This window comes from Micromonospora sp. C31 (genome assembly GCF_018070575.1).
GTDB lineage: Bacteria > Actinomycetota > Actinomycetes > Mycobacteriales > Micromonosporaceae > Micromonospora.
The window spans coordinates 57672-115342 of sequence record NZ_JAGPXN010000018.1 but is presented as its reverse complement, the minus strand read 5'-3'; the positions used below and the strand labels follow the sequence as shown (position 1 = coordinate 115342).

Genomic DNA, 57671 nt, shown 5'->3' with positions numbered 1-57671 from the left:
TCGTCGAGTTGGTCAGCCGGTAGCGGTAGTAGTGCATGGTGCCGTCGCCGCGTACGGCGTAGAGCGAGCCGTCGAGGCCGCCGAAGACCGTCCGGAACTGGTGCCAGCCCGAGCCGATCCGGCGGCCCGACCCGCTCGCCCACCGGAACGCGCCGGTCTGCCAGCCCGTGTGCCGGTACCAGTACAGCGCGCCGTCGGCCTGGATCGCGAAGATGACGCCGTACCCGCCGCCCACCAGGCGGACGAACCGTTGCTGCGGGTCGTACCGGGGCACGGCCGCCGACGCGCCGGGTGGGCCCGCCAGCAGCAGCGGCGGCACGGAGGCGGCGATGACGGCGCCGTGGCGCAGCAGTCGTCGGCGCGGCATGCCGTGCGGGTGCGGCGTGTTCCCCATGGCCACCCTCTTCGGCGAGGCGGATGTACTGGGCAACCTACGTACGCGCGGGCGTCGAGGTGGTCCCGTGGGGCGTCCCCGGCGGAGAAATCGGATGATCCGCGAGTACGTCCGCCCGGCCGGCCTCCTCGCCCCACCGATCCAGCGATTGACATTCACGAATGTGTAGTCGCTCGGGGCGTGGGATCGGCGCGGCCCGGCGAGGCCGGCCGGACCGGGTCCACGCCGGCCGGGCCGGCGGGTCAGTCCGTACCGGGCGGCGCCTCGCCGAGCGCGAGGGCGCGCAGCGGTACGGGCTTGACCGGCGCCTGCGCGGTGAACGCCCCGACCTCCTCCGGCCCGCGACCGGTGAGCGTGCGGATGAGCTGACACAGGCCCCATGGCGCCCGGCCCGAAGGTGGCCGGGCGCTGGCCCGGCGCCGGTGGCCGGGCCGGCTGCCCGGTCGCTCGACGGGGCGGCCCGTCCGGCGGCAGCCGATCGCCACGGCGGCCCTGGTCATCCTCGGCGGGTGGCTGCTGGTGGCGCTGTCCGTCCCGCTCGTCGCGCCGTACGACCCGCCGGCCCAGAGCCCCGACGCCTACGCGCCGCCGTCCGGCACGCACTGGTTCGGCACCGGCCCCTCGGCCGTGACGTGTTCAGCCGGGTGGTCCACGGGCCGGGAGTTCACGGTGGCGCCCGGCCCGGCCCTGCGCTACGCCCCCGTCCGTGCCGACGTGCCCGTACTGGTGGGGACGTGGGGGCAGCGGACCGCCCGGACGGCCGCCGCGTTCGCCTCGGAGATCAAGGTCGGCGGCGCGCCGGTGCCGACGCGCCGCCGCCGGCCGTGTGACGTGTCAGCCGTCCACCGCTGTTGACCCGTGTTGATCTATGTGTTATTCCGCCGCGTTTACACAACGCAAAAAACTGGCGTAAACCTCCCCTTTCGGAGTGCGGCACGGCCCGCAACGAAGACGTGACACATTGCCTTTCGTCGTTGCATAATGTCCGCCGCACGCGCTGTCGGGACATCGGTTCCCGACGTAGCGACGCTGACCGAAAGGGACAACTCCGTGAAGCGGGACCACTCACCTGTCCTTCCTGGCGACGGCGCCACGGACTACGCGCGCTACATGCGCACGGACGCGCTGCTCGACCTGCAACGGAACCCGGCGGAGATGATCCACCGCGACGAGTTGCTCTTCCAGGTGGTACACCAGTCAACCGAACTCTGGCTGAAGCTCGCGGCGGCGGAACTGACCGAGGCGGTCGCCCGGGTCCGTGCCGGCGAGCCCGCGGCGGCCGAGCCGCTGCTGGCCCGGGCGACGCTCGGGGTCCGGCTGGTCACCGACCAGCTGGAGATGTTCCGCCACCTCTCCCCGGCCGCCTTCGAGGCCATGCAGCCGGCGCTGGGCAAGGGTTCCGGCGCCGAGTCCCCGGGGTGGCGGCGGGTCCAGGCGGCGAGCCGACAGCTCGGCCTGGCATTCACCGACCACCTCACCGCCCGCGGGACGGCCCTGGCGGAGCTGCGCCGGGCGGACCCGACGGACCCCGTCCACCGACTCGCCGAGGCGATGATGGAGTGGGACGAGCGGGTGTCGCTGTGGCGGGTGCGGCACTACCAGGCCGCCCTGCGGGTCGGGGGCCACGCCCCCGACGGCGCCGAGGCGACGGTGCTCGCCAAGCTCATCGGGCACCGGTTCTTCCCGGAACTGTGGCAGGCCCGCGTGAAGTCCGTGCACGCGTGAAAGCGACCATTCCCGTGCCGACCGGCCATCGCAATCCCCACCCACCCCTTAATTGTCAATCAACTCCCCGTTCGCAGTTGACACGGGCCGAATGTCGAGGTGCGGTTCGTGCGTGAACTGACGAGTTGGTTGTCGGGTGCCGCCGACCCGGACGATTTTCCGTACTCCGCCGTGCTGGCGGAGTACCACCGCGTCGGCAAGCACTTCGTCGAAAAGGAACTCCTGGCCCTGCTGGACCAGATCCGGGCCCAGGTGACCGTCCCGACGGCCGACCCGCCGGGGCCCGCCGTCCAACTGCTGCGCGACTTCCTCGACGTAGCGCTCGACAAGTGGGACGGCCGCTACGACTACCGCAGCTACCTGGCGCTGCGCCTGCTCCGGCTGCCCTGCGGCGAGGACGAGGGGCCGGGCGAGGACGACGGGCACCCGGACCGCGCGCGCCGAGACCGCGACCGGCTCCTTGTCGGCCTGGTCGCCGACGCGCTGGCGTTCGAGCTGGCCGCCGCGTCCGACGCCACCGACCTGCTGCCCGAGGACCGGCCGGACCGGGAGGTGGTGGCCAAACGTCACCGGCTCGGCGTGCGGGCCGCGTCCCCCGCCCTCGTCCGCCTGGGCCTGGCCGGGGCGGCCCACGACCCGGAGCCGGCGGCCGTGCTGCGGGACCTCGCCGCCGAGCGCGCTCCCGCCGGGGAGCCGGCGCTGTGGCTGAGCATGCTGCCGGTCTACGTGTCGCACGACGAGTACCTGTTCATCCGGGTGCTCCAGTCGTACGAGTGCCTCTTCGCGGGCCTCGTCGACGAGCTGCGCGCCACGATCGCCGCCCTGGCTGCCGGCCGGGCCCGGCCGGCGGCCGACCGGCTGGCGTACGCCCGCGAGCAGCTCACCGCCGCCGGGCCGCTGTTCTCGCTGCTGGCCACCATGCAGCCGACGGCGTTCCGGACGTTCCGGCAGTACACCGACGGGGCCAGCGCCATCCAGTCGCGCTCCTACAAGCTGATGGAGTCGTTGTGCCGCACCCCGGAGGGGACGCGGCTGGAGTCGCCCGCCTACCAGCAGGTGCCGGAGGTACGCGACCGGGTGCACGCCGGGCAGCCGTCGATCGACGAGGCGTTCCGCGCGGCGGTGCGCGACAGCCTGCTCACCGGAGCGGACGTCGACCTCGTGGCCCGGGCCATGCGCGCGTTCGCGGCGGCCGTGCTCCAGTGGCGGCGCACGCACCACCGGCTGGCCACCCGGATGCTCGGCTCCCGCCCCGGCACCGGCTACACGGAGGGCACGCCCTACCTGGCCACCGTCCGGTCCATCCCGGTCTTCACCGCCGTCACCCACGATCCGGGTCCCTCGTCGGGGACCGCACCGACCGGAGGCAGCCCCGAGTGAACACGCCCGAGCCGGCACCCGGCCCGCACACGCCCGAGTGCCTCGATCCCGCCGCCCACGCCGCCCTGCGCGCCGAGTTTCCGCTGCTGGAGACCTGCGTCTACCTGGGCAACAACTCCACCGGGGCCGTGCCGAGGGGCGCCGAACACGTGCTCGCCGGCTACTGGGAGACGCTGCGCGGCTGGCGCGACGACGTCTGGCAGGACTGGCACGTGGGCCTCGACCGCTACGCCGACTCGATCGCCGCCCTCATCGGCGCGCCCCCGGGCAGCGTGGTCACCGACGCGAACCTGAGCACGCTGCTCGTCCGGATCGCGTCCTGTTTCGACTACCGCGCGCCGCGCGACCGGGTCGTCACCACCGACCTGGAGTACCCGACCGTGCCGTTCATCTTCAACGCGTTCCGCCGCTACGGCGCGCGCCTCGACGTCGTCGGGTCGGGCGGTCCCCGGTTCGACGAGGACGCCCTCGAAGCACGGATCGACGAGCGCACACTGCTGGTGTGCGTCCCGCACGCCAGCTTCTCCTCCGGAGCCACCATCGACCTGCCCCGACTGGTGCGCCGGGCCCACGACGTCGGCGCCCTGGTGGTCGTCGACGCCTTCCAGAGCGTCGGGGTCGTCCCGCTGGACGTGACGGCGCTCGGCGTCGACGTCGTCCTCGGCGGCGCGCACAAGTGGCTCTGCGGGATCGCCACCGCCTTCCTGTACGTCCGCCCCGACCTGGCGACACGGCTGGAACCGGCCGCCACCGGCTGGCAGGCCGGCGACCGGGCACTGACGTTCAAGCTCTCGACGGGCTGGGCGCCCGGCGCCCAACGGTTCGCCGGCGGGACGCCGTTCCCCCTCACCTCACTGGTCTCCCAGGTCGGCCTGGACCTGCTCGCCGGGGTGGGCGTCCCCGCCATCCGGCGGCACTCGCTCGCCTGCACGGCTCGGATCCTGGAGCGGGCGGCGGCGGCCGGCATCGACGTGGTCAGCCCGACCGAGCCGCACCGGCGCGGCGGCGTGGTGTGCCTCGACGTCGCCGACGGCGAGGCCGTCAAGCGGCGGCTGGCGGCGCGGAACATGGTCTGCACCTGGCGGGGCTACCTGCGGATCGGTCCGCACGTCTACAACACCCTCGACGAGGTCGACGCGTTCATGGACGCGCTGGAAGAGGAGCTGGGCCGGTGAACGTCACCCTGTCGCCGCGGGCGCTGATGAGCCTGCTCGCCAACGGGCCCAAGGCCATGGACGTGCTGGAGACCGCGCTGGGCATGGGACTGCTCGACGCCCTGGAGCCGGGGCCGGTCCGCCTCGGCGAGCTCGCCGAGCGGTTCGACGTACGGCCCCTGCGGCTCTACAAGTTCCTCGACTGCCTGGAGAGCCTCGGCTTCGTAGGGCGCGGCGAAACGGGCGACGACATCGCCTCGACCACCTACCGGGCGGCGCCCGGGCTCCGCGACGCCGTCGCGGCGGTGGTCGGCCCGGACGCCGTCGAGCGCGACCGGGACCGCTACCCCTGGCGACGGCTGCACGGCCGGCTGGCCGAGAGCCTGCGCGGCGAGGTCAGCATGAGCGACGACGACTTCGCCTGGCCGCCGAGGACCGACGGGCAGACCGCCGACTTCGAGCGCAGCATGGCCGTCGGGCTCGGCCCGGTGATCGAGGCGGTGCACCGCAACGCCGAGCGGCTGTGGCCGGGCCGCCAGCGCCTGCTGGACGTCGGCGGCGGCGACGGCACGCTCGCCGCGCACGTCCTCGACGACGCCCCGGCGCTGCGGGTCGACGTGTACAACCTGCCGGCGGTGGCGCCGCTGGTGCAGGCCACCCGGGCCCGCGCGGGGCACCGGGAGCGGCTGGGGTTCGTCGGTGGCGACTTCCTCGCCGAGCCGCTGCCGGCGGGCTACGACGCGCTGGCGTTCGTCCGGGTGCTGCACGACTGGCCGGACGAGGTCGCCCGCCGGCTGGTCGAGAAGGCGTACGCGGCCCTGGAGCCGGGCGGGATGCTGCTGATCTGCGAGGAGTTCCGCACCCCGGACCGGCTGGCGATGCAGTTCTTCTGGAGCTACTTCCTGATCGGGGTCGACGGCTGCGTGAGCCGGCTGCGGGAGGTCGAGTTCTACACCGGCCTGCTCAAGGAGGTCGGCTTCGAACGGGTGACGGTGCTGCCCGGCGGCTGGGAACTGGTCTGCGCGTACAAGCCGACGGTCGGGACGTGACGCGACCGCCCCGGAGGCGACGTCGGCCGCGGTGCCCGGCGGGCCGTCGGACACAATGGGCCGGTGGCGAAACGACCCCGCCGGCGGGCGGCCGACGATCCTGACCGGCCCTGCCCCTGCGGCTCCGGGCAGCCGTACGCCGGATGCTGCGGGCGGCTGCACCGGGGCGAGGCGGACGCGGCGACCGCCGAGGCGCTGATGCGCTCGCGGTACAGCGCCTTCGCCGTCGGCGACACCGCCTACCTGCTGCGCAGCTGGCACTCCTCGACCCGGCCGCGCCGGCTCGACCTCGACCCCGGCCAGCACTGGACGGGTCTGGAGATCGTCGACACCGACCGGGGCGGGCTGTTCGACGCCACCGGCAGCGTCGAGTTCCGGGCCCACCACCGCGCCGGCGGCCAGCCGGGCACGCAGACCGAGCGCAGCCGGTTCGTCCGCGAGGACGGTCGCTGGGTCTACCTCGACGCGCTGCCCGACTGACCCCGTCGCGGCGGACGGGCGACGGGCCCGGCGGCGGTCGCACGGACCGCCGCCGGGCCCCGGGTCAGCCGGCGTGCCCTGCGCCCGTCCGATCCGGCCGGCGACGCGCCGACCGGCCGGCACGGGTCGCCAGGAGCAGCGCCACGACCAGGTACGGCACCGCGGCCACCGCGAACGCGACCCCGTTGCCGGCCCCGGTGGCGAGCAGACCGTACCCGCCGTAGACCGCGATGATCGTGACGTCGGTGGCCATCCCGGCCAGCGAGGTGACGGTAGCCCGGCTGCCCCCGGTGATCCGGGCCTGCAACCGCGCGTCGGCGAGCACGGTGGCGAGCTGGAAGCCGCAGAACGCGGCCGCGACCAGCGCGAAGCCGACCGGCCGGGCGAGCAGTGCCCCCGCGGCCAGGGCCAGGGCCGACAGCGCCAGCAGGCCGGCGTACCCCCGGGCGGTCAGCCGCTCCCCCGCCGGGGCCAGCAGACCGCCCACGGCCACCCCGACCCAGGTGAGCAGGAGCAGCAGCGGCACGGTCGCCTCGCCGACGCCCGTGTCGCGGGCCAGCAGCGGGGTGTACTCGTCCAGGGCGCCCCAGACCGCCGCGACGACCGCGACCAGCAGCACCGCCGCGCGCACGGCCCGGTCGGCGTGGACCTCGGTCAGCCCGGCGCGCAGACTCGCCCACCAGCCGAGGTCCTCGTCGTCGTCCACCCCGCCGTCGCGCTCCGGCCCTCCGGCGGCCACGTCGGGGGTCGCGACGGGGACGGCGGTCGCGACGGGGGTCGCGACGGGGACGGCGGCCACGTCGGGGGTCGCGACGGGGACGGGGACCGCGGCGGGGACGGCGGTCGCGACGGGGGTCGCGGCGGGGACGGCCACGGCCGCGGCGTCGTCAGCCGGGGTAGCGACCTTCGCGGTCGCACCGCCGACGGTCGTGGGCCGGCGGTGTTCCGGCAGGCGGGTGGCGACGGCGGCGGCGAGCAGGCAGGCGAGCACGCTGGCCGCGCCGACGGCCGGGTAGCCGCCGAGGGCGAACATGGGACCCGCCAGCAGGATCGAGGCGAGTACGCCGAGCGTCTCGGCGGTCCTCGCCCGGCCGATGACGCGGGCGTAGCGTCCGGCGGCGCCGAGCCGGTCGAGTTCGGTGAAGACCAGCGCCTCCAGCGCGCCCGAGGCGAGCGCCCCGCCGGCGCCCCAGAGCACGAACCCGACGGCGAAGGCCGCGTACGAGGGCACGAGCACCCAGAGGGCGAAGCCGGCGGCGGTGACCACCGGCGCGAGGACGAGCAGCAGCCGCCGGGAGAACGCGTCGGCGAGCGCGCCGGAGGGCACCTCCAGCAGGATGCTGGCGGCCGACCAGATGACGAACAGCGACGAGATCTGCCACACGGACAGGCCGGTGTCGCTGAACAGCAGCGCGTACAGCGGGTAGAGCAGGACAAGCTCGCCGAGGAACGCGTACCCGTAGAGGGTGGCCGCCAGCCGGCGGGCGCGCGCGTCGGACACGCGCGGAGGGTGGACAGTCATGGGACCTTCCCGTGGGGACGAAGCGGACGCCGGACGTACGGCGACCGCGGCGGCCCACGGCAGTGGTCCCTAGCAGTGCATCAACATCGCCACGTCATGCCGGCGATCGTAGTCGCGCCGGCCCGGACGGGCACACCCCTTTCGGCGGACCCGCGCCGGGGTGGGATCCGGTGCGGATCCCACCCCGGGGCGGGTGTGGTCAGCGGCGGCGCTGCTCGCCGTCGAGCGGCGGGATGACCATGGTGGCCTCGCTGTCCTCGCCGGCCGGGCGGGCCGCGCCGGGCGAGGTGCCCCGGGTGGCGTCCGGTTCACCCTGGCGCGGCACCGGCACGGTCGGGTCGGCGTCGGCGCGGGCGCCGGAGACCACCTGGGTGGCGTCGGGATCCGCGACGACGCCGGGGCCGGAGACCACCTGCGTGGCGTCCGGGTCGCCGGGCGTGGCCGCGAGATGGGCCTCGCTGTCGCGGCGCCCGGCCTGGTAGGCGCGGGCGTGCGTGGCGATCAGCCGCGACTCCTGCTCGGCCCGGCTCAGCCACGACTCCCAGCGGCTCTGCATGGGACGGACCAGCCCGCCGCCCACCCCGACGACGAGGATGCCGCCGACGGTGGCCAGCACCGCGATCAGCACCGGAGTGGTGACCGCGGTGGCCACGCCGATCTGGTTGAGCGCGGCGATGACGCCCAGGCCGATGATGAAAACGGAGGCGATGGTGGCCAGGATGCGGCCGTACGACAGCCCGCCCAGGGCGCCGCTGATGATGTCCTTCACCGCGTTGGCGATGGCGGCGGCGACCACGACGATGACGATCGCGACGAAGGCGCGGGGCAGCCAGGCGACCACGCCCGCGATCAGATCGGAGATGGGGTTGGGACCCCAGATGCCGAAGGCCAACTGGAGGGTCACCAGCAGCACCCCGTAGTAGGCGAGCTTGGCGACGATGTCGCTGGCGTCGTAACGGGAGCGGGCCAGGGCGCGACGGATCCCGCCGCGTTCCACGGCGCGGTCGAAACCCACCCGCTCCAGCACCTTGTCCACGATCTTCAGCACGGCCTTGGCGATCAGCCAGCCCGCCACCAGGATCGCCACGAAGGCGACGGCCTTGGGCAGGAACAGCATCACCGACCGGAGGGCGTCCCCCACCGCGTCGCCGAAGTTGTCTCTCATCGGAAATCCTCCACACGGCATCCGGGTTCGTCCGGCCCGACCTACCCCCGGCGACGACCGGGGAAACACCGGGTCAGCGGCGCCGGCAGTCGTAGGACACCGGGGTCTCGGCCCGCGCCGGAGCCGGTGCGGTGATGGCGACCGTGGCCGTCTCGGTCGTGGTACCCAGGCCGCTGAAGGCCCAACGCAGCGTCAGCTCGACGGTGCGCTGGCCGCGCCCGACCCGCTCGGTCAGCACGCTGCCGGGCGCGCTGCCGGTACGCAGCCACCGGTAGCTGATCTCGCCCGCCCGGCCGTTGGTCGACACGGTGGCGACCACGTCGACGGTGACGTCGCACCGGTTCCCGGCCGGCCGGGGAACCGCCACCGTCACCCCGGTCACCTCCAGCGGGCTGATCCGCTGCCAGAGGTGGAGACCGACGGCGGCGAGCAGCGCGACGGTCAGCAGGGTGGACAGCACCGAGGCCACCGTCCGCCACGCCGAGCGCCGACGCGGCGGTACCCCCACCGGCCACGGGGGTGCCGGTGGCGGGGTCGTCGGCACGCCCGGCCCGAACCGCACCTCCCCGCCGGGCGGGGCGGGGGCGGCCCCGGTGTGCCCGCCGAAGAGCGTCGCGGGACCGGATCCGGCGCCCCGCCCCGTCGCGGTCTCGTGCCCGGCGCGCACGGTCGTCGCCCGGGTGGTCCGCTCCCCCGGCTCCGGGTGCGCCGTCGGCCACGACCCGGTCTCCCCGCCCCAGCCGCGCTGCGGCATCGTGGGCCCGTCGTCGGACAGGCGCGCGGTCGGCTCCCCGGCGACCAGGTGCACCGTCGCGTCGCCCGAAGACAGCCGCACGGTCGGCTCCCCGGCGACCAGGTGCACCGTCGCGTCACCCGAAGACAGCCGCACGGTCGGCTCGGCCGCTGGCCGCGGCTGGTGGATGTCGAGGCGGGCGGTGTCCGCGCCGTCGTCCGGCTGACGGTAGGTCGGCAGCGCCTCGGTCGGATCGTTCGGCTGGGTCACGGCGGCCCGCCCTCCGTCGTCGTGGTCGGCATCCGGGTGTCCGGGCTCAGCCCGGGGTGCAGAACGGGTACAGCCTGACGTGCACCGGCGCAGCCGCGGGCGAGGTGTTGCCGGCCTCGTCCACGGCGACGACCCGGACCGGGATCCGGGTGCTGGCCGCCGGCCGGGGCAGGTCGCCCAGGACACCTCGGAACAGTCCGCGCCCACCGGATGCCATGGCCACCTCGGTGGTCCGGCCGTCCAGCGTGTACCGGAAGCTCACCCTCAGCTCCCCGGCCGCCGTACGGTCGTCGGTGACCACCGCGGAGATCGTGCTGGACGTGGGCCCGTACGCGCAGCCCCGGGGGTCGAGTTCGGTCGGGCCGGCCGAGACCCGGTCGACGGAGGGCGCGACGGTGTCGGCCGGTGCGGCGGTGCTGGTCGGCACGGTCGACGGAGCGGGCGCGGACGTGGCCGGCGCGCCGGGCCCGGCCGGCTCCGGCGCCGCCGTCGTGACGACCGGTGCGGCCGGTGGGGGCGGTGGGGGCGGCGTCGGCGTCGACCCGGCCGCCGGGGCGGTCGGGGCGGCGGCCACCGAGGGCGTGCCCGCCGGGTCCGCCGATGCCTCGGGGACGGCCGTTCCGGCGGCTGGCAGCGGCTCGTCGCGGCCGGCGTAGCTGAGCCCGGCGGCGCCGAGCACCAGCGCCGCCGCCAGCCCGCCGCCGACCAGCGCGGCGCGACCCCGGGCCGATCGCCGCCACGTCCACCGGCCCGGCCCCTCGTCGAAGGCGGTGCTGGCCAGGCTGGTGGCCCCGCCGGTGCCGTCCGGGAACGGCAGGAGGGCGGCGAGCAGGGCCACCCGCCGCGCCAGCTCGCGCAGGCCGTGCTCCTCCCACCGCTGCCCGTACGTCTCGGCCGCCACCCGCTCCAGCACGGCGAGGAAGACCTGGGCGGGTTGCGGCCGCTCGGCCGGTTGCTTCGCCATGCCGTGCCGCAGCAGGTCGTGCACCGGCTCGGGAGCCGGGCCGGTGGGGATCGGCGCGCGGGTGTGCTGCTGGCGCAGGGTGGGCAGGTCCCGCCCGTCGAAGGGCGGCCGGCCGGTGAGGCACTCGTAGAAGGTGGCGGTGGCCGCGTAGATGTCGCAGGCCGGGCTCGCCGGCGCGCCCGTCCACTGCTCGGGTGCCATGTAGCGGGGGGTGCCGGTGACGCTGACCCCCGAGCTTCCGCCCACCGGCATGGCGATGCCGAAGTCGGCCAGTTTGCTGGTGCCCTCGGCGGTGACCAGCACGTTCTCCGGTTTGTAGTCGCGGTGCACGACGCTCCGGTCGTGCGCCGCGCCGAGCCCGGCCAACGAGCCCTTGAGCACGCACAGCGCCGACTCCGGCGTCGTGGGCCCGTGCGCGCGCAGCATCTGCCGCAGCGAGACGCCGTTGACCAGCTCCATGACGATCGCCGCGCCGGCGGGCGACTCGACGTACTCGTAGAGACGGCAGACGTGCGGGTCGTCGATCCCGGCCAGCAGCCGGGCCTCGGCGCGGAAGGCGGCACGAAACGCCCGATCGTCGCCGATCGCGCCGGTGAGGTACTTGATCGCGACCGGGGTGCCGGTCGCCTCGTGCACGGCGAGGTCCACCCGGCCGGACGCGCCGGCGCCGAGCTGCCGCACCGGACGGTAGCCGGAGACCTGCCAGCCGGTCACGCGTTCACCTCCCCGCCCTGCGGACGGTGGGGCCGCCTCCGGTGGTCATGGTGGTCATGCGCCGGCGCGGCAGTCGGCGCGACGGCGGCTCCCGGCCCCCGGAGGTCGCGGCGGGTGGCGGCATGGTCGGTCACGGACACACGCCACTGGTACCACGCGCCGGCAAGCGCACCCTGCGCCGCGCACCGCGCTGCCACGCCGCCGACTGCACTAAGGTGCAGGCCGTGGGCAGTGAGGCGACCGAAGAGGCAGCGACCCGTCGACCGATGACGACCCGTCGGTGGCTCACTGTCCTGTTGCTGACGATGACCGCCCTCGTCCTGCTCGGTGGCGGCGCCGGCGCCGCCGTGCTGCGGCACACCGCCGGGGTCTCCAACCACCTCGCCGACCGGATCGCCCCGGCCCGTACGGCCGTCGGCCAGCTCGACAGCGGCCTGCTCGCCCAGGCGGCTGCCGTACGCGGCCACGTGGTCACCGCCGACGCGCGCTTCCTCGACTCGTACCGGCAGGGCATCGACAGTGAACGCGCCACCATGTCGCGGCTGCGTACCCTGCTCGCCGACGAACCCGAGGCGCTGGGCGACCTGGAGCGGGCGCAGCGGCTGGCCGACCGCTGGCGGACGGAGTTCGCCGACCGCCTGATCGCCTCCCGGCAGGCCGGCGGCACGCCGGAGGAACTGGCGCCGCTGGTGACCGGGGACGCGCAGACCTTCACGGCGGTCCGCGCCGAGCTGACCGGGGTGGTCGGCCGCCTGGACGGGATCCGGGACGCCCGCCGGGACGACCTCGACGCCGCCCGGGCGCTGCGCGACCTGACCTTCGTGGCGATCCTGGCGGCCCTGCTGCTGTGCGGGATCGTCGGATCAGTGCTGGTGCGCACGAGGGTGCTTCGGCCGCTGGACCGGCTGGGTGCCTCCGTGCGGCAGGTCGCCGGCGGCGACTTCCGGCACCGGCTACGGCCCGACGGCCCGGCCGACATCGCCCGGCTGACCAGCGACGTGGAGACGATGCGTCGCACCGTCGTCGAGGCCTGGGAACGCAGCCAGCACGACCGCGACGCCCTGGAACAGCAGGCGGCCGAGCTGCGCCGCTCCAACGAGGACCTGGAGCAGTTCGCGTACGTCGCCTCGCACGACCTGCAGGAGCCGCTGCGCAAGGTGGCGTCGTTCTGCCAGATGCTGGAACGCCGCTACGCCGACCAGCTCGACGACCGGGCCCGGCAGTACATCGGCTTCGCCGTCGACGGGGCGACCCGGATGCAGGAGCTGATCAGCGACCTGCTCACCTTCTCCCGGATCGGCCGGGTCTACGGCGATCTGCGGGAGGTCGACCTGGCCGAGGTGTCAGCGCAGGCCGAGGCGAACCTGTCCCGGGCGGTGGAGGAGGCCGGCGCGACGATCGAGCACGACCCGCTGCCCACCGTGCGGGGCGAGCCGACCCTGCTGACCATGCTCTGGCAGAACCTGCTGGGCAACGCGGTCAAGTTCCGCAGCCCCGACCGGGCGCCGCTGATCCGGGTGACGGTGACGGACACCCCGCAGGGCTGGTCCTTCGCCGTCGAGGACAACGGCATCGGCATCGACCCCCGGTACGCCGAGAAGATCTTCGTCATCTTCCAGCGCCTGCATCCCCGGGGCACGTACCCGGGCACCGGCATCGGGCTCGCGGTGTGCAAGAAGGTCGTCGAGTACCACGGCGGGACGCTGCGCCTGGACGAGGCGTACCGCGACGGGACCCGCTTCGTGTTCACCCTGCCGCGGGTGCGGACGGCGGTCGTACCGGGGCAGCCGGACGAGCCGGCGGCGGAGTCGACGGCCGCGGCCTGAGCCTCCCGCCGACCGGCCCGCCGCACCGGCGGTCACGCCGGACCGGCCGGCGCGACGGACGCCAACGCCGCGTCGCGGGTCTGTCGCGCCGGCCGACCGGGTCGGCGCCGACCGCCCCGCCGGCGTCGACACCGTCGCGCGGCGCCTCACCGGACGTGGTCACACTCCGGCAGGCTGTCCAGGTTGTTCGGCGACTCGTCGTCCGCGATCGTGCGCAGGTAGGGCCGGCCGCGCTTGGGCCGCACCACCCGGATGGTCGTACGCTGCGTGCCGGGCTCCTGCACGAAGAACGTGAACCGGCCGCTGCCCATCAGCTCGATCGCCTCCGGCACCGGGATGAGGAAGTGGCTGCCGTCGCCGTTGTGCCCGCCGACGGCGACGGTCGTGCCACCCGACGTGCGCAGGCAGCTCACCCGGACCGGCACGGCCGCATCGTGGTACTCGGTGTCGGCGACCAGTGCCACCTGCAGCCAGCCCTCGCTCGCCGACGACGGCTCGTTCGGCAGCAGCGCGTCCGGGGTGCTCGGCACCACCACGTCCGTCCGCCACGTGCCCGGCTCGGCGCGCCGGTGCCAGTGCCACGAGCCGCGCACGTCCTGCGGCAGCGGCAGACGGGTCGTCTCCAGGTCGTGCAGGACCGGGCCGTAGCGCAGGGCGGGCGACAGCCGGGACAGCGCCGAGGACGTCCACTCCCGCAGCAGCCCCACCGACTTCTGCGGCACCAGCCCCGCGGTGACGTGCACGTCGGAGCCGGGCACCATCAGCAGGGTCAGCGGCACCGGCACCCCCGGGTTGACCGTGAACACCCCGGAGGTGTCCACGTACGGCGAGGTGATCGGGTCGGCGCCGGGCAGCGCGGCCGCTCCGCCCACGTCGGGTAGCCCCGGCGCGAGCAGTGCCACCGCCGGGTCCACGATGTGCAGCCGGTCCATGTCGTCACCGACGCAGTACGCCAGCAGCCCGTCCTGCGCGCGCGACAGCGTGCCCAGCCGCACCGGGACGCCGGTGCGCGCGTTCTCCGGGGGCTGCCGCGGATCCTCCACCTCCACCTTCAGGTAGGCCCGCACCACCGCGACCGGCCGGCCGAGCAGCAGCGCCAGGTGCTCGTCACCGGCCCGGCCGGTCACGTCCACCGTCCACCGGGTCGTGTCCAGCACCCGCAGCAGCGACTCCAACGCGCTCTGCGCCACGCCGGCCGGGTGTCCGCCCGCCCGGGCGGTGGCCAGCGCGTGGTCGGCGGCCAGCATGCGGTCGGCGAACCGGGCCAGCAGCGGGTTCGGCAGGAACCGGCTGGGCGGCGCGCCCAGGGTCGCCGGGCGACCCGGGTCCTCCTCCCACGCCGTCACCGTCTGCGGGTCGGGGCGCAGCCGCCCGTAGCCGCTGCCCCTGTCGTCGAAGAACTCCAGCGTGCGGTCCACCGACGACGGCACCAGGTAACCGCACACCGGGCTGACGCCCGCGTCCGCGTCGCGTGCCGCGCCGAGCGCGTCGGCGAAGCGCAGCAGCACCCGGGCCGGGGCGGTGAACCGCGGTCGCAGGGCGGCCAGGTCCGGGTGGCCCGGCACGGCGAGCGTCACCCCGTGCGCCACCGGCGCGGGTGTCGCCGCCCCCGGGCCGAGCACCTCCAGGAAACGGCCGTAGCCGTCGACCAGGCGGGCCCGGTCCAGGCGCAGGAACCCGGCCCGCAGGGCCACGAAGTCGGCGGCGCGGGGAGTCGGCGGCGGCTGCGCGGCGTCAGGGGCGTCGGGGGCGTCCACCACCAGCCCGGTGGCGTCGTTGCGCAGCTGCTCGGCGATCCCGACGAGTTCGCCGGAGAGCAGGTCCCGTTCGGCGTCCTGCGCGTCGACCGTGCCGTCGAACAGGGTCGACGCCGACGCCGACAGCATCACCCGCCCACGCAGCGTACGGCCCGTCTCCGGCGCCGGCTCGCTCACCGCGGCCGGCAGCTCGAAGTCGACCTCGCCCAGGGGCCAGTCGTGCGCTCCGCGCGGGGACGGCAGGTAGGTTGCCGACCACTCCAGCAGCAGCGGGTTCCACGGCCGGCTCGGCGGGGTGACCCCCACGGGGCTGGGCAACTGGCCGTCGACCGCGGCGCCCGCCGGTGGGCGCGTCGGGTCCCCGGTGCCCGGGTCGAACAGCGCCCACCACGCGGCCCGCGCGGCGGCCACCGGCGACGGCTGGGTGTCGGTGGCCAGCGCCAGGTCGGGGGCCGATCCCGGGTCGATGCTGGCCAGCTCGACGAGCAGGTCCGCAGCCACCGCCGGCACGCCGTACTGGGGCAGCAGCCCGGCGAGCGGACTGCTCGGCAGCACCGCCGCGCCCCGGCCGGCGTCGCCGCCGGCCACGCCGAAGCCGCGCACGGTCTGCCCGTCCACCCGGCACAGCAGGTTGCCCACCGCGGAGTAGCGGCCGTCCGCGCCGTGCTTCGGGCTGCGCCCGCCGCCGGCCACCACCAGCGCCGGCTCCAGCGCGTGCCAGACCCGCGGCCGGGTCCGTTCCACCTGTACGAACGACCCGCCGCCGGCAGCGCCGCCCGAGCCGGTCGCCGGCTGCCAGATGTACTCGTTGCCCGCCGCCGCCGGGGCCGAGCCGAACCGGCTCTGGTGCAGGGATGCCTCCAGCCGGGCGGGACCGTCGGCGCTGGTGACGTCGGACAGCGCGCCCTGCAGCAGCGCCTCGACCAGGCGGGCCGCGTCGGCCGGATCGTCCGGTTCGGCGGCGACTGCCGCGAGGGCCTCGGCGAGGGTCTCCCCCAACGCCACCGCCACCGTGTCCGGCTCCGGGCGGTAGTCGCTCTCCCGACCGAGCAGGCCGCCGTCGCCGGGCCAGTTCGGCTGCGGCCACCCGATGGACACCGCCGCCGCGTGGTAGACCGACCGGTCCGGCACCGGCTGGTCGGAGCGGCGCGGCGGGTGGACCTCCCAGCCCAGATCCTCCATCCGCTGGGTGTACACCGTCTCCTGGGTGACGTGCAGGGGGTCGCGGGTGGGATCGGTGTACCAGCCGAGCACCAGGTACGCCACCGGCCCGGTCACCCCGGTCAGCTCGTCGTGCAGGGCGAACCGGTGGGTCACGTTGTCGTAGTAGCCGGCCCAGCCGAGGTCGCCGTGGCCGAGCGCGGTCAGCGGCGACCTCGGCGCGGCTCCGGCAGGCGGCAGGGTGGGGCCGGTCAACGCCCGGTCCACCCGCACCGCGTCGATCGCGCCCGCGTAGGGCAGCAGCCACGCCTCGACCGCTCGCGGACCGGGCGTCGCCGGGCCGGAAATCCGCACGACCAGCCACCGGTCGGGCACGGGCGGGAACGTGGTGGCGCCGGTCTCGTCGGCGGTGCCGCGGGTCAACCCGTCGGGCAGCCCCCAGTGCAGGTGCGCGCCGGGCGGGCGGGCGTTCTCCCGCGCGCTGAACGGTTCGGGCAGCACGTCCTGCTGCACCCGGCCGCTGGCCGGCGGGGCGGGCCGGGTCAGCGCCGTACGCGCCCAGTCGGACGCGGCGCCGGGCTCCCGCAGGACCAGGACGTCGAGCGCGACCGGGACGAGGACAGTTGTCACGGAAGAGAGCTCCCTTGTTCGAGGCGGGCCCGACGGCGTTCGGGCCGGCGGTGGCGCCGAGGATCAGGCCGGCGGGGTGGAGGCGCCGAACCGCTGCCGCGACGGCGCCTGGAGCAGGGACAGGGCCACGGCTGCGCCGCCACGCGACTGGGGCAGGGGGCGTGCCTGGTCGAGGTTCCTGGCCAGGCCGGCGACGTCGACGACGCCGGGCACCGGGCCGGGGCGCATCGGAACCGGGACGCTGCCCAGGTCCGGTCCCGCGCCGTCGCGGATCGGCGCCCGCCAGCCCGTCCCGTCGGATTCCAGGCCGAACTGCACGCTCTGCGGCGGTTCCTCCAGCCACACCAGTCGAGGGGCGCCGCGGAACAACGCCACCAGTACCGACGGCGACAGCCGCTCCAGGCGCAGCAGCTCCACCACCAGGTCGGGTCGGGTACGGGCCAGCTCGTCCGGGTCGACGCCCGGTCGTACCACGGCGGGGTCGTCACTGCTCCAGGCCCGTACCTCCATGCCGGGCCAACCGCTGACCAGAGACGAGCGGAGCAGGAACCCGGTGACCGGGACCGGCCCGGCCGCCTCGGCGGTGAGTTGCCCCGTGGCCCGGGCCTCGGCGAGCAGGTCGGCGGCGACCGGGATCGACATGCGGGCGCGCTGCACCTCCCGCACCAGCGGCAGCTGCTCGGTCACCGCGGCGGTGACCTGCGGCAGCAGCGTACGGGTGCCGGCGCGTTCCCGGCTGCCGTCACCGCCGACGGCCAGCGCCCCCGCCCGCAGTCGATCGAGCCAGCCACCGTCCAGGCGGAAGAACCGGATGGACTCCGGCGGCAGCAGGCGGGCGTCGGGCACGAGATAGCGGAACGGCAGGTCGTGCAGCAGGCTCCAGCGGGCCAGCACGTGCTCGACGTACGGCGGCAGCGGCGGCACACCGGCGGTCGCCGCCACGGCCGGCTCGGCGGTCCCGGCCAGCACGCGCGCTCCGCCGGCCAGCACGCGCGCTCCGCCGGCCAGCACGCGCGCTCCGCCGGCCAGGGCGCGGACCCGCGGCTCGGGCCCCTCGTCGGCGTCGGCGGGCGGGCCGACCAGCGCGCCGAGCCGCTCGGCGAGCAGCCGGCCGCCGGCGGACAGGTGGGTCGTCACGACGGTTCTCCTTCCGGGCGCGGCTCGCGCCCGACGACCCTGGCGCCGCCCGGGTGTGTCTGCCACAGGTCGGCGCGGACGGTGCGGGACAGCAGCCGCCGCGCGAACGTCTCGCCGAGGGCTGCGAGGGGTTGGTCGGCGGCGTCGGCGGTGGCCACCGCGCGGTGCGGCAGGCTGCCGGAGGCGGCGTACGAACGGACGCTGTCCTCGCGGAGGCTCGCCGCGCTGCCGGCGCGGGCCGCGTCGTCGGCGGCCCGGTGCCAGGCCACCACCTCGCGGATGAACCGGCCGTCGGCGGCGGCGAGGAGCCGGCCCAGCTCGAACGCGGCGTCGCCGGTCGCGTCGCCCGGCCCCGCGGGCAGCGGGTCGGGCACCGCACCGAGCAGCGGTGGACGGTAGCCCGTGGTGGCCGGTGTGCCGTCGCGGCGGGTGGCGGTCAGCGCGAGCGCCCCGGCGGCGTCCACCAGCGGGGGCTGCCCGTCCGGCGGGGCGCCGAACGCGTCGAGGTCGAGGTGTGCGGCGACGTGTTCGAAGGTGCCGCCGGCGGAGCCGGTCACGAACGGCCAGGACGCCAGCACCAGCAGCGTGGGCACGCTGGCCAGGTCCGCCGCCCAGACCTCGTCACGGGCCTCCAGCGACACCAGGCAGGCCGTGTACGGCGTGGGCGTGGCCCCGCCCAGCGGCAGCCGGTTGGCGGTGACCACGGCGAACCAGCCGTCGTCGTCGCTGCCGGCCAGCGCGGTGTCGGCGACGTTGACCTGGCGGACGTGGGTGAGCAGCCGGACGTCGGTGCGACTGGGCAGCAGCGCCCGGAACGTGGCCAGGTCCTTGGCCCGCAGTCCGACGACGGTCCGGTTGCCGTCGACCGGCTCGATGCCGTTGAGGCGGGTGAACACCGCCTCGCCGACGACGGAGCGCAGCATCCCGGTGGTAAGGCTCGCCTCGTCGGCCCGGACGACCAGCAGCGCCAGCCAGGGGGTGCCGTCGCCGAGCCGCCGCTCCCACGGCAGGGCGCGTCGGCCCAGCACCACGTGCGGCAGGCGGTCGCCGAACGCGCCCACCGCGTCCCGGGGCGGGTGCTGCCCGGCGACCTCGCTGGCATCGAGGGCGAGCCGCGGCGCGCCGACCTGCACGTGGGTGACGTGCGCGGGCGGCGCGGCCTTCGCGGCGCCCCGTTCCGTCACCTCCAGCCTGCTCGTGAACCGGTAGATGCCGGCGGTGAGCGACGGCGTCACCGTGTCGTGCAGCCGGATCGAGCCCGGCGCGACGGGGGTCTCCGTCATCACGCCTCCGTTTCCTCGTCGTCGAAGGCGACGAACGCCGCCGCTGGTGCCGGGGCCGCCGGCTCGGTCGCCGAGGCAAGTCCGGCGGCGGCGGTACGCGCGGCCGGCCGGACGGCGGCAGCCGGCCGGTCGGGCAGGGCCGTGGGCCTGGTGACCCGGGCCAGTTCCCGCCGGGCGGCGGTGCAGTCCGTGTCGACGGCGTGGTCGGGGGTGCCGATCACACCGGCGACCCGCCAGCCGTCCCCCGCCACGACCTGCACCGAGATCGCCTCGGCGTCCCGCTCCGCGTCGACCGTCAGCAGGATGCGGTGCGGCTGGTCGACGTCCGGGGCGTCCTCCCGGCTGCTCACCCGTACCCCGTCGAGTTCGATGCGGACGTCGGCGAGGCTGGCGGCGGCGGACACCGGGTCCAGGGACACCACGACCGTGCGGGTCGTGGCGGGAAGGTTGGTGACCAGGCCGTCGACGGCGGCGGAGAGCAGCGCGGCGGGCACCGGCACGTGCTCGCCGGCCTGGCGGTAGCGGACCGGCGGATGCCACGGGTGCGGCAGCAGGACGGTGGCGCCCGGCGCGACGAGCACCCCGTCGGTGACCGGGACCAGCGGCGTGTCGGCGGCCCAACCGGCGGCGGCACCGGGCGCCGGGGTCACCACCGCGCGGGCGGCGTCGGCGGGCACCCGGGCGCCCGAGCGGGCCGGGCCGTCGCTGAGCGGCGCGCCCGTGCCGGTGAAGGTGACCAGCCGCAGCGACGCCGATGCCTCGTCGAGGCGCAGCCGCAGCCCGCCGGCACCGGAGGTGTCCCAGACCTGGGTGCCGCCCACCGGCAGGGCCGCGCCGCTGTCCTGTCCCGGGTGGGCCCGGGCGGCGGCGCGAAGACCGGCCCGCGCCGCGCCCCGGTGCTGGTCGGCGGAGACGGTCGCGCGCAGCCTCGGCCCGGCCGGTGCCGCCGCGGCGCGGCGGGTCGAGGTCGCGGCGGTCCCGGCCGGGGCGGTGGCACCGCGCAGGCGCAGCACCGACGGCGCCGGCGCGGCGGCGCCGGGAACCGACAGCGGAAGGTGCCGCTGCGTCTCCTCCTCGATCATCGTGGCCAGGGCCACGTCCGGCAGCGCGCCGGTCGCCTCGGAGACGGTGATCGGGGCGGCCAGGCCGACCGACGACAGGGCCCGGACCATGGTGGGCGTGACGCCGCCCTGCGCCGTGCCGGCGAGGGCACTGTCCCACAGGCCGCCCGGGAATCCGGCGGTGGCGGTGGACAGCCGCAGCGACTGCAGCTGCGCGGCCGGCACGGAGGGCCAGTTGGCGCCGACGCGCTGTTCGACCGTGACGACCAGGATCGCGCGGGTCCTGCCCATCTTCGACCCGGCGGGGACGACGTCGACCTCCCGCCCGTCGGTGTGGTCGTCGGCGCGGCCGCTGCCGGCCAGCCGCCACGCGTACAGCGGCATCAGCGACTCGACCCGGACCGCGAACTCCGGCGCCACCGACCACGGGCGCTCCGCGGTGCCGTCGGGGCGGCTGCCGACCGCCGGCGGCAGGGTGCCGGCGGTGACGGTGCCGCTGGTGGCCGGGCGGGCCGCGTCACCGCCGCCGAGGTACTTGACGCTGACCTGGTTCCAGTCGAGGAAGGGCTGCGGCTGCGCCCTGCCGAACCTGACGGTGACCGAGGCGATGGCCAGGTCGACCGTGACGGTGCCGTGCAGCGGCGGGCCCTGGATGCGTACCCGCGCGCCGAGGGAGACGCTGACCTTGATCCGGACGCAGGCGAAGAAGCACACCTTGATGGTGAAGCGGGCACCGACGCTCACGCTGGCGGTGATGTCGTAGGTCAGCGGGTCCCACCGCAGGAACACGTCGAGGGCGGCGATGAACCAGACCCGTACGGGTGAGCGGTCGTAGGACGCCTCCAGCCGGCCGCCGAGCATCACCGCCGACGGGGTGAGGGTGAAGTACGCCTCGCCCTTGACCACGACGCCGCCGCCGACGGACCAGTGGAACCCGACCCGGGGCACGTCCGGGTAGTGCGCGGGCTTGTTGAACCGAGGGTGGTAGCCGCCGATGGAGAGCAGCACCTCCGGCCGGTCGAACCACACCACGAAGGCGAATCCGCCGGTGACCTGACAGTCGCGGCTGAGCAGCCACGAGTTGCGGGTCAGCGCCGCCCGGACGGACAGCACCTTGTCGACCGTGCTGTACCGGGCGGCCAGGGCCAGCTCCAGGTTCACCACCGCGGACTGGGTGTCGGGCAACGCCATGCGCATGAGGCCGAGCAGGCCGACCTCCAGGCCCCGGTCGGCGGAGACGTAGGCCAGGGCGGTGGTGTGCAGCAGCTGGAAGGTGGAGAACTTCACACCGGCCGCGAGCCAGAACGCGCCCCGGGCCGGCGGGATGTCCTTCGACATCCGGGCCAGCGCCCCCATCGGGCCGCCGGAGCCGCCGAAGCCGCCGTCGTCGATGGCCTTCACCAGCGGGAACGCCGGCACGCCCTGCGGATCGCGGGGTACCATCAGCCGGCGGTTGTAGCCGGCGCCACCGGCGAGGCCCAGGACGTACAGGTACGGCGGGCCGCCGAGCGGGAACCCGGCGGACAGGAACACGAACAGTGACGTGTAGTCGCCCAGGTCGTCACGGGGCCGGGCGTACGAGCCGACGGCGGTCAGGCCGCGCCCGGCCAGGTCGACCGAGAGCATGCCGTCGTACTGCACGCCGTTGGCGCCGGTGACCTTGACCAGCCCGCCCGCGACCGACACCCCGGGCGAGCTGAACGACACGGACAGGCCCGCCAGGTCCACCTCCCAGGCGCTGAGGTCCGTCGGGTTGCGCAGCGGCACCAGCAGCGACAGGTCGTCGACGTCGAGGGTGAGCCCGGCGACGGAGACCCCGCCGTCGACGGAGACCCCGACCTTGCCCGGCCCGGAGGTGGCCGCCTTGTACAGCAGCGCCAGTTCGGCGATGTGCAGCGGGCCGTAGCTCCGGTTGATCTCGAACCGGGCCTCGGTCTTCCCACCGAACAGCACCAGCCACCGGCCGCCGCCGCGGGCGACCAGCACGTCCAGGGGCGGATTCGCCGGGGTCGCGTCGCCGCCGCCACCGGTCTGCAACAGCGACGCCGCGACCGGGTTGGACCCGCCGCCGCCGGGGGCCATCGGGAAGCCCAGCCCGTCGAGCATCACCGCGCCGTCGACCACGGCCGGCCGGCCCAGCGCCGCCGTGCCGGTCAGTGCCAGGTCGGCACGGACGTGGGCGGCGACGGCGCCGAGGCGGAATCCGCCGGTCTCGACCAGCGCCTTGCCGGACCTCGCGGCGGCCACCCGGATGCCGAGCCCGCCCAGCCGCAGCACCGGCCGCAGCTGCGGCGCGGCGGGGTCGGTGAGGTCCAGCAGGAGCACGCCGACGCCCCGGCCGGCCTGGCCCCAGCCGGCGTCGACGCTGTCGGGCAGCCCGAAGCGCAGGTGCACGGCGGTGTCGCCGGTGGGCAGGGCCAGCTCGCCGCGCAGCACGACGCCGTAGCGGACGCCATCGGTGAGCACCGACAGGGCCAGCCCGCCCGGCACCGGCACCGGCACCCCGGCGACGGTGTCGAGGGCCCCGCGCAGCAGCCCGACGGGAGTGGGCAGGTCGGCGACCATCCGCATCCCGTCGGGGGTGTCGACGGCCACGCCGGCCCCGGTGAGGATCTGCGCCGCGGTCCGCCCGCCGGGCCACAGCGGCCGGCGCAGCCAGGGTTCGGCGGCGCGCAGCGCGAGCGTACCGGCCATCGGCACGACCAGCCGCTGGGCGAGCTGCGTCAGCTCGGCCGGCCCGGGCAGCCGCACCGCCGGCGCGAGCTGGACGTCCAGCTCGCCGGTGCCGGCGTCGTCGCTGCCGAGCAGGCCCAGCCGCACGGCCAGGCCCGCCGCGGTGGCCTGCGCGGACAGCCGGGCACGCAGGGTCACCCCGAGCCCGGTGTCGACGTACGCGCGGGCGGCCAGTTGCGCGGTGACGTGCGGGTGGGCGTAGCCGACCACCACGTCGGCGGTGACCGCGCCGGCCGTGACGTCCCGTACGGACAGCCGCAGCGCCGGCGGCGAGGCTGCCAGGTCGGTGCGCAGCTCGACGGTGCCGCCGAGCACACCGACCTGCACCACGACCTCGCCCGGGGTGGCCGGTTGGGGCACCTGGGCGGCGCCCAGGACGCGGCGCAGCAGCGCCACGACGGCGGGCGCGGCGACCGCGCCGGCGCCGGCGAGGGTCCCGGCGGCCAGGTCCCGGGCGAGGTCGGCGAGCGCGCCGGTGCGGGCGGCGAACCCGTGCGGCGCGGCGGCCGGATCGTAGACGCCGAGCGCGGCGGCGACGGTGAGCGCGTCGTCGAGCGCGGCGGGGCGTGGGCTGCGCGCGCCGACACCCTCGACGAGCCGGTCGAGAACCTCCGGCAGCAGTCGCGCCCCGGCGGCCTCCACCAGCGCGTCGAGGCCACTCACCGCCGGCAGCAGGGTGACCGTGGCGCCCAGCGCGGCCGGGGCGACGGCCACGGACAGGCCCGCTGCGTCGGCGGCCAGCCGCAGGTCGAGCGCGCCCCAGTCGCCGGGCAGCGGCAGGTGCAGGATCAGCTCGCCGCCCGGCTGCACCTGCCGGGCGCCGTCGACGTCCAGTCGCAGCGCGAGGTCGAGGGTCGCCGGGCCGGCGTCGTCGGTCCAGAGCACGATCGGGCTGTCCGTGCCGACCACCAGTCGCAGCGCCTGCTCCTCCGACGTACCGACGTCGAGCAGGTCGACGGTGACGCCGCCGGGCAGGGTGAGGGCGTGCGCGGGGTCGGCCGCCAGGCCCAGCGGGGCCGCGGCCAGTCGCAGCAGTCCGGCCAGCGGCGCGGCCTGCGGCGGCGCGCCGGGCGTGCCGGCGAAGGTGTGCCGCAGCCAGGCGGCCGGGTCGGTCAGCAGCCCGTCGAGGGAGGCCAGCCGCAGGTCGTCGCCGGTGAGTTGTTCGAGCAGGACGCCGAGCGCCCCGCCGACGAGCAGCCGGGGCAGCAGCGGGGCGAGCCGGGCGGGCAGGTCCGGGCCGGCCGGTGACAGCCGGACCGGTTCGGGCAGCCAGGGCGCGGCCAGCGCCGCTGCGCCGTCGGCCCGGGTGAGGGTGACGCCGCCGACCGCGAGCGCGGCCCGTACCTGCGGCGTGGGGTCGGCCAGCGCCACGGTCGAGGAGCCGGTGAGGGTGGCGCCGTGACCGAGCCGCAGGCCGGTGCCGGTGGTACGGGCGGTGAGCCGCCACGGCTGGGCCTGGAGCACCAGTTCCACCGGCGACCCGGCGAGGTGACGCCGCCAGGTGCCGCCGCCGGCGGCCCCGTCGCGCACCAGGCCGAGCAGTCCGGCGGCCCGGTCGACCAGCGCCGGCAGCCGGGGCGCCAGCCAGCCGGTGGCGTCGGTGCGCAGCGCGGCGATCGCGTCGGCGAGCACGGCGGCCGGCCGCCCGGACGCGGCGCGGTGCACGACGCCGAGGGCGGCGAGCTCGTTCAGCAGCCGGGCCAGCCGGCCGTTGGCGGCGGCCACCCGGTCCAGTTCCTGCACCAGGGCGTCGAGCAGTTCGGGCGACCGGGGGTCGGCCAGGTCGACGGCGGTGGCCGACTCGCCGCGCAGGGCGGCGTCGTGCAGCACCACGTCGACGTCGGTGACCGGGCCGGCGGTGCCGGCGCGCACGGTGGCGCGAACGGTGAGGGCACGGATGCGGGCCGGTTTCGGGGTGCCGGTGCCGGGCCCGCCGAGCAGCCACCCGTCGGGGCGGGCGACGCGGATGCGGACCTGCGCGGTGCAGGGCTCGGCCGGCGCCGCCGGATCGAGCGCGACGGCGCCGAGTCCGAGGCGTACGTCGACGTCGACGTCGGGATCGCCGACCGCCGGGGCGCCCAGATCGAGGGCGAGCCGCAGCGCGGCGACCGCGTGGGTGGGCGGCGCGGCCGGCCCGGCCTCCTCGACGGTGTGCGTGGCCAGTGCGGCGACGAGCGCCGAACGCAGGTCACCCGCTCCCCCGCTGCCGTCGACGTCACCGAGGCTGCCGTACAGCGCGAGCGCCGGCACACCGCGCAGGTCCACGGGCGCACCGAGCCAGCGGGCGAACGCGGCGGCGGGCAGCGGGCAGGGGCGGGCCTGCGCGCCGGGCTCCCCGGCGGCGTAGCCGTCGAGCAGCCGGCGCTGGAGGTGCAGGGCGGCGTCGAGCAGCGGCGCGGTCGGCAGGCCGGTCGGAGCCAGCACGCCGACCAGCCGCACCCCCTCGGCCACCGCCGGCGCGTCCAGCGGCAGCAGGGCGCCGTCGAACGCGGTGCCGACGGTGATCAGGCCGAGCACCTGTGCGGGGACTGCCGCCGCGACCTGTCGGGCGACCAGCCCCAGGTAGGAGTGTCCGACCAGGATCGTGCGTACACCGGGCCGGACCGTGCGCACCGCGTCCTGCACGTGCCGCAGGGCGGCGAGCGCGGTGGCGGCGGGCAGCGTGCCGTCGTCGGCGAGGTCCACCACGTACCAGCGGGCGGTGGGCAGCGTGCCGAGGTCGACGAGGTGGGGCGGGGTGCCGGGGACCCCCAGGTTCACGGCGGCGACCTGGTCGGGCGCCACGTCGGCGAGCAGGTCGGCCCAGGGGCGCGACCCGGCCAGCCGCGGCGCGAGCAGCAGTACGGCCCAGTCGTCGCCGGCGGCGGCGGTGCGGGCGGCGATCTCGTCGCGGAGCTGGGCGAGGGCTGCCGGCGCGGTGGTGAGGGTGTCGTGGGTGGCGGCGACCGGGGTGCCGGTCCGCCAGCCGGCCTCGGCGGGCAGCGCGGCGCTGGCGGGCACCAGCCCGTCACCCTCGGTGAGTACGCCGGCCAGTGCCCCGAGCGCCGCCGCGGCGTGGGTCGCGTCGACACCGTCGAGGACGTCGGCGATCTCCGGCAGGTACGCCCCGGCGGCCGCGGCCGCCGCGACGACGTCGGCCCCGGTGACGGGGATCGCGTCGCGCTCCTGCGGACCGTCGTCCTCGACGTCGGCGAACCGGTCGACCAGCGGCGCGATCGCCCACTGCGCCGGCGGGCCCTGCGGCGCCAGCCAGGCGAGGACCTCCACCTCGTCGTCGCCGGCGCGGTGGATCGGCACCCGCCAGGGCGCCGCCTCGGTGCCGCCGCCGGAGACGGGCAGGTCGACCTGCGGCAGGTCCTGACCGGGCAGGGCGGGCAGCCGGTCGGTCAGCGCGGCCTGCACCAGCCGCAGCAGCGTCACCAGGTACGGCGTTCCGTCGTCGGTGCGAGCGGCCTCGTCGCGGGCCAGGCCGGCGAGCCATCGGCGCAGCGCGGTGCCGGGGTCGGCCAGCAGCGACGACAGGTCGGTCGGGTCCGGGGGCAGCAGCGGCGGCAGGCCGGCCAGCGGGCCGGTGGTGCCCGGCCCGGCGACGCCGACCAGCGCCAGCAGGTCGCGGGCGGTCGGGCCGGCCCACGACTCGGCGACGCGGGCGAGCAGACCGCGGGCGGCGCCCCACAGTGCGGCGGGGTCGATGCCGAGGCCGAGATCGGGCCGGCCGGGGTCGATCGGACCGGCGGGCGGCAGGGTGAGGTCGCCCAGCAGGTGGGACGACCCGTCCACGGTGACGGCGAGGTCGTCGACGGTCGCGGTGACCGCCATCGGCGACCCGAGCGACCACGCGACGTCGAGGCGGACGCCGTCGCTGGACACGCGTACCGGTGCGTCGGTGGCCAGGGCCGGCGGGTCGAAGACGGCGGTGGCGGTGACCCCGCCGAGCCAGGCCGGACCGGCCGCCCCGTCGAGCGGGATCGAGGCCAGCGCCGCGCGGACGTCCACCCGCCAGGGCAGGTTCGCATCGACATGGGCGCCGCCGCGCAGGGCGAGTCCGAGCTCGACGACGGGCGCGGCGGCGGTGCCGGAGTCCCACAGGACGAGGTCCAGCGCCACGGGGGCGCCCGGCGCGGCGGCCAACGCGTCCAGCGGGGCCCGCCACGGATCGGTCGGGGTGCCGGTACCGGTCACCACCGGCGTGGCGGTGCCCGCGAGCCGGGCCACGTCGCGCAGCAGGCCGGGCCAGCCGTCGGGTGCCTGGCGCAGCTGCCGGTGGTAGGCGGCCAGCGCGCGGGTCGGCGCGGTGGTGAGCAGTCCGAGGTCGACGCCGGGGGTGGTGCCCAGCCCGAGCAGGCGCCGCAGCGCGGCGACCGGGCCGGCGGCGGGGCCGAGCCCGGTCTCGATGGCCTCCTCCAGCAGCGACTGCGCGGCGGAGGTCAACGACCGGGCGTCGGTCAGGTCGACCAGCTCGAGATGGTGCGGGTCGTCGCCGATGGCGACGGTGACGTCGCGCAGTTCCAGCAGCGGGGTGATCGCCCCGCCGGCCGCCCGGTAGCGCAGGCCGGCGCGCAGCCCGCCGACCTGCACGGCCCCGGCCGGCTCGCCTGGGGACGGGAAGAGCCGGCCGCCGTGGGCGGGCGCGGCGACCAGCACGTCGAGGCGTTCGAAGAGCGTGACCGGGGCCGACCCGGTCAGCGGTACCACCAGCAGTACGGCGTCGCCGCGCACGACCGCGTCGAGCGCCCCGTCGCCGACGTAGGTGACCCGGGCACCGACCACGAGGGTGCTGGCACCGGTGGCGGGTTCGGCGCGCACGGCCACGGTGAGATCGACCGAGGGCGGGCCGGCCACCACGGGGATCACCAGCGGGTCGGCGTCGGTGGGCAGGTCGGTGCGCTTGGACGGGTCGGCGCCGAGCAGGCCGGCGACCGAGTCGAGCCAGCCGACCAGGCCGGGTTCACCGTCCGGGGTTCGCACGGCGACCAGCGCGGCCAGCCAGGACCGGAATGCCGCCGGGTCGGTCAGGTCGCCCAGCGGCAGCGGCACCAGGCCGGGGGCCAGGCCGAGCAGGCCGGGCAGGTTGGCCGCGACCAGCCGCACCGGGGCGGGCACGCCGTCGCCCACCTCCGCCAGGACGTGACGCAGCAACGCGGTGACGAGCAGGGCCAGCTGCGCGCTGCCGGCGGCCGGGTCCAGCACGAGCGGCTCGGTGGCTCCGGGCAGGCCCCGGACGGTCACGGTGACCCGGCTCAGCGCCTCGTCGGGCGGGGCGACCAGCAGTACGGCCGCCTCGACGCTGGCGCCGGTGTCGCCGAGCGGCGCCCGCGCGCGCAGCCGGATCGGATGCGTCCTGCTGGCGGCGACGGGGGTGACGGCGCCGGCGGACGCCACGAGCAGGTCGAGCCGGGCGGTGACCGCGGGGCCGCCGGCGACCGGCCCGGCCTCGGCCTCGGCCTCGATCCCGAGGGTCAGCGGGGCGGAGGCCGCCAGCCCGGTGCGCTCGACGACCAGGTAGACCTGGCCCTTGCCGCCCTCCGCCAGCAGCGGCACGTGCCTGGTGACCCGGTCGGGCCGGCCGGCGGCCGCGAAGCGCGGCCGGGCCGAGGGCAGCAGCCCTTCGATGGCGCGCACCAGCGCGGCGCGCTGCACGTCGTCGGCGGCCAGCCTGCCGACCCGTGTCCACGGGTCGGCGAAGAACTCCTCGACCAGCCGGACGCCGCCGCTGGACGGGGCCAGCAGCCCGAGCGCGATGCCGAGGTCCTCGACCTCGGCGGGAATGCCGTCGACCTTGATCATGGACCCACCCACCCCGCGAAGCTTCCGGGCTCGGGGTCGAGCCCGGCCCAGCCGTTGGATTCGTCGAAACGGTCGTGCAGGCCGGTGATCCGCATGTCCCGGTCCGGCTTGCCGACGAGGTTGCGTTCGGCGAGATAGTTGATCTGGAACAGCCGCAGCCAGGGCGCGCGCAGCGCACCGGAGGCGCCCTCGTCGAACGGGCGCAGCTCCGTGCGCATCGGCTCGGCCATCCGGGCGACGGCCCGCTCGGTACGGTTGATCGCCCGGTCGATCGCCTCGGTCACCCAGAACGGCGCGTTGATGTGCTGGTCGATGACGAGCGCGGCGGCGTACTCGGAGGTGACGAAGTCACGGATCCGGTACGGCCGATCGCGCACCAGCAGCTTCGCCTTGCCCAACGGTTGGCGGGCGAGCCGCTCGAACCGCCACACGGCCGTCCACACCTGCACCACGTCGTACGGCACGGAGCACAGCGAGGCCAGCCGGATCCGGCCGCACCACTGCGGGGCGACCGTGTACGCCCTGCCCCTGGCGGTCACGCCGAAGAACGCGTGCCGAGGCAGCGCCTCGGTGACCGCGTCCGGTGGCTCCGGGAGCCGCTGCCGGCCGCCGCCGGGCGGAACCCGGAACAGCGTCGCGTACCGCGGCGCGTACTCCTTGCCCTGCCGGGCCGCGCCGGTGGCGTCGAACGCCTCCGGGTTGGCCGCGCGGACCTGCGCCGCGTCGGCGACCTCGGCCACGGCCTCCTTGCCGCCGACGCGCCACCACGGCTCGGTCTCCAGCCCGTACATGCCGAAGAAGAGGTCGTAGTGGTCCGGCGCGGCGCGCTTGAACCGGGCGAGCAGGACGGGCAGTTCCTCGTTCAGGTGCGCCGACCACTGCTGGATGCCGGTGGACAGCGTGCCCTTGTCCGCGGCGCGCGCGGCGTCCAGCCGTCCCTCGTTGGGCGCGATCAGCTCGGTGACCCGCAGCCGGGCGCGCTCCGACGCGGTGGTGAGCCCGATCGTCGCGGCGTTGTCCCGGATGAACCGGGCCGGGTCGAGCCGCCCGGCGTAGGCGGGGCCGGTCCAACTGGTCCCGTTCCGCTGGGTGTAGCTGTCGGTGACGCCGATGCACAGGTCCCGGCCCAGGACCATGGTGTGCCGGCCGCCGGGGTTCTCGGTGGGCTGTCTCCAGGGTGCCACCAGGCCCTGCGGCGCCGGCTTCCGCCCCCTGACCGGCGGTGCCGGCGGGACGGCAGGCAGCTCGTCGGGAACCACCGTGGGACCGACCACGTCCGGCGGCTGCCACGCGCCCGAGCCGGTGCGGGTCAGCCCGAGCGCGGGGCCGAGGGCGTCGCGGGCCTCCTCGGCGTCGCCGTCGTCGGCCGGGCCGACGAGAAACCACAGGCGGCGCAGCAGCGCGTGCCCGGCGGTCACCCCGGCGAGGGTCGCCAGTTCGTCGCCGGCGAGCCGGCCGATGACCGTGGCCGCCAGCTCGACGGCGTCCTCCGCGTCGTGAGCCTGGATCCGGCCCAGGATCTCCACGATCCGGAACACCGCCTCGAACGGGTTGCCGACCAGGTCCCGCTCGACGACGTCGGCGACCTCGGCCAGGTCCCGGCCGGCCAGCCAGGCGGTCACCTCCGCGGTGAGGGCGACCGGGTCCGGAACCGGCAGGTGCTGGGCGGGCGCGTCGAGCGACGGCGGGAGCCCGGTGGGCAGGCCGTCGGCCCAGCCGGCCACGGTGTCCCAGTCGGTCACCCACTGGGCGCCGTCCGCCGCGGTCTCCACCGGCACCGGCAGCCACAGGCCCGTACGCCAGGCGGCCTGCCCGCCGAGCGCGGCCAGGTAGTCGCGGTTCCAGGCCCACAGGGCGCGGGCCACGCGCATCTCGTCGTACGGGGTGGCGTCCGGTGCGCCGCTCGGCCGGACCGTCCTCGTCAGCCAGTACGCGATCCCGCGCAGCGTCGCGCCCGGCCCCAGGAACAGCGACAGCGTCGGCCGTGAGGTCGGGGTGCGACGGCCGCCCACACGGTTCTGCAGGGTTCCCCGCACCGTCGTCGGCACACCGGCGGCGGAGCCGGCGGGCACCCGCAGCAGCACGTTGTAGGTCATCGGTGGCGTTGCCCCGGGATGATCGGTCACCAGCCCGGCCGCGGCGACCGCCTCGGCGACCGCGGTCACGACTCGTCCACCCGGCGACCGCTGTCGGCAAGCCGTACGCGCAAAGCCATTCGTTCCCCCCTCGGATCCCGCCCTCCCCAGTGGATTCGGCGCGGGAGTCCCCGGAGGCTACGGATGATCGCCCGCGGATGACTGTCGCCCTTCGGACGTTGCCGGCCGCGCCGTCGCCGAGTCGGTCCGAAGCGGCAGAGGGCGCCCACCGTTGCGGCACGCGGCCGCGCCACCCGGCCGGCCCGGTCGACGAATCGGCCGGCCGTCGGCTGACCCGTCGATCAGTCGAACGCGCCGCCCCGGCACCGGGACACCTGGCCGGAAGGCACGTTCGACGGCCGCCGATCGTCGACCGGCCGGTGGTTACTGATCGGTCGGTCAGTCGTGGTGCCGGGAAGGCGACTCTCCGCTTGTCGGCCCGCCGCCGTGGTCCCGAAGGTTGCTCACGAGAACGTCGTCAGCCCACCGGCGACCGCGGCAACGCCAGGGCCGCACACCGCGACGCGGCCAGGCCACGCGGATCCGGCCGGCGGGGTGACGATCCGGAAGAAGAGGGGGACCGCCCATGCAGACCGCCAGCATCGACGCCGAGTACCTGGTGGCCACGTTCGAGGAGGACGACGACCCGGAGCGGCTGATCGGTGACGTCGTCGACTACGACCTGCTCGCCGCGCTGGCAGAGGAGGAGTGACGATGGGCGTGCACCTGGCCCCGACACTCCGCGTGCTGCGCGAGGAGATCAACACCCGCTGGCCGCACCGGGACAGGGCCTCCGACGGCTGGATCGGCGACGCCGCCCACCAGGCCCGCAGGTCCGACCACAACCCGGACACCGACGACCGCTCGGTCAACGCGGCGGACTTCGACATCGACGGGATCGACCCGCTGCTGGTCGTCCGGCACTGCATCGAGCATCCGTCCACCCAGTACGTGATCTACAACCGGCTGATCTGGAGCCGTACCCGCGGCTTCCGGGCCGCGCGCTACACCGGATCCAACCCGCACACCAAGCACCTGCACGTCAGCGTCAGCCACTCCCGCACCCTGGAGGACAGCCTGCGCCCGTGGGGCATCACCACGGCACGGGCCGCCAAGCTCGGCGACCGGGTCCTGCGGGTGGGCTGCAAGGGCAGCGACGTGCGGGAGTTGCAGACCCTCGCCAACCGGCTCGGCGCACGCCTCACCGTCGACGGGGTGTTCGGGCCGAGGACAACCGGGTGGATCCGGTCCTTCCAGAAGTCGAAGACGCTCGTCGTCGACGCGGTCGTCGGACCGAAGACCCTGGCCGCTCTCCGCGCGGCCACCAGGCCACCGGCGCCGCAGCCGGCTGGTCGGGCCCCCGGGTCGCGCACCGTGCGCGCCCGCAGCACCGGCGCGGACGTGGCGTACGTCAAGCGTTTCGTCGGCGCGCGGCGGTGCGGACCGCCGGGCGCCCGCTTCGACGCGAAGACCGAGGCGGGGGTCCGCTGGTACCAGCGGATGCGCGGGCTCACCGACGACGGCATCGTCGGCCGGCTCACCTGGGCCGAGATGGGCGTACGCGTCACCTACTAGCCGGTGCGGACGGGAGGACCGGGTGGCCGTCTCCCAGCGCCCGACCAGCCGCGTGCCGCACGACCTGCTGCTCGCCGCCCGTGGCCGACCCCGTCCCGTACGCGCCCGGACCGGAGCCGACGCGCCACCGGCTGGGGGCGGTGCTGGACCCGACGGCCGGCGCGACGGCCCGGCAGTACCTGCGCGACGCCCTCGCGGACTTCGAGAACCTCCCGACGGGCTCGCGGTACCACCTGTGGTTCGTCCGCGACCCGGGGGCGGTGGCCGGCGGCGGGCCAGCGGGTCCGGATTGGACCTGGCGACCGCCCGGGCCGGCGTTCCTACGATGACGGTCCACGCCTCGGACACCTCCGGGAGGACCTCATGCCGAAGCGTTTCGCCGACCTGTCCACGCCGCTGATCGCCGACGCCTGCGTACGGCTCGGCGTGCCGCTGCGGGCGGCGCCGGCCGGGATCCGGGCGGTCGTCCCCGGCCACCGCCTCGCCGGGCGGGTGCTGCCGGTGCGCCACCACGGCAGCGTCGACGTGTTCCTGGAGGCGTACGCGGGCGCGGCGCCGGGCGACGTGCTGGTCATCGACAACGGCGGGCGGACCGACGAGGCGTGCGTGGGCGACCTGGCGGTGTTGGAGGCCGTCGCCACCGGAATCGCCGGCCTCGTGGTCTGGGGCCTGCACCGGGACACGCCCGAGCTGGTGGAGATCGGCCTGCCCGTGTTCAGCTACGGCAGCCTGCCCCTGGGCCCCGTCCGGCTCGACGAGCGGGCACCGGAGACGCTCACCAGCGCCCGGGTGGGGCCGCACCTGGTCGACGTCGACGACCTCGTGGTCGCCGACGACGACGGGGTGCTGTTCGTGCCCGCCGCGAACGCCGGGGAGGTGTTCGCGGCGGCGCAGCGCATCCGGGGCGTCGAGCGGGACCAGGCGCAGCGCGTCCGCGCCGGTGTGACGCTGCGCGAGCAGGCCGGGTTCGCCGACTACCTGGCCCGCCGCGCCACCGACCCCGGCTACACCTTCCGTCAGCACCTGCGGCGGGTGGGCGGCGCGATCGAGGAGTGAGCGGGGGGCGCCGGGCGACGCCGTGTGAGGGCGGTCGTAACGGCTGGACGCCCCGCGCACCCCCCCGGCTGCGGCGTTTCCTCTCCCAGGTGCTCTAGCGGGCCGACGACTCTTGGCAATATCCTCCACTGCACACCCGATGCTTGGAGTTCCTTGTCGCGGGGCAGCCCCCGGCCGCAGAGGAGATGCCGTGCACGTCGAGAATTCCGCACTGGACCGACGGACCCTGCTGCGCGCCGGTCTCGGCGCCGCCACGGTCGCGGTCGTCGGCAGCCAACTCGCCCTCCCGGGCGCCGCCCGGGCCGAGCCCGGCGCCGACCTGGACTGGATCCACAGTTGCGACGAGTGGGGCGCGCGCCCGCCGGCGAACCCGCTGTCGGTCAGCGCCATCCCCACCAACAAGATCATCGTGCACCACATGGCGTTCCCCAACGTCACCGACTACTCCGAGGCACAGGCGGTCAAGCTGGCCCGCGACTGCCAGAACCTGCACATGGACGGCAACGGCTGGTCCGACACCGGCCAGCACTTCACCATCAGCCGCGGCGGCTACGTCATGGAGGGACGCCGGGGCAGCCTGGAGCGGCTGCGGGCCGGCGACCGGCAGATGATCTCGGCGCACTGCCCGGGCGAGAACGGCCGCGCCATCGGCATCGAGAACGAGGGCACGTACGTCACCGAGACGCCGCCGCAGGCCCTGCTGGACTCGCTGGTCACGCTCTGCGCCACCATCTGCCGGCGGTACGGGCTGCACGCCCACGACATCTTCGGCCACTGGGACTTCCGCACCACGTTGTGCCCCGGAGCCGCCTTCTACGGACAGTTCCCCGCCCTGCGCCGCCGGGTCTTCGAGGAACTCGGCACCGACCTCGGCGACGTGCCGGCCCGCCGCTGGCCGGACCTGTGGCGCTTCGTCGGCTCCCCCTCCGTGCGGGTGGTGCAGTACCTGCTCGCCCACCGCGGCTATCCCGTGACAGTCAACAGCGTCTTCGACGCCGCCACCGTCGCCGCCGTGCAGGACTGGCAGCACCGCAACGGCACCGGAGTCGACGTCGACGCCACCCTCACCGCGCCCACCTGGGAGACCCTGGTGCCGGAGCTGGGCAGGGACGCCACCGGCCTGCCGGTCACCGCCGTGCAGTTCCTGCTGAACTTCCGGGGCCGCGCCGAGGTCATCCCCACCGGCGAGTACGACCACCCGACCAGGACGGCCGTCAAGGACGTCCAGCGCGTCCACGGCCTGCCGGCGCACGGCAAGCTGGACCTCGACACCTGGTGCGCGCTCGTCGGCGGCGTCGTACGCCGGTCGTTCCGCCACTGACCTCCGCCGCCGGCCCGTGGCGGCGCACCGCTGCCGGGCGGCCGGCGCGGCTAGGATCCTGTCGTGGCCGACCAGAGGCGCATCGGGGACGACGAACGGTTGCGCCGCATCGAGGCGGTGACCGACGCGACGCTCTCCCGCCTCGACGCAGCCGACCTCTTCGACGAGCTCCTCGACCGCGTCCGTGACCTGCTCGGCGTCGACACGGCGGCCATCCTCCTGCTGGACACCCACGCGCGGCAGCTCGTGGCCACCGCGGCCAGGGGCCTGGAGGAGGAGGTCCGGCAGGGGTTCCGCGTCCGGGTGGGCCGCGGGTTCGCCGGCCGCATCGCCCTGACCCGCCGGCCGGTGATCATCGGGGACGTCACCCCCGGCGCCGTGGTCAACCCGGTCCTGGTGGCGATGGGGCTGCGGTCGCTGCTCGGCGTACCGATGTTCGCCCGGGGCGAGCTGATCGGCGTGTTGCACGTCGGCACGCTGGTCCGACGTCGCTTCACCGACGACGACGTACGCCTGCTGGAGCTGGTCGCCGACCGGGCCAGCCTGGCCAGCCTCGCCCGGTCCAGCAACCTCGACCAGAGCGCCGCCCTGGCCCTGCAACGCAGCCTGCTGCCCACCCAGCTGCCCGGCGTGCCGGGCCTGGACATGGCCGCCCGGTACGTGCCCGGGCACGTCGCCGGAATCGGCGGCGACTGGTACGACGTGTTCGTCCTGCCGTCGGGCTGGCTGGGCCTGGTCATCGGCGACGTGTCGGGCCACGGCCTGCAGTCCGCCGTGATCATGGGGCGCGTCCGCAGCGCGCTGCGCGCCTACGCGCTGATCTGCGACGACCCGGCGGAGGCGTTGACGCTCCTCGACCGCAAGGTCGGCCACTTCGAGGCCGGGAACCTCACCACGGCGCTCTACGCCATGGTCTCCCCCGACCGGACCCGCATCCGGCTCTCCGCCGCCGGGCACCTGCGCCCCGTCCTCGCCGTGCCGGGCCGGCCGGGGGCACCCGTCGCGGTCCACGCCGACCCCCCGCTCGGTACGGGTCGCCGGCCACCGGCCCGGCAGCACGCCGAGGTGGACTTCCCGCCGGGCGCGGTGCTCGTCTGCTTCACCGACGGCCTCGTCGAACGCCGCCACGAGGTCATCGACGTCGGCCTCGGGCAGCTCGCCGACGCGGTCCGGCCGGCACCGGCCGAGGAGGTCTGCGCCACGGTCATGGGGGCCATGGGCGCCGAGCAGCCGACCGACGACATCGCCATGCTGGTCGTCCGCCGGCTGCCGACGTCACGCTGATCCGCGCCCCCGTGCGGGTCGTCGACGCCGGGCCGCCTGATCACCGGCCCGTTTGGCGACGGGCGATCGCGGAAACAGTGGCGGCATGAAGTGGGCAAGCCGAGCCGTACCCGCCGCCGTCGCCGCCGTCGCGGCCCTCGCCGCGCGTGACCTGATCCAGCGCGACCACGCATTGCTGCGCACCTTCCCGGTCCTCGGCCGGGCCCGGTACCTGCTGGAGTCCATCGGGCCGGAGTTGCGCCAGTACATCGTCGCGGGCAACAACGAGGAGCGCCCGTTCACCCGCGACCAGCGCCGCTGGGTGTACGCGTCGGCGAAGCAGCAGAACAACTACTTCGGTTTCGGCACCGACAACGACATCGAGTTCACCCCGGGATATCCGATCATCAAGCACCGCACCTTCGGTCGGGCCGTCCCGCCGTCGACGCCGGGCGCCGGGCACGACGTGCGGCTGCCGTGCGCCAAGGTGCTCGGCGCCGCCCGGGGCCGCGCCCACGCGTTCCGGCCCGGGTCGGTGGTGAACATCTCCGCGATGAGCTTCGGGTCGTTGTCCGGCAACGCCGTGGAGGCGCTCAACCGGGGCGCGGCCCTGGCCGGCTGCCTCCAGAACACCGGCGAGGGCGGGCTGTCGCCGTACCACCGCAAGGGCGGTGAGCTGGTCTTCCAGATCGGCACCGCGTACTTCGGCTGCCGCGACGAACACGGCCGGTTCAGCCTCGATCGGCTCAAGGACCTGGTCGCCGACGCGCCGGTGCGGGCGCTGGAGATCAAGCTCAGCCAGGGCGCGAAGCCCAGCCTCGGTGGCCTGCTGCCGGCGGCCAAGGTCTCCGCCGAGATCGCCGCGACGCGGGGCATCCCGCAGGGACGCGACTGCGTCAGCCCGTCCCGGCACGCCGAGTTCTCCGACTGCGACAGCCTGCTCGACTGGGTGGAGCTGCTCGCCGCCGAGACCGGCCTGCCGGTCGGCATCAAGTCCGCGGTGGGTGACCTCGGCTTCTGGGAGGAGTTGACCACCCTGATGCGCGACACGGGCCGCGGGGTCGACTTCGTCACCGTCGACGGCGGCGAGGGCGGCACCGGCGCCGCCCCGTTGATCTTCACGGACTCGGTGTCGCTGCCGTTCCAGCAGGGCTTCGCGCGGGTCTACAAGGTCTTCGCCGAGCGCGGCCTGCACGAGCAGGTGGTGTTCGTCGGCGCCGGCAAGCTCGGCCTGCCCGACAACGCGGTGGTGGCGTTCGCGCTCGGCTGCGACATGGTCAACGTCGGCCGCGAGGCCATGCTGGCGATCGGCTGCATCCAGGCACAGAAGTGCCACACCGACACCTGCCCCACCGGCGTCGCCACGCAGAACCCGTGGCTGACCCGGGGCGTGGACCCGGGCTCGAAGTCGGTCCGCGCGGCCAACTACGTCCGCACGCTGCGCCGGGACCTGGTCAAGGTCGCCGAGGCGTGCGGCGTCGAGCACCCTGGCCTCATCGACACCGACGCCATCGAGGTCCTCGACGGCCGGACCGCCTCGCACCCCCTGCACGAGGTGTACGGCTACCGCCCCGAGTGGGGCCTGCCGTCCGCCGCCGACCGGGCGCACATCGTCCGGCTGATGACGGCGGAGGCCCCACAGGGCGGCACCGCCCCACCCTCGGCGACCGCGGTGTCCTGACCTCCCCGTTGCGCGCCGGACGGGAAACGACCGTCCTGACGGCGTTCGGGCAGGTCAGTGCCGCCGTCGCGGGGTTTCCTGCGAACCTGTGTTCATGTCGGGCGAGGCCGGCATCCCGCACGCCGACCTGGACGCGTTCCACGCGTCGGTCGAACAGCGCGACGACCCGCGCCTGCGCGGCCGAGCCGTGATCGTCGGCGGCGGCGTGGTCCTCGCGTGCAGCTACGAGGCGAAGGCCCGGGGCGTGCGCAGTGCGATGGGCGGCCGGCAGGCCCGACGGCTCTGCCCCGAGGCGATCGTGGTGCCGCCGAGGATGGCGGCCCACACGGCGGCGAGCCGCGCGGTGTTCGAGATCCTCCGGCGGGAGGTACGCGAGCGGGTCGGCCAACCGCCGCTGCCGTTCGACCGCGATCCGGGGGCCGACCTGGACGCCGCCGTGGACGCGGTGCGCGACCGGTTCGGGTCGGAGGCGCTCACCCGGGCGGCGCTGCTCGGGCGGGACCCCGGCATGGAGATGCCGCTGCTGCCGGACTGAGCGGCGGGCGGGGGGACGGGGCGACGGCCCGGCGCGGGTGTTCAGTGCACGTCGGGCCGGTCGGGGTGCGCGTCGTAGACGTCCGGTACGCCGTCCCGGTCCCGGTCGACGGCCTCCGCCTCGCGCACCTGCCGGTACAGCCGGCTACGGGCGCGCAGGATCACGGAGGCCAACAGGGCCGAGAGCAAAGACCCGGTGAGCACGGCGACCTTGACCTGGTCGTCGCGCTCGCTGCCCAGGCCGAAGGCCAACTCGCCGACGAGCAGGGAGACGGTGAAGCCGATGCCGCCGAGCAGCGCCAGACCGAGCACGTCGAGCCAGTTGAGGCCCTCGTCAGGGTGGGCGCGGGTCAACCGGGACACCAGCCAGGTGGCGGCCATGATGCCGACGGGCTTACCGACGACCAGGCCGACGACGATGCCGATCGCCACCCGATCGGTGAGCGCGGCGGCCAGGCCGGTCAGGCCCCCCACCGCGACCCCCGCGGAGAAGAACGCGAAGATCGGCACCGCCACGCCGGCGGAGATCGGCCGGAACCGCCGCTCGAAGTGCTCGGCCAGGCCCGGCCCGGCGCCCGGTCCCCCGGCCGCGTCGCTGCGGGCGGCCGGCACGGTGAAGGCCAGCAGGACCCCCGCCACGGTGGCGTGCACCCCGGACTCGTGCACCAGCACCCAGGTCAGGGCCGCGAGTGGAGGCAGCAGCCACCAGGACCGGATCCGACGCTGCACCAGCACGCCGAAGATCGCCAGGCAGCCCAGGGCACCGAGCAGCGGAACGACCGACAGGGCGGTGGTGTAGAAGACGGCGATGACCACGATCGCGATCAGGTCGTCGACGACCGCGAGGGTGAGCAGGAACGTCCGCAGCGCCGGAGGCAGGAACCGACCGACCACGGCGAGCACCGCCAGGGCGAAGGCGATGTCGGTCGCCGTCGGGATCGCCCAGCCCTTCGGCGCGGCGCCGCCGGCGATCAGGTGGTAGAGCAGGGCCGGCACCAGCACCCCACCGCAGGCCGCCGCCACCGGCACCGAGGCACGTCGCGGATCCCGCAGGTCACCCACGACGAACTCACGTTTGAGTTCGAGCCCGGCGACGAAGAAGAAGACGGCCAGCAGGCCGTCGGCCGCCCACGTCGCCAGGCTGAGGTCGAGGTGCAGGGAGGCCGGACCGACGCGGACGTCCCGCAGCGCCTGGTAGTGCTCGGTCCAGGGCGAGTTGGACCACAACAGTGCCACCAGCGCCCCGACGAGCAGGAGCGCGCCACCCACCGTCTCCCGGCGCAGGACGGCGGAGATTCGGCCGGTCTCCGCCCACGACCGTCGGGCGAACAGGCTGCCGCGGCGCCGGCCGGCGTCGGTCACGGGGTCTCCTCGTCCGCAGTGGGCGGGTCGTCCGTCGCCGACGGACCCCCGTGTGCACCGGAACCGACGGTCTGCGCCGTCACGCCCGACAGCGACGCCGGGTGCACTTCTACCCGACTGCGGATCGCCGAACCCGTCCCGTACGCCTCGTCACCGTACCCGGGCACCAGACCCGACGGTGCACGGGTCGACGGCGCCCGGCGCGCGGGCCTCCCCGGCACACGGGTGGCCTACCCCCGCCCAGCGGGGGTAGGCCACCCCATGAGCTGTCCGCCCGTACCGACCACCCCGGGAGGACGCCGTGGCTGAGCTGGGACTGGCCCTGCTGGCGATCGTGGCCTGGCTGGCCGTCGGCCTGGTCACCGCGGCCGTCTTCGTCACCCGCGGTGGACACCGTAACCTGCTCTGGTATCTCGTCGGAGGGCTGCTCGGCCCGCTGTTCATTCCGATCGCCGCCGAGCGCGGTCGGGCCGCACCGCAGCGGCTCGACGTCCGTTCCCGGGCACCGGCGTCGACCAGGTCCGGCCTGCGCGTGCTGGTCGGGGTGGACGGCTCGCCCGACTCCGACCGGGCGCTGCGCGCCGTCGCCCACGCGCTGACCGGAACCACCAGCGAGTTGGTGCTGGTCACCGTGACCGACCCGGACGTGGTCGACATCGAGGCGGACGAGGAGCGTCGGCGGGCCCGGCGGATGCTGGACGAGGCCACCCGCACCCTGCCGGACGAACTGCCCGCCCCCAGTACGGAGGTCGTGGCCGGCCATCCGGCCGATGCGCTGCTGGCGGTCGCCGACGCGCGCGAGGTGGACCTGTTGGTGATCGGGAGACGGGGGCACGGGCTCGACGAGAAGCTGCTGGGCAACGTGGCGGAGGACCTGGCACACCGTAGCTCCCGTGCTGTCCTGCTCGGCAGTCTGCCTGGTCGCTGATCCCCGAGTTGCCCCGAGGCTCGTCCGGCACTTCCCGGCCTGTCCGGGGGCCGAGATCGCTGGCCGACCGATTCACCGGCACCGGACGGACGGCCAGCGGTCGGAGGATGGCGCAGCTCGGAAGGGGTGCGAGGTTTCGCCGGCGCGGAAACTGGAGAAGGTGAAGATCGCACCTGCGCTCATAGGGGGATCAAACTCGTGTCCGACACCACCGACCGGTCCGACCGTCAGGCCGACCGTCCCGCCGAGGTGACCGACCCGTTGCTGTGGAAGCTCGCCCTGGACGTGGCCGACGCCCACGAACCGAACGGGAACGGCGGATGCCGCAACCTGCTCTGCGCGGGCCAGGCCTGGCCCTGCCCGGCCTGGAACAACGCCCAGCGCGCACTGCGCATGGCCCGGGCCGGCTCCGGGCAGTCGCCGCACGTGGCGCGGCCGGCCGGCCGCCAGGGCCGCTCCGACCTGCCCACCACCGGGTTGACGCAGCGCACCCGGCCGAACGACCCGCGGGCCGCGTCGGCAGCCTAGGGCCCGCCTCCCGCGAGGCGGACCGCGCTCCGCCGGCACCGGCCCGGCCCGCGCAGCCCGCAAGCGCCCGCCGGACGCTTCCCAGCGGTTCTTCTGCGGCATGATGCTGCCTCCCTGGGTGAAGTCGCCGGGCGTGGTCACCCAGCGCCAGCTCAACCAGTCCATCAGGGTGCGGGCCAGCCGGGCACCGGTCGCGAGGGACTGGGCGTTGAGGGTGCCGACCCGCACGAGGTGGTCGGCGCCGGCCACCGCCTCGTACGAGTTGGTGACCAGCCGTCGAAGCCGAACAGCTCGGCCACCCGGGCGGGGGCGATGTCCAGGTCGGTGCCCGCGAAGGCGCAGGAGCCCAGCGGAGAGGTGTCCAGGGCGTCGATCAGCTCGGCGTAGGCGACGCCGCGCGACCATTTCGGCCTCCGCGGCACGGCGTCGCCGCTGATCGTGGCGGCGGGGCGGGGTGGTTGCCGGGGCGGGGTGGGTTGGCTGGCGGGGGCGCGGGCGACGCGGTCTACAGGAGGTTGCGCCCCAACAGGAAGAAGCCGAAGACCACCCCGAACGCGACGACCACCGCCCGGAGCAGGCCGCCGGGAAGCCTGCGGAGCAGTCGTGCGCCGGCGTAGCCGCCGACGACGGTCGCCGGGGCCAGGATGCCCACGCCCGCCCAGTTGACGGTGCCGAACAGGACGAAGAGCACGGCCGCCGTCAACGAGATGACGGTCAACAGCAGATTCTTCGTGGCGACCGTCCTGGTGAGCGGTTCGTGCTGGAGGAGAGCCAGGCCGGCGACCAGGACGATGCCGAAGCCGGCGCCGATGTAGCCGCCGTAGAGGCCCCCCAGGGCGACCGACACCTGCAGGACCGCCGGGTGTTCCCGCCCGTGACGCAGGGCGATGCCCCGGACCAGGCCTTCCAGCCGGTCCTGAAGCCCGAGCACGGCCGACGCGGCGAGCACCAGGAACGGAACGATCGCGTCGAAGACGCGGTCGGGTGTCACCAGCAGCAGCACCGACCCGACGGCACCGCCGAGCACCGCCGCGGGCAGGATCCGCCGGATCTCCCTGCGGGGCGGCAGGTCCCGGTAGCCTCCCGCGACGCTCGCCATGTTTCCGGGAACAACGGCGACCGTGCTGCTCAGCTTGGCGGTGAGCGGCGGTACACCGGCCGCGATCAGCGCCGAGAAGGCGATCAGGGAACCGCCGCCCGCGACCGCGTTGAAGGCGCCCGTGGCGACACCGGCGGCGATGAGCAGCGTTGCCTGGATGGGATCCATCGGATCCCAGGCTAGTGGCGTTGCCGGGCGGCCGGGCGGGTGTCGGCCGCGCCGCCAGACGCGTCACGACGAGGCGCTCCGGCGCCGGCCGGCGGCCCCGAGCCCCCGGTGCCGGTCGGGCGAAGTTCACCCCTTCCGGGCGAGGTGACAGGAGCTCTCCGGGGGAATGGTGGCCGGTGAGGAGGGGTCGCGATGGCGGATGCCACCCAGGATTTCTTCCACGGCCTCGCGCGCCGTGGGCACGACCGCCGGCTGCGGGCGATCAACGGGGGCAGCGTGCGCTTCGACATCAGCCGCGACGGCCGGACCGACCACTGGTTGGTCTGCATTGAGAAGGGCGACATCAGGGTCTCCAAGGAGGCGGCCGCGACCGACGGGGACGCGGTCGTCGAGGCGGACCGGGCGGTCTTCGACCGGATCGCCAGCGGGGAGGCGTACTTCCTGACCACCGTGCTGCGCGGCGAGGCGGCCGTGGCGGGCAGCCCGAGGCTCTTCGCGGCCGTCCGGAAGCTGTTCCCGCCGCCACCCGCCGCCGGGGACGCCCGACGCCGGGGAGGTGGCCATGAATGACCAACAGGTGGCCATGCTGGACGGCACGACCTTCATGGTCTGCGACCGGGCCGGCGACATCGACCCGTCACCCGACACCCCGCTCGGCCTGTTCGCCCACGACACGCGGCTGCTGTCGAAGTGGGTGCTGACGATCGACGGGGAACGGCTGAGCACCCTCGCCATCGACGACATCCACTACTTCGAGAACCGGTTCTACCTGGTTCCCGGGCGCCAGGACGTCTACGTCAACAGCACCCTGTCGGTGCGCCGGGTGCACACGCTCAACTCCGGCCTGCACGAGGACCTGAGCATCGTCAACCACGACGCCCGGCCGGTCGACCTGACCATCAGGGTCGAGGTCGACGCCGACTTCGCGGACGTCTTCGAGGTCAAGGACGCGACGGCGCGGAAGAAGGGCCGGCACTACCGGCGCGTCGACGACGGACGCCTCGTCCTCGGCTACGAGCGGGACCGGTTCAGGCGGGAGACGATCGTCGCCGCGACGACGCCGGCGGAGCTGGACGACGACGGGCTGACGCTCACGGTGCACCTCGAACCGTACAGCCAGTGGCGGACCCGGTTGACCGCCGAGCCGGACCTGCCGATGCCGAGAGGGTTGGAGCGGCTCACCATCCCCGCGCGGGCGACGGGCACCCGGCACAAGGAGCGCCGGCTCAACCGCTGGCTGGCGGAGGCGCCGCGGCTGGAATCCAGCTGGGAGCCGCTGCGCGGCGCGTACCGGCGCAGCCTCATCGACCTGGCCGCCCTGCGGTTCAGTCCCTTCCTCGCCGAGGACCGGAGCGTGCCGGCGGCCGGCCTGCCCTGGTTCATGAGCCTGTTCGGCCGGGACAGCATCTTCACCAGCCTCCAGACGCTGCCGTTCGCGCCCGACCTCGCCGCCACCACGCTGAAGGTGCTCGCGTTCCGGCAGGGCAGCCGGGTCGACGACTTCCGGGAGGAGGAGCCCGGCCGGATCCTGCACGAGATGCGGTACGGGGAGATGAGCGTGTTCGAGGAGACGCCGCACACCCCCTACTTCGGCAGCGCCGACGCCACTCCCCTGTTCCTGGTGCTGCTCGACGAGTACGAGCGCTGGACCGGCGACGTCGAGCTGGTGCGCTCGGTCGAGCAGGAGGCCCGGGCGGCGATCGACTGGATCGACCACTACGCCGACCTGACGGGCAGCGGCTACATCTCCTACCAGCGGCGCAACACCCGCAACGGCCTGGAGAACCAGTGCTGGAAGGACTCCTGGGACGGCATCTCGTACCGCGACGGGCGGCTGCCCGGCTTCCCCAGGGCGACCTGCGAGTTGCAGGGGTACGCGTACGACGCGAAGATGCGCACCGCCCGACTCGCCCGGGCCGTCTGGCACGACCCGGCGTACGCGGACCGGCTGGAACGGGAGGCCGCCGACCTCAAACAGCGGTTCAACCGCGACTTCTGGGTCGCCGACGGCGAGTACATGGCTCTCGCGCTCGACGGCGACGGCCGCCAGGTGGACGCCCTGTCGTCCAACATCGGCCACCTGCTGTGGAGCGGCATCGTCGACGAGCCGAAGGCGGCCGCCCTGGCACGCCACCTGATGTCGCCTGCGCTGTTCAGCGGCTGGGGCGTGCGCACGCTGGCCGAGGGCTCGGGCCGCTACAACCCGATCGGTTACCACGTCGGGACGATCTGGCCGTTCGACAACTCCTTCATCGCCTGGGGCCTGCGCCGCTACGGGTACGGCGACGAGGCGGCCCGCATCGCCGCCGGGATCCTCGACGCGGCGGCCTTCTACGACGGCCGGCTGCCCGAGTCGTTCGCCGGCTACCGCCGCGACGAGACCAAGTACCCGGTCAACTACCCCACCGCGTGCAGCCCGCAGGCGTGGTCCGCCGGCGCCACCCTGCTGCTGCTACGGACGATGCTCGGACTCAACCCGGTCGGCGAAGACCTGGCGATCAGACCCGCCCTGCCCGCTAGTCTCGACTACGTGGCGTTGCTCGACATCCCCGGCCGGTGGGGGCGCGTCGACGCGTTGGGCAGAGGGCTGTCCGGTGCGGGCGGACCCGGCCACCAGCTAGCTCCGCAGCAGCTCTCCGCCCCGTGACGGGAGGCACGATGCGAGAACTCGACCCGATGCGGACCGCCGTCGTCGGCGTCCACTGGCAGCACGAGGTCGTCAGCCCCGACGGGGTGTTCGGCCCGTTCTTCGCCGAGCAGGTCGCCCGGCACCGCGTCGCCTCGTACGCGGCGCAGGTCGCCACTGCCGTGCGGGCCAGCGGCGGCCTGGTCGTCTACACGCGGGTGGCCCACCGGCCGGGATACCCGGACCTGATCCCCAACACGCCCAGCTTCGCGATGGTCCGGGAGGAGCAGGCGTTCCTCGAGGGCGCACCGAAGGCCCGGATCATCGACGAGCTGACGCCGGAGGCCGGCGACGTGGTCGTCACCCACGTCCGGCTCACCGGTTTCTTCGGCACCGAACTCGACACGGTGCTGCGCCGCCGGGGCGTGGACACCCTCCTGTTCACCGGCGTCGCCACCAACCTCTCCGTCACCGGTACCGTGTTCGAGGCCGTCAACCACGGCTACCGGCCGGTGGTCGTCTCCGACGCGTGCACCGCCGCGACCGACGAGACGCACCGGGCGAGCCTGGAGACGTTGGGTCAGCTCGGCGAGGTGGTCACCGCCGCCGAGGTCGTCGACCGCCTGTCGAGGTGATCCGGCGGACCGTCGGGACCTCGGCCGGCGACCGTCCCGCCCGGGCGGCCCGGCCCTCGCCCCGGCCCTCGCCCCCAGGGCGGCCAGGCAGCCCCAACAACGGCCCGGACAGCCCCTAGACCAGCCCGTTTCCATTGACGCCGGGCGTGCCGCGCTGGAAGCATCCCGCGCATCATGATCAAGGAAAGCGGCTGGTCAGCGAACCCCGTCCCCGCCCGGTCGACCGTCGGCCCCGCCGGGGTCGAGCCACGCCACGCGGACCTCGTCCATGAGGTGATCGCCCGGCATCCCGGCGACGCGCTGGCGCTGGGCACGGACGACGCCAGGGTCACCTACGGGGAGCTGCGCGCCCGCAGCAACCGGCTGGCCCACCACCTGCGGGCCACCGGGGTACGCCGCGGCGACCTGGTCGCCGTCCTGCTGCCGCGCGGCGTCGACGGCATCGTCAGCGTGCTGGCGGCGCTCACCGCCGGCGCGGCGTACCTGCCCATCGACGCCGGTTACCCTCCGCAGCGGGTCCGGCACATGCTCACCGACTCCCGGGCGCGGGTGCTCGTCACCGTCCGGGCGCTGGTGCGGGCCGAGCTGGTGGCACCCGGCACCCCGGTCGTCCTGCTCGACGACGACCGGGCCACGCTCGCCGCGTACCCCGACCGCCCGCCGGCCGTGTCGATCGGCCCGGGCGACCTCGCCTACGTGATCTACACCTCCGGCTCCACCGGCCTGCCGAAGGGGGTCATGGTGGAGCACGGCTCGCTGCGCGGGCTGGCCCGCTGGCGGGCCGACGCGGAGCGCCTCGGTCCCGACGACCGCTGCCTGCACCTCTTCTCCCCCGGCTTCGACGCGTCGGTGTGGGACATCTGGGCGCCACTGGTCGCCGGCGCCAGCCTCTGGCTGCCCGACGACGGAACCCGCGTCGATCCCGACCGGCTGGTGGACTGGCTCGCCGCGCACGCGATCACCTCGGCGACCCTGCCCACCCCGCTCGCCGAGGCCGTGCTGACCCGGCCGACGCCACCCGACCGGGCGTTGCGCATCCTCGGTGCGGGAGGTCAGCAGCTGCTGGCGCGCCCCCGCCCCGAACACACGTTCACCACCGTCAACCTGTACGGGCCCACCGAGGCCACCGTGCTGGCCATGGCCGGGGAGGTGGCGGTCGAGGGTGACGGCCCGCCGTCGCTCGGGCATCCGGCCGCGGGCGCCGCCATCCGGCTGCTCACCGACGACCTGCGTCCGGTGCCCGCCGGCAGCCTCGGCGAGGTGTTCATCGGCGGGCCGGGCGTGGCGCGCGGATACCACGACCGTCCCGCCCTGACCGCCGAACGCTTCCCGCCCGACCCGTACGGGCCGCCGGGCAGCCGCCTCTACCGCACCGGTGACCTGGCACGTCAACTGCCGGACGGCACATACCACTTCGCCGGGCGGGTCGACGACCAGGTGAAGCTGCACGGTCACCGCATCGAGCTGGGCGAGATCGAGAGCGTGCTGCTGCGTCATCCGGGCGTACAGGCCGCCGCCGTCCGCCTGCACCAGGGCACGGCCGGCCCCCGGCTCGTCGGCTACGTCGTGCCCGAGGCGGGCCCGGACGACGCGGCGCTGGCCGAGCACGCGGCCCGGTCCCTGCCGGCGACGATGGTTCCCGCCGCGTGGGTCCGTCTCGCCGCCCTGCCGCTCACCCCGCACGGCAAGCTGGACCGCGCCGCGCTACCCGCACCGGCGGAGCGGGCCGGCGAGGCGCCCCGTGACGACCTCGAGCGCCGGGTGGCGCAGGTGTGGGCCGAGGTACTCGGCCACCCGCCAGGACGGGACGACAACTTCTTCGCCCTGGGCGGGCACTCGCTGCGGGCCACGATGGTCGCCGTCCGGCTGCGCGAGCGGTTCGGCCTGCCGGTCTCGGCGGCGATCGTGTTCGAGGCGCAGACCGTCGCCGCGATGGCCGAGCGGCTGCGGGTCGAGCTGGCCTCGGCGGCGGCCCGGGAGGACGGCGTCGAGGCGGCCGGCCCGGAGGCCGAAAGGGACGACCGCGGCGCTGCGGACCCGACCCCGTCAGGCGGCGATACTCCAGCGGCGGGTCGGGTGTTGTCGTTCGCGCAGCAACGCCTGTGGTTCCTGCACACCCTCGACCCGGAATCCACCGCCTACAACACCCAGACCGCCTGGCACGTCGACGGCGAGCTGAACCTCGACCACCTCGACACCGCCATCACCGAGATCATCCGCCGACACGAAGTCCTCCGCACCACCTTCACCGAACACAACGGCATCCCCGTCCAGGTCATCCACCCCCACCCCGCCTACCACCGCACCCGCCACGACCTCACCCACATCGACCCCCGGCACCACGACCAGCACATCCACACCATCCTGCGCGGCGAACTCGACCAACCATTCGACCTCACCACCGGCCCACTCCTACGCTGCCGGACACTACGACTGTCCGACACCACCCACGTGCTCTGCCTCACCTGGCACCACATCGTCCTCGACGGCTGGTCCGTCGGCCTCTTCCACAACGAACTCAACCACCTCTACACCAACCTCACCCACAGCCGCACACCCTCACTACCACCCCTCGACACCCAGTACGCCGACATCGCCCAACGCCAACGCCACCACTGGAACACCCCCGACGCAGAACACCACCTCGACCAACTCGCCACCCGGCTACGCGACGCCCCACCCGTCTGCCACCCACCCACCGACCGACCCCGACCCGACACCACCCCCGGCCCCACCGCCGTCCACCACAGCCAGCTACCCCCCGACACCGCCACCATCCTCGCCACCCTCGCCACCCAGACCGGCACCACCGCCTTCAACATCCTCCTCGCCGCATTCCAACTCCTCCTACACCGCTACACCAACCAGAACCCCATCGTCATCGGCACCCCCCTCACCGGCCGCACCGACCCCGACGCCGAGAAGCTCATCGGCTTCTTCGTCAACACCCTCCCCCTCGCCGTCGACGTCGACCCCCACCACACCTTCCGCCAGTTCCTGCACCACTCCCGCACCGTCCTCATGCACGCCGTCACGCACCAGGACATCCCCTTCGACAAACTCGTCGAACGCACCCGCCCGACCCGCGACCGCCACACCCCGCCCCTCATCCAGACCGTCTTCACCGGCGGGAACGTCACGGGCATCGCCGACGGACCCGTGCCGCTGGGCACCGCGACGATGCGGCCGGTGGCGGCCGAGCCGGGAACGGCGAAGTTCGACCTGACCGTCCACGCGGAGGTGGGTGCCGACACCGTCGGCGTGTACTTCAGCTACGCCCGTGACCTGTACGAGCCCGGCACCATGGCCGACCTGGCCGACAGCTACCGCGCCCTGGTCGGCGCCGTGCTGGCGGACCCCGATCGGCCCCTGTCCACGGTGGAGGCCGTCACCGACGACCAGCGTCGGCGGCTCGCGGCCGTGTCCACGGGGCGACGGCGGCAGACGACCGGTCGTGCGGCGCGACGGCCCGGGGCCGTCCCCGACGGCTCGGACCGGGCGACCGAGGTGGGCGCGTCGACGGCCGGCGTCGCCGCACGGTCGGCCGGGGAACCCGGGTGCGTGCCCCGGCTGGTGACGGAGACGGCCCGGCGGCAGCCCCACGCCGTGGCGGTCGTCGACGGGGCTGGGACGCTGACCTACCGGGAACTCGACGAGTGGTCCAACCACCTCGCCCACCAGCTCCTGCACCACGGCGTCCGACCCGACCACCCCGTCGCCGTCAGCCTGCCACCCGGCGCACCCGCCATCACCGCCATGCTCGCCGTCCTCAAGGCCGGCGCCGCCTACCTCCCCATCGACCCCACCGCACCACCCGCACGCCGACACCACCTCATCACCGACTCCGGCGTCACCATCCTCATCACCGACGACCCCCACGACACCGACACGCCGCCCGACGTCGTCGCACTCACCCCGCACCGCTCCGCCTGCGCGTCGGCACCCCGGGCGGACATCCACCCGGAGCAGTTGGCGTACGTCATCCACACCTCCGGGTCCACCGGCACACCCAAGGGCGTCATGGTCGCCCACCACGCGCTGACCAACCTCGTGCGGTGGCACCTCGACACCTACCCCAGCGGGCCCGGCGAGCACCACGGTCAGGTCGCCAGCCTCGGCTTCGACGCGGCGGTGTGGGAGATCTGGCCCGCGCTGGTCAGCGGCGCCACCCTGCACGTCGCCGACCCCGCCCACCGCCTCGACCCCACCGCGCTGCACGACTGGCTGCACCGGCAGGGCCTCACCGTGGCCTTCGTGCCCACCCCGGTCGCCGAAGCCCTCCTGCGGCTGCCCACGCCGCCCGGCAGCCGCCTGCGCACGCTGCTGACAGGTGGGGACGCCCTCACCACCCGGCCCTCGGCACGCACCCCCTACGCCCTGGTCAACCACTACGGGCCCACCGAGGCGACGGTCGTCGCCACCGCCGGACCGGTACGTCCCGACGGCACCCACCGACCGGATCTCGGCGGTCCGATCGACGGCGTCCGGGTCTACCTCCTCGACGCCGACCTGCGACTCGTCCCGCCCGGGGCGCCCGGCGAGGTCTGCATCGCCGGCGACGGGCTCGCCCGGGGATACCTCGGCCGTCCCGGGCAGACGGCGGAGCGGTTCCTGCCCGACCCCCACGCCACCGCACCCGGCAGCCGCCTCTACCGCACCGGCGACCTCTGCCGCCTGCGCACCGACGGCACCCTCGAATTCCTCGGCCGCACCGACGAACAGGTCGCCATCAACGGCTACCGCATCGAACCCGGCGAGATCGAAGCCACCCTACGCGCACAACCCCACATCGAAGCCGCCTTCGTCACCACCCGCGCACTGCCCACCGGCCGCCATCTCATCGCCTACGTCACCGGCACTGACATCGACATCCATCAACTCCGCGAAACCCTCCACCACACTCTCCCCCGCCACCTCGTACCCCACGCCATCCTCGCCCTGCCCCACTTCCCCCTCACCCGCAACGGCAAGATCGACCGCACCGCACTCCCCACCCCCGACACCACCAGCCGCTCCGCGCCACCCGGCGACGCCGTACAGCGGCAGCTCGCCGCGATCTGGGCGACGGTGCTGGGCGCCCCGGTCGCGGGCATCGGGGTCCACGACGACTTCTTCGCCCTCGGCGGGCACTCGCTGCTGGCCACCCAGGTCACCGCGCAGGCCGCCGCCGCGTTCGAGGTCGACCTGCCGGTCGCGGCGCTGTTCCGCGACCCGACGATCGCGGGCCTGGCCGGCGAGCTGCGCCGCGTCGAACGCCGGCCCGGCTGGGTGGACGCCGTGGCCCGCATGCGCGAGGCCGTCGCCGCGCTCACCGAGGACCAGGCCCGCCGGGCGCTGGCCGCCGCCACCCGGCCCGACCAGCCGTACGACGAGACAGGAGCACCGCGATGAGCGGTCCGTCGCCCGACCCGGTGGCCGCGCTGCTGCGGCCGGCGCCCGGCTGGCCCGTGGCGGAACACCGGCAGTTGCTGGTACGGCTCCTGCGCGAGCGGCTGCCCGCCGCGCCGGCCAGTCCCGCCACCGAGGCGCAGCGCCAGCTCTGGTTCCTGCAACAGTTGGAGCCGACCAGCAGGGCCTACCACATCCTGATGGTGGTGCGGATGACCGGTGAGCTGGACCTGCCGGCCCTGCGCGGCGCGCTCGCCGCCGTCTCGGACCGGCACGACCTGCTGCGGGCCACCTTCGCGATGGTCGACGACGAGGTGGTCGTGCGGATCGGTCCCCGGGCGCCGGTGCCGGTGCCGGTCGTCGACCTGGGTGCGGTGGACGCCACGATCCGCGAGGAGCGGATCCGGCAGGAGCTGCGGCAGGCCCACGACGAGCTGTTCGACCTCGCCGACGGGCCGCTGCTGCGGGCGGTGGTGATCCGGTGCGGGGACGGGGAGCACCTGCTCGCGGTCGCCGTGCACCACATCGTCTTCGACGGCTGGTCCCGCTCGGTCTTCTGCGAGCACCTCGCCACGGCGTACGACGCGCTGCGGGCGGGGGCCGTGCCGGACCTCGACCCGCCGGCGACCGACGAGGAGGACGACGACGAGGACGACCTCGACGAACCGGACGACGCGGACACGGCGCTGGCGTACTGGCGCGAACGGTTGGCGGGCCTGCCCGACCTGGACCTGCCCGGCGTACGGGAGCGGGTGCCCGGGACGTCGACCGTCGGGAGGCGGCTGGACGTCCCGCTCGATCGGGAGGTGACGACCGCCCTGACCCGGCTGGGTCGCTCCCGGCGGGCCACCCCGTTCATGACGATGCTGGCCGCGTACCTGGTGCTGCTCTCCGCGCGCACCGGTAGCAGCGACGTCGCCGTGCTGTCGCCCACGGCGGGCAGGACGAGCGTGGCCGACGAGAATCGGATCGGATACTTCGTCAACACCATGGTGCTGCGCGCCGACCTGGCGGGGAACCCGACGTTCGCCGAGGTCGTCGACCGGGTCCGGGAGCTGACCCTCGGGGCGTACGCCCACATGGCGCTGCCCTTCGAACGGATCGTGGACGAGGTGCGCCCGGCGCGGGCGCCGGGCCGGATGCCGTTCTCGCAGTTCGCGTTCAGCGTCGAGGGCCGCCCCGCGCCCCCGCCCCGGCTCGCCGGCCTGCGCACCGCCTGGATCGACGTCCACATCGACACGGCGAAGTTCGACGTGCAGCTGGACGTCATGACGGCCGACTCGGGCGGGCTCGTGGCGGCCTGGACCTGGCGCGACGAGCTGTTCGACCCGGCGGACCTGGCTGCCGTCGCCGACGACTTCGTCGCGCTGCTGGGCGCGGTCGCCGCCGACCCGGACGTCACCGTCGACGCGCTGCCCGTGCGGCGTCCGGCGGCGACCGCGGCCGCCCCCGCGACGAGCCCGGCGCCGGCGCGTACCCGGGCGGGCGCGACGGCCTCCGGCACGCTGGTGCACCTCGGCGGGCCGACCGACCGCCCGCCACTGGTCCTGCCGCACCCGGTCAGCGGCACCGTCGGCGCGTACGCCGAACTCGCCCGGCTGCTGCCCGCACACCACCTGGTCGGCATCGAGTCGGGCGCCGACAGCACCGGGGACTCCATCGACGCGCTCGCCGAGGCGTACCTGGCAGAACTCGTCGCCCGCTGGCCGGCCGGCCCGTACCGGCTCTTCGGCTGGTCGATGGGTGGTCTGCTCGCGTACGAGATGTCCCGCCGGCTGGTGCGGGCCGGGCGTACCGTCGATTTGCTGGTGGTCGTGGACACCGCGCCCGGGCAGGCACGCCCGACCCACGAGGGGACCGACGACGCCGCGACGGCGGCCCGGTTCGCCGCGGACCTCGCCGCGTCGCTCGGTCGTGACCACCCGGTGCCGACGGCGGAGACGCTCGCCGCGCTGCCGGTCGAGGGGCAGACGATGCTGCTGCGCCGGTGGCTGGTGGACGCCGGGGTGACCCCGGTGGCGCTGCCGGTGCGTGAGGTGCGCCGGCGGGTGGAGACCTTCAGCCGGCACGTGACGGCCGTCGCCGGGTACCGGCCGGAGGGCGCGGAGCTGCCGGTGACCGTCGTGCAGGCCGCCGCGTCGCCGCGCTGGCAGCCGCGCTGGGAGCGCTACGTGGGCACCCGGACCACCGTGCACGAGTACGAGGGCGACCACTACTCGCTGCTGCGCCCGCCCACCGTGGAACGGATCGCCGGGTGGCTGGCCCGCGCGCTGGACGACCGGTGAGCGGTCGACGGGCGGCGCGGGCGGCCGCGCGGGGGTCGACCGGACGGTCGCGCCCCACGCGGCCGGGCCCTGCCCGGGTGGACTAGCGTGCCTCGCCGGCCATCGCCCGGCGCAGGCTCAGCGGGCGCATGTCCGTCCACACCGAGTCGATGTGCTCCAGGCACCGGGCGCGCGGCCCGACGAAGCCCTCCTCCCGCCAGCCCGCCGGGATCTCCCGCCCGTCCGGCCAGATCGAGTACTGTTCCTCGTCGTTGACCACGACCCGGCAGACGTCGGTCGGCTCGGTCTGTTCCCTCATCGTTCTCCTCCTCGCACCTCGGACACCTCGGTCAGGGCCCGGTCGATGCCGGCGATGCCGGCACCCAGCTCATCTTCCGTGATGGTCAACGGGGGGAACAGGTGCAGCCGGTTGCCCGCCGCCAGCGGCCAGACGCCCTGCCGCTTGCACGCCGCCAGGACGGCGGCCATCTCGGGCGCCAGCGCCCCCGGGGCCGCGTACGGCGCCAGCGGCTCGCGGGTCGCCCGGTCCCGGACCAGCTCGACGGCCCAGGCCAGCCCGACGCCGCGGACGTCGCCCACGACCGGGTGGCGCTCGGCCAGCTCGGCCAGCGCCGGTCCCACCACGTCCCGGCCGAGTACGGCCGCCCGGTCGACCAGGTTCTCCTCCCGCAGCACCCGCAGCGCCGCCACGATGGAGGCGCAGGCCAGCGGGTGCCCGGAGTAGGTGAGCCCGCCGGGGTAGCGGCGGTGCGCGAAGTGGGCGGCCACCGCGCGGGACAGCAGCACCCCACCCACCGGCACGTAGCCGGAGTTGACCCCCTTGGCGAAGGTCAGCAGGTCCGGCACCACGTCCCAGAGGTCACCGGCGAACCAGCGGCCGCACCGGCCGAAGCCGGTCATCACCTCGTCGGCGATCAGCAGGATGCCGTGCTCGTCGCAGAGCCGCCGGACCCCGGCCAGGTAGCCGTCCGGCGGCACCAGCACGCCGTTGCTGCCGACCACCGGCTCGACGAGGATCGCGGCGATCGTCTCCGGCCCCTCGTACCCGACGAGCCGGCGCAGGTGCTCCAGCGCCCGCTCGCCCTCCTGCGCGGCGTTCTCCGCGTGGAACTCGCTGCGGTACGGATACGGGCCCAGGAAGTGCACGGCGCCGCCGCTGGCCCGGTCCACCGGCCAGCGGCGGGGATCACCGGTCAACGCCAACGCCCCCGCCGTGGCGCCGTGGTAGGACCGGTAGGCGGCGAGCACCTTCGGCCGCCCGGTGACCACCCGCGCCATCCGCACCGCGTGCTCCACGGCCTCCGCGCCGCCGGTGGTGAACAGGACCGTCTCCAGGTCGCCCGGAGCCACCTCGACGATCGCCCGGGCCGCCTCGTCGCGGATGTCGACCGCGAACGACGGCGCGATCGTGCACATCCGTCCGGCCTGCTCGGTCACCGCCGCCACCAGCGCCGGGTGCTGGTGACCCAGGTGCAGGTTGCCCATCTGGGCGTGCAGGTCAAGCCACCGGTTGCCCTGCTCGTCCCAGAACCAGCTGCCCGCGCCGCCGGCCACGCGGACCGGATCGATCTCCTCCTGCGCGGACCAGGGATAGAAGACCGCCCCGGTCACGACGCCTGCCGTTCGCGGACCAGGTCGACCTGCTCGCCCAGCGTCGGCGCCGCGAACACGTCCTGCAGGGAGAGCCGGACCTGGCACGCCTTGCGGATCCGGCCGATCAGGCGGATCGCGAAGAGCGAGTCGCCACCCAGGTCGAAGAAGTCGTCCCCGGGAGCGACGTCGTCGACCTTGAGCAGGGCGGCCCAGATCTGCCCGAGCTGGTCGAGCAGCTCGGCGCGGCCGTCGTCGGTCGTCGGGCCCGCCGCGGTGGCCGGCTGCGCCGGGGCCGCGGCGGTGGCGGAGTCCGGCGGGGCGGCCGGCGTCCCGGGGGCGGTGGCGGGCGGCACCAGTTCCAGCCGTCCCGCCGTGCTCCACCGCACGATGGCCCCGGTGTCGCGCATCCGTGCGCCCGGCGTCCCGGCGTACGGATCGTCGACGTCACCGGTGCCGCCGACCCACAGCCGCCCGGGGGTGTTGACCGGCACGGGCCGCCGGTGCTCGTCGAGGACGTAGCAGCGGGCCACCTGCGGCAGGTCGTCCTGCCCGACGAGCGCGTCCGGCAGCCGCGCCGGGTTCCACCCGTCGAGCACGGCCCGCAGCTCCCGCCGGGGCATGGCCGACAACTCCCCGACCGGCCGCTCCTGGTCGGAGACGAGCTGGTCGAGCACGGTCAGCAGCGAGTCGCGGATCCGCCCGACGGTGGCCCGGTCGAACAGGGCGAGCCGGAAGTCGAGGCTGCCCACCATCCGGTCCTCGCCGACCTGGTCCACGGCCAGCATCAGGTCGTACTTCGCCAAGGTCCACTCGGGCGGCTCCAGGCGCAGCGCCTCGACCTCGCCGAGGCGGAACTTCTCCGGCACGGCCCGGCCGAAGCGCACCAACACCTGCACCAGCGCGGAGACCGCCGGGTCCCGGCGTGGGCGCAGCTCGCCGACAAGCGTGTCGAAGGGGACCCGGCGCAGCTCCAACGCGGTCAGCACGGCACCGCGTACGTCGTGCAGGAACTGGGCAACGGTGGCGTCGCTGTCGATGCGGATCCGCAGCGGCAGCAGGTTGACCAGGCAGCCGATCAGGTCCCTGGTCGACTCGTCGTCGCGTTGCAGGCTCGGCGTGCCGATCAGCAGGTCGTCGCCCGCGCCGTACGCGTTCAGGGTGCGGGCGAACGCGGCGGTCAGCAGGGTGAACGGGCTGGTCCGCGCGGCGGCGGCCGCCGCCACCAGCCGGGCGGCGAGGTCCTCGTCGATGGCGAAGCGGACCGATCCGCCCCGGTTGTCCAGCATCGGCGGACGGGGCCGGTCCGTCGGCAGGGTGATCACCTGCGGGGCCCCGTCCAGGTACCGCCGCCACCGGGCGAGCTGGTCGGCCGCGCCGGGCCCGGCGAGTTCGGCCTGCTGCCGGCGGGCCACCTCCGCGTACTGGCACGGCACGTCCGGCAGGCGGACCGGCTGCCCCTGCGCGTAGGAGGGGTAGAGCAGGGCGAGTTCCGCGAAGAAGATCTCCGCCGCCGTGGGGTCGGCGGCGACGTGGTGGACCACCAGCAGCAGTGCCGTCCGGCCGGCGGGCAGCCGCACCGTGGCGACCCGGATCGGCCACTCCCGGCCGAGGTCCCACCGGCGGTCCCGCAGGCCCGTCACCCGTTCGTCGCTCGCCCAGCCGTCCCCGGACACGTCCGTGAGGTCCAGCCGCTCGATCTGCAGCGGCGCCGCCGGATGGATCCGCTGCACCGGCGCCTCGTCGACCTCGACGATGGTGGTGCGCAGCGCCTCGTGCCGCCGGACGATCTCGTCGACCGCCGCGCGCAGCGCAGCGGTGTCCACCGGGCCGGTCAGCTCGACCGCCGCCGCGAGGTGGTAGGCCGCCCCGCTCGTGCCGGCCTGCTCGGCCAGCCAGATCGCCCGCTGCGCCACCGAGAGCGGGGCCGTGACCCATTCGTCGCCGTCGCGCAGTTCGGCGGGCACCGCCCGGGGCAGCTCCAGCGTCGGGGCGGCGCCGGCGTCGTGCCGCACCGTCAGCACCGGCGCGACGTCGCGCACCACGGTCAGCGCATTGTCGGTGTCCGCACCGGTGACCGCCAGCCGGATCCGGTCGCCGGCCGCGAACCGGTAGGCGATCGGGTGCAGCTCGACGGCCAGCCGGGCGTCCCCGTCGGCCTGGCCGCAGCCCTCCGTGACGTACCGGGAGGTGCCGTCGGGGGCGACCGACTCGAGGTAGGCGAAGACGTCCGTCGGGCCGGCGGAGACCCGGGCCGCCAGGCGCAGCACCGGGGCACCGACCAGCTCGACCGCCTCGGTCAGCGGCGGCGAGGTCCAGCACAACGCCCGGGTGTCGTTGTCGGTCATGTCCGGCCGCTGGAAGGGCGAGCCGTAGCCGCTGGCCCACCGGCTGGTCTTGCCGGACGTGGTGGCGTAGTCCACCTCGTACCGGCGGTCCGCACCGACCCGGGGTTCCGGTCCCAGCTCGCCGGCCGGCCCGAGGTGCCAGGTGCCGGTCGGCGCCGGCTCCGGCGGCCAGGACCGGGCGGTCCGCCACTCGTCGGCGCCCATCAGGTGGTAGCGCACGGCCG

39 protein-coding genes (2 of these 39 cut by a window edge) are annotated in these 57671 nt (G+C 75.3%); 22 read left to right on the top strand and 17 right to left on the bottom strand.

Annotation, left to right across the window (positions count from 1 at the left end):
- On the bottom strand, window positions 1–394 hold the start of the coding sequence (locus tag KBX06_RS21935) for a N,N-dimethylformamidase beta subunit family domain-containing protein (RefSeq protein ID WP_210838102.1). Its footprint begins 1790 nt before the window's first position; 394 of the gene's 2184 nt are visible here — the first part of the coding sequence; its start codon is at window positions 392–394; the stop codon falls past the left edge of the window.
- A gap of 242 nt (window positions 395–636) precedes the next feature.
- The gene (locus KBX06_RS21930) at window positions 637–894 is read right to left on the bottom strand and encodes a hypothetical protein (protein ID WP_210838099.1); all 258 of its coding nucleotides are present in this window, start codon (window positions 892–894) and stop codon (window positions 637–639) included.
- On the opposite strand from KBX06_RS21930, the gene KBX06_RS21925 reads away from it, so the two are divergent.
- From KBX06_RS21925 to KBX06_RS21900, 6 genes are all read left to right on the top strand, one after another.
- A complete protein-coding gene (locus KBX06_RS21925) occupies window positions 803–1249 on the top strand; it encodes a hypothetical protein (protein WP_210838140.1) in 447 nt (148 codons plus the stop codon). The two genes, KBX06_RS21930 and KBX06_RS21925, sit on opposite strands and share 92 nt — an antisense overlap.
- A 195-nt stretch (window positions 1250–1444) precedes the next feature.
- The gene (locus KBX06_RS21920; protein WP_210838097.1) at window positions 1445–2119 is read left to right on the top strand and encodes a tryptophan 2,3-dioxygenase family protein; all 675 of its coding nucleotides are present in this window, start codon (window positions 1445–1447) and stop codon (window positions 2117–2119) included.
- A gap of 99 nt (window positions 2120–2218) precedes the next feature.
- Window positions 2219–3499 (top strand): tryptophan 2,3-dioxygenase family protein, encoded by a 1281-nt coding sequence (locus KBX06_RS21915; RefSeq protein WP_210838095.1) that lies wholly within the window; start codon window positions 2219–2221, stop codon window positions 3497–3499.
- Window positions 3496–4674 carry an aminotransferase class V-fold PLP-dependent enzyme gene (locus tag KBX06_RS21910; RefSeq protein ID WP_210838093.1) on the top strand — a complete coding sequence of 393 codons (1179 nt, stop codon included), beginning with the start codon at window positions 3496–3498 and terminating at the stop codon, window positions 4672–4674. The genes KBX06_RS21915 and KBX06_RS21910 overlap by 4 nt, the downstream gene beginning before the upstream one ends.
- Entirely contained in the window at window positions 4671–5702 is a 1032-nt protein-coding gene (locus KBX06_RS21905) for a methyltransferase (protein ID WP_210838091.1), read from the top strand. Before KBX06_RS21910 ends, KBX06_RS21905 begins: the two co-directional genes overlap by 4 nt.
- 63 nt (window positions 5703–5765) lie before the next feature.
- Window positions 5766–6182 carry a YchJ family protein gene (locus KBX06_RS21900; RefSeq protein WP_307854714.1) on the top strand — a complete coding sequence of 139 codons (417 nt, stop codon included), beginning with the start codon at window positions 5766–5768 and terminating at the stop codon, window positions 6180–6182.
- Window positions 6183–6246: 64 nt separating this feature from the next.
- Here the strand turns inward: KBX06_RS21900 and KBX06_RS21895 are convergent, their stop codons facing one another.
- From KBX06_RS21895 to KBX06_RS21880, 4 genes are all read right to left on the bottom strand, one after another.
- Entirely contained in the window at window positions 6247–7704 is a 1458-nt protein-coding gene (locus KBX06_RS21895; RefSeq protein WP_210838089.1) for an MFS transporter, read from the bottom strand.
- A 199-nt stretch (window positions 7705–7903) separates the two neighbouring features.
- Window positions 7904–8869, bottom strand: coding sequence for a hypothetical protein (locus KBX06_RS21890; protein WP_210838086.1), 966 nt, complete (start codon window positions 8867–8869; stop codon window positions 7904–7906).
- Window positions 8870–8942: 73 nt separating this feature from the next.
- Window positions 8943–9872, bottom strand: coding sequence for a hypothetical protein (locus tag KBX06_RS21885; RefSeq protein WP_210838084.1), 930 nt, complete (start codon window positions 9870–9872; stop codon window positions 8943–8945).
- Between the two features lie 46 nt (window positions 9873–9918).
- Window positions 9919–11550, bottom strand: coding sequence for a serine/threonine-protein kinase (locus KBX06_RS21880; protein WP_210838082.1), 1632 nt, complete (start codon window positions 11548–11550; stop codon window positions 9919–9921).
- Between the two features lie 266 nt (window positions 11551–11816).
- Here KBX06_RS21880 and KBX06_RS21875 point away from each other — a divergent pair, with 266 nt between their 5' ends.
- Window positions 11817–13376: an ATP-binding protein gene (locus KBX06_RS21875; RefSeq protein WP_210838080.1), complete on the top strand. Its 1560-nt coding sequence runs from the start codon at window positions 11817–11819 to the stop codon at window positions 13374–13376.
- A gap of 146 nt (window positions 13377–13522) precedes the next feature.
- On the opposite strand, the gene KBX06_RS28555 is transcribed toward KBX06_RS21875, so the two are convergent.
- The 5 genes from KBX06_RS28555 to KBX06_RS21850 all read right to left on the bottom strand — a co-directional run bounded on the left by KBX06_RS28555 (window position 13523) and on the right by KBX06_RS21850 (window position 31090).
- Complete coding sequence (locus KBX06_RS28555; RefSeq protein ID WP_210838078.1) at window positions 13523–16924, bottom strand: DUF3892 domain-containing protein; 3402 nt, start codon at window positions 16922–16924, stop codon at window positions 13523–13525.
- 63 nt (window positions 16925–16987) lie between these two features.
- Window positions 16988–18061, bottom strand: coding sequence for a hypothetical protein (locus tag KBX06_RS21865; protein WP_210838076.1), 1074 nt, complete (start codon window positions 18059–18061; stop codon window positions 16988–16990).
- On the bottom strand, window positions 18058–19344 hold the full coding sequence (locus tag KBX06_RS21860; protein WP_210838074.1) for a hypothetical protein: 1287 nt from the start codon (window positions 19342–19344) through the stop codon (window positions 18058–18060). The genes KBX06_RS21865 and KBX06_RS21860 overlap by 4 nt, the downstream gene beginning before the upstream one ends.
- Entirely contained in the window at window positions 19344–28925 is a 9582-nt protein-coding gene (locus KBX06_RS21855; protein WP_210838071.1) for a DUF6603 domain-containing protein, read from the bottom strand. The genes KBX06_RS21860 and KBX06_RS21855 overlap by 1 nt, the downstream gene beginning before the upstream one ends.
- Window positions 28922–31090, bottom strand: a complete 2169-nt coding sequence (locus tag KBX06_RS21850) for a hypothetical protein (protein WP_210838069.1) — start codon at window positions 31088–31090, stop codon at window positions 28922–28924. The genes KBX06_RS21855 and KBX06_RS21850 overlap by 4 nt, the downstream gene beginning before the upstream one ends.
- A gap of 556 nt (window positions 31091–31646) precedes the next feature.
- Here KBX06_RS21850 and KBX06_RS28285 point away from each other — a divergent pair.
- The 8 genes from KBX06_RS28285 (at window position 31647) to KBX06_RS28760 (ending at window position 38491) form a co-directional block, all read left to right on the top strand.
- Window positions 31647–31772, top strand: coding sequence for a hypothetical protein (locus tag KBX06_RS28285; protein ID WP_256442449.1), 126 nt, complete (start codon window positions 31647–31649; stop codon window positions 31770–31772).
- Window positions 31773–31774: 2 nt separating this feature from the next.
- Window positions 31775–32635 carry a peptidoglycan-binding protein gene (locus KBX06_RS21845; protein ID WP_210838067.1) on the top strand — a complete coding sequence of 287 codons (861 nt, stop codon included), beginning with the start codon at window positions 31775–31777 and terminating at the stop codon, window positions 32633–32635.
- Window positions 32636–32715: 80 nt separating this feature from the next.
- Entirely contained in the window at window positions 32716–32964 is a 249-nt protein-coding gene (locus KBX06_RS21840; RefSeq protein ID WP_210838065.1) for a hypothetical protein, read from the top strand.
- A 34-nt stretch (window positions 32965–32998) separates the two neighbouring features.
- Window positions 32999–33691 carry an RraA family protein gene (locus KBX06_RS21835; RefSeq protein ID WP_210838063.1) on the top strand — a complete coding sequence of 231 codons (693 nt, stop codon included), beginning with the start codon at window positions 32999–33001 and terminating at the stop codon, window positions 33689–33691.
- A gap of 190 nt (window positions 33692–33881) precedes the next feature.
- A complete protein-coding gene (locus KBX06_RS21830) occupies window positions 33882–35012 on the top strand; it encodes an N-acetylmuramoyl-L-alanine amidase (RefSeq protein ID WP_210838061.1) in 1131 nt (376 codons plus the stop codon).
- 63 nt (window positions 35013–35075) lie between these two features.
- Window positions 35076–36296: a PP2C family protein-serine/threonine phosphatase gene (locus KBX06_RS21825; RefSeq protein ID WP_210838060.1), complete on the top strand. Its 1221-nt coding sequence runs from the start codon at window positions 35076–35078 to the stop codon at window positions 36294–36296.
- Window positions 36297–36381: 85 nt separating this feature from the next.
- Window positions 36382–37956, top strand: a complete 1575-nt coding sequence (locus KBX06_RS21820; RefSeq protein WP_210838058.1) for an FMN-binding glutamate synthase family protein — start codon at window positions 36382–36384, stop codon at window positions 37954–37956.
- Between the two features lie 94 nt (window positions 37957–38050).
- A complete protein-coding gene (locus tag KBX06_RS28760; protein WP_210838056.1) occupies window positions 38051–38491 on the top strand; it encodes a hypothetical protein in 441 nt (146 codons plus the stop codon).
- A gap of 41 nt (window positions 38492–38532) precedes the next feature.
- Here the strand turns inward: KBX06_RS28760 and nhaA are convergent, their stop codons facing one another.
- Window positions 38533–39852 carry a Na+/H+ antiporter NhaA gene (gene nhaA, locus KBX06_RS21810; protein ID WP_210838054.1) on the bottom strand — a complete coding sequence of 440 codons (1320 nt, stop codon included), beginning with the start codon at window positions 39850–39852 and terminating at the stop codon, window positions 38533–38535.
- 301 nt (window positions 39853–40153) lie between these two features.
- On the opposite strand from nhaA, the gene KBX06_RS21805 reads away from it, so the two are divergent.
- On the top strand, window positions 40154–40780 hold the full coding sequence (locus tag KBX06_RS21805) for a universal stress protein (protein WP_210838051.1): 627 nt from the start codon (window positions 40154–40156) through the stop codon (window positions 40778–40780).
- Window positions 40781–40978: 198 nt separating this feature from the next.
- Window positions 40979–41308 carry a hypothetical protein gene (locus tag KBX06_RS21800; protein WP_210838150.1) on the top strand — a complete coding sequence of 110 codons (330 nt, stop codon included), beginning with the start codon at window positions 40979–40981 and terminating at the stop codon, window positions 41306–41308.
- A 164-nt stretch (window positions 41309–41472) separates the two neighbouring features.
- Here KBX06_RS21800 and KBX06_RS21795 read toward each other — a convergent pair whose 3' ends face one another.
- On the bottom strand, window positions 41473–41730 hold the full coding sequence (locus KBX06_RS21795; protein WP_247686419.1) for a hypothetical protein: 258 nt from the start codon (window positions 41728–41730) through the stop codon (window positions 41473–41475).
- An 83-nt stretch (window positions 41731–41813) separates the two neighbouring features.
- Window positions 41814–42575, bottom strand: coding sequence for a sulfite exporter TauE/SafE family protein (locus KBX06_RS21790; RefSeq protein ID WP_210838049.1), 762 nt, complete (start codon window positions 42573–42575; stop codon window positions 41814–41816).
- Window positions 42576–42767: 192 nt separating this feature from the next.
- On the opposite strand from KBX06_RS21790, the gene KBX06_RS21785 reads away from it, so the two are divergent.
- The 5 genes from KBX06_RS21785 to KBX06_RS21765 all read left to right on the top strand — a co-directional run bounded on the left by KBX06_RS21785 (window position 42768) and on the right by KBX06_RS21765 (window position 53509).
- Window positions 42768–43145, top strand: coding sequence for an SCP2 sterol-binding domain-containing protein (locus KBX06_RS21785; protein WP_210838047.1), 378 nt, complete (start codon window positions 42768–42770; stop codon window positions 43143–43145).
- Window positions 43138–45222, top strand: a complete 2085-nt coding sequence (locus KBX06_RS21780) for an amylo-alpha-1,6-glucosidase (RefSeq protein ID WP_210838045.1) — start codon at window positions 43138–43140, stop codon at window positions 45220–45222. The genes KBX06_RS21785 and KBX06_RS21780 overlap by 8 nt, the downstream gene beginning before the upstream one ends.
- A gap of 11 nt (window positions 45223–45233) precedes the next feature.
- Window positions 45234–45836 carry a cysteine hydrolase gene (locus KBX06_RS21775; RefSeq protein WP_210838043.1) on the top strand — a complete coding sequence of 201 codons (603 nt, stop codon included), beginning with the start codon at window positions 45234–45236 and terminating at the stop codon, window positions 45834–45836.
- A 174-nt stretch (window positions 45837–46010) separates the two neighbouring features.
- Window positions 46011–51227 carry a non-ribosomal peptide synthetase gene (locus KBX06_RS21770; protein WP_210838042.1) on the top strand — a complete coding sequence of 1739 codons (5217 nt, stop codon included), beginning with the start codon at window positions 46011–46013 and terminating at the stop codon, window positions 51225–51227.
- Window positions 51224–53509, top strand: coding sequence for a condensation domain-containing protein (locus KBX06_RS21765; RefSeq protein ID WP_210838040.1), 2286 nt, complete (start codon window positions 51224–51226; stop codon window positions 53507–53509). Before KBX06_RS21770 ends, KBX06_RS21765 begins: the two co-directional genes overlap by 4 nt.
- Window positions 53510–53591: 82 nt before the next feature.
- On the opposite strand, the gene KBX06_RS21760 is transcribed toward KBX06_RS21765, so the two are convergent.
- The 3 genes in view from KBX06_RS21760 to KBX06_RS21750 are tightly spaced (each overlapping or abutting the next) and all read right to left on the bottom strand, a layout consistent with a single transcriptional unit that may run on beyond the window.
- Window positions 53592–53807 carry an MbtH family NRPS accessory protein gene (locus KBX06_RS21760; protein ID WP_210838038.1) on the bottom strand — a complete coding sequence of 72 codons (216 nt, stop codon included), beginning with the start codon at window positions 53805–53807 and terminating at the stop codon, window positions 53592–53594.
- Complete coding sequence (locus tag KBX06_RS21755; protein WP_210838036.1) at window positions 53804–55120, bottom strand: aspartate aminotransferase family protein; 1317 nt, start codon at window positions 55118–55120, stop codon at window positions 53804–53806. The genes KBX06_RS21760 and KBX06_RS21755 overlap by 4 nt, the downstream gene beginning before the upstream one ends.
- On the bottom strand, window positions 55117–57671 hold the 3' portion of the coding sequence (locus KBX06_RS21750) for a CocE/NonD family hydrolase (RefSeq protein ID WP_210838034.1). 1039 nt of this gene lie beyond the right edge of the window; 2555 of the gene's 3594 nt are visible here — the last part of the coding sequence; the start codon falls outside the window, past its right edge; the stop codon is at window positions 55117–55119. The genes KBX06_RS21755 and KBX06_RS21750 overlap by 4 nt, the downstream gene beginning before the upstream one ends.

What these genes read in the sequence shown, in the direction of transcription:
- KBX06_RS21790 (WP_210838049.1), bottom strand. Translation starts at nt 42,575, where the DNA reads ATGGATCCCATCCAGGCAACGCTGCTCATCGCCGCCGGTGTCGCCACG.
- KBX06_RS21765 (WP_210838040.1), top strand. Translation starts at nt 51,224, where the DNA reads ATGAGCGGTCCGTCGCCCGACCCGGTGGCCGCGCTGCTGCGGCCGGCG.
- KBX06_RS28760 (WP_210838056.1), top strand. Translation starts at nt 38,051, where the DNA reads ATGTCGGGCGAGGCCGGCATCCCGCACGCCGACCTGGACGCGTTCCAC.
- KBX06_RS21820 (WP_210838058.1), top strand. Translation starts at nt 36,382, where the DNA reads ATGAAGTGGGCAAGCCGAGCCGTACCCGCCGCCGTCGCCGCCGTCGCG.
- KBX06_RS21775 (WP_210838043.1), top strand. Translation starts at nt 45,234, where the DNA reads ATGCGAGAACTCGACCCGATGCGGACCGCCGTCGTCGGCGTCCACTGG.
- KBX06_RS21895 (WP_210838089.1), bottom strand. Translation starts at nt 7,704, where the DNA reads ATGACTGTCCACCCTCCGCGCGTGTCCGACGCGCGCGCCCGCCGGCTG.
- KBX06_RS21930 (WP_210838099.1), bottom strand. Translation starts at nt 894, where the DNA reads ATGACCAGGGCCGCCGTGGCGATCGGCTGCCGCCGGACGGGCCGCCCC.
- KBX06_RS21875 (WP_210838080.1), top strand. Translation starts at nt 11,817, where the DNA reads ATGACGACCCGTCGGTGGCTCACTGTCCTGTTGCTGACGATGACCGCC.
- KBX06_RS21785 (WP_210838047.1), top strand. Translation starts at nt 42,768, where the DNA reads ATGGCGGATGCCACCCAGGATTTCTTCCACGGCCTCGCGCGCCGTGGG.
- KBX06_RS21835 (WP_210838063.1), top strand. Translation starts at nt 32,999, where the DNA reads ATGCCGAAGCGTTTCGCCGACCTGTCCACGCCGCTGATCGCCGACGCC.
- KBX06_RS21760 (WP_210838038.1), bottom strand. Translation starts at nt 53,807, where the DNA reads ATGAGGGAACAGACCGAGCCGACCGACGTCTGCCGGGTCGTGGTCAAC.
- KBX06_RS21845 (WP_210838067.1), top strand. Translation starts at nt 31,775, where the DNA reads ATGGGCGTGCACCTGGCCCCGACACTCCGCGTGCTGCGCGAGGAGATC.
- KBX06_RS21890 (WP_210838086.1), bottom strand. Translation starts at nt 8,869, where the DNA reads ATGAGAGACAACTTCGGCGACGCGGTGGGGGACGCCCTCCGGTCGGTG.
- KBX06_RS28285 (WP_256442449.1), top strand. Translation starts at nt 31,647, where the DNA reads ATGCAGACCGCCAGCATCGACGCCGAGTACCTGGTGGCCACGTTCGAG.
- KBX06_RS21860 (WP_210838074.1), bottom strand. Translation starts at nt 19,344, where the DNA reads ATGACGGAGACCCCCGTCGCGCCGGGCTCGATCCGGCTGCACGACACG.
- KBX06_RS21855 (WP_210838071.1), bottom strand. Translation starts at nt 28,925, where the DNA reads ATGATCAAGGTCGACGGCATTCCCGCCGAGGTCGAGGACCTCGGCATC.
- KBX06_RS21770 (WP_210838042.1), top strand. Translation starts at nt 46,011, where the DNA reads ATGATCAAGGAAAGCGGCTGGTCAGCGAACCCCGTCCCCGCCCGGTCG.
- KBX06_RS21780 (WP_210838045.1), top strand. Translation starts at nt 43,138, where the DNA reads ATGAATGACCAACAGGTGGCCATGCTGGACGGCACGACCTTCATGGTC.